Here is a 50,554-nt window from a genome sequence, read left to right as displayed (position 1 = left end):
AGGAGTTCGCACATGCGTACTATTTCATCTCTCTCATTGGCAACCTTTGCCAAAATCTTTGACTCGATACCTAACTGGTCTTTAAAACGGTTTAACCGACTCTAGGTTTTAAGCCATCGGTCATTACGACTAAAAAATCATAGCAACAATAAAACCTGAGATAGGCGAGCACACCATTTTTGTGCGGCTTTTGCATGCCTGTTTTTAGCACTCAATTTAAGAATGACGGCATTTCTATCTCTTTTATTTACAACAAGAAATTATTTTAAACGGTATACATGAAAAATTTAGAAGCTTCCTTTCGAGCGACGCGGGCGCTATACACAGCAGCAGAGTTATTTAAACAACATGGCTTTAACAAGGTCGGGGTGGACCGAATTGTTAGTGAGGCCAAAATTACCAAAGCCACCTTTTACAACTACTTTCACTCCAAAGAAAGACTGATTGAAATGTGTTTATTGGTTCAAAAAGAGCAGTTAAAAGAAAAAGTGAGGGCGGTAAGCGAAGCTCGTCAATATCCAGATTTGGTTCATCAGCTCAGGCAAATTTACCTTTTACATGCTGACCTAAAAGGTGCCTATTACCTTTTGTTTAAAGCGATTTTTGAAATTAAAAAGCTTTATCCAAATGCCTATCAAACTGCACTCAGATATAGGCGATGGCTTAAAAATGAAATTTTCTGGGTACTGAGGGAGTCTAAAAAAAGAGCAACATATGAAGAGTCTGATATTTTTGTATTTATGATTGATGGGGCGATTTTTGGACTTTTAGGTTCAGATCAGGCAAAGGACAGAGATACATTGCTTGAGTATTTTTTAAAAAGGGTTTGATGGGGAAGGCCCAACGAGAGTTGGGCTTTTATATTAAAAATTATATTCTTACTATGAATTTCATATTTCTTTATCTTTAATAAAAATTATAGACTTATGTGAAATCAATAATTTTTTTAATATAAATAAAATCCTTTTAAAAAAGAGAAAAAGATCTATGAAATTAAGCGGATTGAATCATTTAACTATTTCCATAGAGAATGTTGATCGTAGTTTTAGTTTTTATAAAGATGTTCTAGGTTTTACTCCCAGAGCCAAGTGGAATAAAGGCGCTTATTTGAGCCTTGGAGAGTTATGGCTTTGTCTATCACTTGATGTGGTGAGTATAACTTCAGACTATACACATTACTGTTTTAGTATTAGTGAAGAGCATATAGATGAATTCCGCCAGAAAATTAAATTGCTGAATATACGGGAATGGAAAAATAATCAAAGCGAAGGAGAATCTATATACTTTTTAGATCCTGATGGGCATAAGTTGGAGGTTCATGTAGGTAATCTATTAAGTCGTTTGGAGAGCTGCAAAAAAAATCCCTATGAAGGAATGGTTTTTTTTGATGAATAATGGTTGAAAATCTATTTTTGATCACAAAATGAATAATAATATAATTACTCAACTATTTTTGCTAATCAATAAAATAAGTGGTAAAAAAAGGAAGTTAATCTCTATTTTTCAATAAAATTTATTAAATATGAACACAAAAATTCCTTGTATTAAATCAAATAAATTAAGTGAACTAAATAATTGTAATGTATGGCTAAAAATGGAATCTTCACAGCCAACAGGTTCTTTTAAGCAAAGAAGTATTGGTAATGCTTGTCAGCAATATGCAAAAAGAGGTGCAAAAAAATTTATTAGTTCTTCTGGGGGGAATGCTGGGATTTCAGCTGCTTACATGGGAAATAAATTAAGTATTCCTGTAACTGTTGTTGTTCCTGAAACAACTTCATCACAAGCCATAAATCTCATGCAGCAAGAAAATGCAGAAGTCATTGTTCATGGGAAATCTTGGGTTGAAGCCAATGATCTCGCTCTAACTTATGTAAATTCAGAAGCTGTATATATTCATCCTTTTGATGACCAATATTTATGGGAGGGTGTTGCTCATATTATTGATGAAGTAATTTCAGACGGTGTAAGACCAGATGCAGTTATTTTATCTGTTGGCGGTGGAAGTTTACTCTCAGGAATTAGCCAAGGTTTAATAAAAAATTTACTTAATATTCCTATCTATGCTGTAGAAACAGAGGGAACAGCTTCTCTAAATACTTCTATCAAGACTGGTCAGCATGCGAAGTTAAATGAAGTAACTGGAATTGCTACAACACTCGCTGCTAAACAAGTATGCGAAAATGCTTTTAAAGTTTCGCAGGTTGAACAGGTTATTAGTTTGACTGTTTCAGATAAAGAAGCTCTAGCAGCTTGTTTTAATTTTTTAGATGATCATAGAACATTAGTTGAGCCAGCTTGTGGTGCGACTTTATCAGCCTTATACAATAAAAAATTATCCTTTTCTCCAACTGATAATATATTAGTTATCGTGTGTGGAGGGGCAACGGTCACTTTGGAACAGCTGTTCAAATATTCGAAAGATTTAGCATTAGAAATATGAAATTTCTAATATATTTTAGAATAGATGCAAAATATTTTTAGTCTTATTCCCCTATAAGTAAAGGTTCTAATGAAGCATAAATTAATATTTATTTTCTCCATTATTCTCATAATTACAGGTTGCGGTAAAAAATATAAGATTACTCCAGAGGACTTGCCAGTTGCCTATATTAATCAAGAATATCAACAAATTATTAAGATTTCTGGTGGAAAAGTTATTGATAAATATGCTGAATTAGAAACAAATATTCCAGAAGCCTTAGGTGTGACAGTTAAACCTGTTAATGATTTAGATGGCTACAATGTTATACAAATCAAAGGCACTCCTAAGCACAAAGGAGAATATAGAATCCATATAAGAGCTGATTTCTATGCAGGTGGTGGTGCTGAAATTGACAAGACATATAGCTTTATTGTCCAAGATTAAAAATTATCGCAGAGTCGGGAAATAGCAAAGTAGAGAAGTTAGTAATGACGGTAAAATTTAGACAATATTTCTTAATTTTTATTTTTGGATTACTACTTTCCGCTTGTCAGCCAACTGCAAAGCATAATGAGAATTTGAGTCTGAATCAGCAAGCCTACACTTTGCATATGGGTGAACAAGGTATTCAAGATTTTTCAAAATATAGTGATGGAAATGTCGATAATCATCCAGCTGGCGTTAGCTTTAGAGAACTTCAATTTTCTCCTCCTAACTTAGGAAAAATAACTATAGAGAATGGTTCTAATACTTTATCGATTGAGCATGTTTTCTGTGTATTAGGAACTCAATATGATAAAAATGAAGGGATCCAAGTTTTAGATATTGATGCTGGCCTCACAAAAGAAGAATTTGCTACCCCAGAGCAGGTTTATCAAAGCTATGTAGCTTTAATGAAACGTATTAATCAGGCTGGTTGGAAAAACTATTTCTTTACAGATGCTCCGCGTATCGCTAAAGAAGATAATATTAAGCATCTATCGAAAAGTCGTGATGTCATTGACCCGAGTTATATTTTTAGCTTTGAGGAGTGGAAAAATATAATAAACAACAGCCCGACAAAATCATTGGGTTATAGGTTGTATGCTAATGGGGTTATTTTAGATATCAGTTTAAAAAGAACAGCTAAGAATGAGCGGAATGAAGAACAATATATGCTTAGATTTAGCTTTCAGGGTGTGCGATACAATGAAAGAGACTCAATTCCTGACTCTGATAAAATGACACCTAGTGAATTCGAGCAAGCGTTTAAAAAAAGATTAATTGAAAATAAAAAATATCGGGAAAAGGAAGAAAGAAAAGCTAAGGCTGAGGGTTATCATATCGATGAAGAATATATAGATCCTGATGTTTGGCCATATGTTAAGTAAATATTATTAAAATAATAAAAAGGCTTAAATTACTTAAATTTAAGCCTTTTAAGTAATTCTATTTTTAGCTTTCACTCAAAACCAGCTTCTTAACCTTAACCGCCTTCTCAAAGTGATCTAACTTATGCAACATAATCCACCAATGCGCTGCTTCCATTAGTAGCTCAGGGTTATCATTCTTATTTTTAAAAAAAGCATAAAAAGACAGACCGACATTGTCTCCCTTCTTTTTAATTTTATCGTCGCATCCCTTAATAAAAATTTCTCTTAATTCATTTCTCATATTTAGTATCACTTCAAGTCTATAAAATTAAGAATTCATATTCCGCTCGCCCCATTGGCACATCATATCTAATAAAGGAATTAAAGACTGTCCTCTTTCTGAAAGACGGTACTCAACCTTAGGCGGAATTTGAGGATATTCCTTACGAATAATAAGCTGGTCTCTTTCTAACTCTTTAAGTGTATTGCTCAGTGTTCTAAACGAAATATTGCCAATACAGCGTTGCATCTCATTAAAACGCATGACATTTTTTTCATACAGCCAATACATAATAATCATTTTATATTTGCCATTAATTAAAGAAAGGGTGTAGCCGAAACCTGTCTCTTCTAATGGCGTATGTGATGGAACGCATTCAGTCATTTTTAAAATCTACACTATCTTTTAGTATAGTATATAACATAAATTACCGTACTTATATTTAGGAAAGTACACTTATATAATCGATTTATCAACTTTTCGATAAGAGTGTTTTCATAATGAAAAAGACATTAGTCATTGTTACCCATCCTCACATAGACCAGTCTGTTGTAAATAAAAGATGGGTAGAGGAACTAGAAAAACATCCAGACCAATTTATGGTTCACCAGATTTATCAAGCCTACCCAGATGGAATGATTGATGTTGCCAAAGAACAAGCACTTGTAGAAGAACACGAAAATTTAGTATTTCAATTTCCAGTGTATTGGTTTAATTGCCCACCGCTTTTGAAACAATGGCTTGATGAAGTTTTGACCTATGGCTGGGCATATGGTTCAACAGGCGACAAACTTAAAAATAAGAAATTTATGTTGGCTGTGTCTGCTGGTGTGAAAGAAAAGGTCTATTCAGAGTATGGTGAATATAAGCTTTCTTTAGAGCAGATTTTTACTCCATTTAAGCTAACAGCTTTATATGTTGGCGCGGACTACCAACCGCTTCATGCATTCTATGGTTTAGATACAAACCCTTCTGAAGACGACGATGTTCCGACTCATCAAGACATCGAAAATAATGCGATTGAGTATGTTCAGAAGTTATTAGCGTTGTCTGAGTAAGTTTAAAGAGGGGAAGGCCTGAACGTGAGGTTTGGGTCTTTTCAAAGTGGAAAATAGTTTTGTTATCTTTCTGATTTTTTAATAAACAGTTTGCAAAAATCAAATTTGTCTATAAGTTGAAAAATACAATAATACGTCTTTGGAAAAATTATGAATATCGCGCCTTTTCCATTTCAAATTACAAACTGGGAAGAAATTGAAGTCACTGAATATAGCGGTGAAACAGGAAAAGCTTATTGGAAAACTCAATTTTTTGGTGAAGAAACAAATAAAATTAGAGTAAGACTTGTTGAGTACTCAGCAAATTACTTAGCTGACCATTGGTGTGAAAAAGGGCACATATTATTTTGCCTAGAAGGCGAGTTAGAAAGTAGATTGAAAGACGGAAGAACATTTACCTTAACGTCAGGTATGAGTTATCAAGTCGGGGATAACTCCGAACCACACCAGTCTTTTAGCCTGAATGGTGCGAAGTTACTTATCGTTGATTAGATTTATTTTTTAAATTAGTTGCTTATATTAAAAAATTAGTTAAGGCTGGCTGAGCTAGATAAAAGATTAAAAATCTTCTGTCTATTAAGATATATCGAGGATTGAATATTTTAAACATCATTCATCTAACAGTCTTATACTTTAATTCAAAAAAAATTATCTGAATTGATAGATTTAGCTCAGATAGAATTTATTAGAATCATTGATCCAGAACTAGCTATCTACTTATAACAGAAGATATCGCTACAAAAGGTCAAGTTTAAAGATAGGAAACCTAAACGAGGGTGGTAATAAGATTATTTAATATTTATGCCTAATAAAAGGAGATCTAAAAACTTTAGATCTCCTTTTGTCATAGAAACAACTTTTCAGACAATTAATCTAAATTGTATTTTGTTTATAAGCAATTTCTATCAATTCAGATTCCTCTTCTTCATTGAGCTTTCTTTGAATTAATTCAATAATTTCATTCAAATCTTGAGCTGCTATAACTTCTGAAACTGAAAGAGACAAGTTGTAATTAAATGAAGAAAACTCAGTTTCAAGCGCACTAATAAATCTAACAGTACCAAGGGAGGCCAAGCCATTATCATTTAAACCAAGATCTCTGCTAACTTCCAAGCCAGCTATATTAGTAGCCGTTTTTAATACGATATTAGCAATATCTAAGGCAGGTTGTTCCTTTAGTTTTTGTTTTCTGGCTATTCCCAAAAGTTTCGAATAAATGTTATGAAGTAAGCTATCAAATGGTTGAACTAACTTTGCAAAGAGAACAACTAAACCTACAAGATAGAAGTACTCATACCATTCTACAGGAACCGGTTCTGGGCTAAACCAATAGAAACTCTTACGATGTTCCCACCAGTTCCACCAATGTCCATGACGTGTAATCGCATAGTACCATTGCCCCACCATTTGATGAAATAGAAAACAAGCATAAGCTGTAGGAGCAAGAAATTGAGATAAAGGGCGTGCTCTTAAAATTCTAGCTGTTAGACCTTTTCCTGTACTAATTGCAAAAATCCATAGGAGAGTTAGAGGTGCAAATGAACGACTATAAATTTCGTCCCAAATTCGATTCGTAATTCCTGGATCAGCATAACTATTTGCCTCTTCAGGTCTCATGAAATAAAAGTCTACAGGAACTTTTGTAATTTCAGGGGTTAAATGAAAATAACCCTGCGAAACATGAGCAGCCGCAACACAAAGAATAATTATAGTAATACTATCTGCAATATAACCCCAAATTTGAGAACGTTTTTGTTCAGTTGGTCTAATTGCATCATATAAAAAAGCGGCTCCGATCCCTAATAAGAAATATATCATCCAGAAAGGCGCGAACAAGTAAAACCCTAGTCCAACAGCATTATCTTTACCAGCTTCTAGTATTTGAGATGCGGAAGGCGTTGTCTTAATTCCCGTAATAGTGTCAAAAGGTCCATATCCCACAAAATCAATAGCATACCCATACCAGAAACCCCATAGGATAATCATATTGATAATTAGTCCAACACCTATGTAAAGTAATATTTTATTTATATTACCTCTATTCTTGTAGAGTGCATTATAGGCCAGTGGAAAAACAACTAGGCACTGGAAATACATGGAGATAAACCATAAATAGAATCCTATAAACCAGCTTGCTCCCCAGAGTGGTGTTGCTTGAAGTCCAGTTAAATAAATTATTAATGATGAAATTACATTACCAGTCCATGAACTTTCTATTAATGGTGTACCTTGACAATATGGAGCCGTGCTATGTAAAGATGCCCAAGAAAAATTAGAAATGAAAGTTGAAGGTTCACAACTAACGAAGAGATTCGCCATTGCAAATATAATTGCCAATACATATAAAGGATACATTACAGCAATTTTTGATTTCACAAACGCGAATTTCTTTTGGATTAAACTAGGCATTAATATAGCTAAGGAAAAACCAGCTAATATAAAGAAACTGTTAACATGCCATTGGAATTGACGTAAATTATTAAAAGCATCCCATGAATTATTAGACCCAAAATGCATGAACATAACATAACATGCGAGAATGAATCTAAATCCTGCTATTGAGTCCCAATCTACCTTAGGTTTATCCGGTGAAATATTTTTAGTTAATATTTCTTTATTTGTATTTAAGCTGGAATTGGCTGGGGATTGGGTTGTAGTAATCTGAAGTGCTTGTGCCATGGAGTTGCGTTTGTATTTCTTGCTATTGGTCATTGGCAAATCTGTTTTGTTTGCGGTAGTCCATATAGAAGGAATTTTATGAATAGCAACTCCCTGTTCAATTAAAAATTTTCTTAATTGACCGGCCCATGTTTTTAAATTTTCCTTATCAAATTTGGGGTCGGAAGAAACAATTACGCAGCCAACTTCTTCTCCATAAATCTCAGAAGGAACGGGGAAGCAGATTGCAAGATCAATACCCGCGTAACCGATTAATTTATCTTCTATTTCACTTGGAGAGATTTGTTCTCCACCTCGTTTAATTAATTCTTTGGAACGACCCTTTAATGTCAAGTTACCGAGATTATCTATTTGTCCCAAATCTCCCGTTAAAAACCAAACCTGTTCTTTAATTGCATTTGGTAACTTCATTAAAAATCTAGAATTTTGATTAGCTTCTAAATTATCCTTGTATCCTGAAAAAACTGTATCTCCTGAAATAGCAATTTCACCAGTAACTCCGTATGGTTGTGGGAGTAGAGTTTCTGAATTAACAATTATTAAAGAAGCGATTAGTGGTACACCAACAGAACCTTCTTGAATATCCCAACTCATTTCGGTTTGGATAGGCTGCGAAATTGGCATTAATTCTGACATGCTATATGTAGGTAGGACAGGACAGTCATAAGTGCGCATTAGTGCAATTCGATCTTCTTCCCTAAGAGCTGCAGCGCCTGAACGTATTAGCCTTAAATTATGTTCAGTCCATATTCCATCTTCATTCAAATACTTTTCATTATTTTGCTTAAGATATTGTAAGGTAGCAACATGAATGGTGGGTACGCTAGAATACCATGTAGGTTGAGGGCTTGATTCTTTTAAAGCTTCAACCATTAATTGTGGATTGTATAGACCGTCACATGTAATTGCAGCACCAACTGATAAACTAGCTAGAATTGAAGCTGATATTCCTCCGATATGATCTAATGGCATCACGCTATAAGTAATATCAAACTCATTAATTCCAATACTATTCGCTAAGATCGTGCTATTTAGAACTAAATCCTTTTGTTTTAGAGGAACAATTTTTGGAGTAGAGGTAGTTCCAGAAGTTCGTAATAATAAACAGTCATTTTCTGCAGATGACAATAAAGGAGGTAAAGATTCAAAATCTTTTAATGAGTTTTTAAATCTAAATAGGCCAGGAGCCTCATTACCTAGTATTTGAACATAGTGGAGTTGTTTACTAAGTTCAGCACAATATTTCTCACAAGCAGTAATCACACTTTTGGCATTTACATTTTCAAAAATTACAATGTGATCTACTTGGAGTTGTTTTAAGGCTTCTAGTGTCTCGTTTTCTGTCATCGTTACAGAAAGAGGGACTGCACATGCCTGAGCTGCTATTGTAAGAAAAGTAACAGCACTTTCAGCACTACCACCTGGAGGGGCTACATAAGCTATAATTTCGTTGTCTTTAACCCCTATTCTTCGAAGATCACCTTCACCCTTTGGGCTAAGAAATGCTAGCATCTGACCATATGTAGTACATAAACTTTGATCATTATTACGTGCATGCCTAAATAATGGCGCAGTAGATGTCCTTTTAAATAGTAAATCTACAATAGTATGTGGCTGATCTTTAGTACTAATATATACTTGAGTTGCTTGGTACTCATCGAAAACTTCTAAAGAGCTAAAGGTGCAAGATGGTCTCAGCATACTGTTCGAACTGTTTTTTGGTACTTTATTTTCAAGCGACTCTTTTATACTTTTTTTAATATGATCCGGTACATTACTATTAATTTCATGTCCACCATCTAAATATATTACTTGACTTATAATACTGCTATTTTCTAGAACAAAATTTTCAGAATAACTTTTTTGAACATCATGTTTTCCGATTAAATAAATAATACTTTGTGTTTTAAAATCATCTTTTCTTTTCGATAGACCTGCTAATCTACGAAGCTCTGAGATTGAGAGAGTAGAACCAACACATGCATAAATTAAATTTTTAAAAGGAAGTTGTGTAGAAATATCAAAAGACAACTCTCTTCCTAAATGACTTTTTACTGCTTCAAGCAAAATGGGATCATTCGGTAGATTGTTGATTAAATCAATAATATAACCGCCTTGACTAAAACCATAACCTATATCAAATGGGCCATATTTTTCAATAACTACTAAAACTTTTATAATAGCTTCACAAATATTTTTTAAAAGAATTTCGCTATTAACTTCATGCCATTGAGCTTTAGGTGGTAACCAAGAATACCATTCTTCATTAATAATATTTGTTAATTCGGATAAACTAACTTCTGGTGTATCCACAGAAATAACACCATTAATATAGGTTATACTATAATTTTCATTAACAATTCCTAAATTTTGAAGTTGAAGCTCCGTAACTAATTTATTACTCCCCATTCCATGAAGAGCTAAAACTTTTTGTTGCACCGGTATTTCTTTATCAAACATTGTAGTTTCCGTTTTTAAAGAGATTTTTATAAAAACAAAAAATTTATAGTTTCATGGGGAAGAAAATCCCCATGAAACTATTATTCTTACTTTTGATAAAGAGCAACGATAGTGCTAGATGCCAAAGAGTGAGCTTTTACCATATAGCCTGTTAATGCTGCTGAAGCATTAGGTGGTAAATCTAGTTTTTCCGAAAGTGCATAAACAGTAAATTGATAGTGATGGATACCATGACCTTTAGGTGGGCAAGCACCACCAAAACCTGTTTGGCCATAATCATTTTTAATTTCAATTACATCTTTATTATTAAAATGTCCTGTACCAGAAGAAACAGAAGTGACTTCTAAAGGGATATTTACTGCCTGCCAGTGCCACCAGCCACTACCTGAAGGAGCATCTGGATCATAAGCCATAATTGCGTAGGCCTTAGTACCACTTGGTGCTCCACTCCATGATAATTGAGGAGATTTATTGCCTCCTTCACAACCAAAACCTTGAAACTCTTGGTCCTTTTTCATAAATTTATTAGCTGTAATATCACTACTTTTGAGCTGAAATTCTGCAGCCGATAAATGTGTGCATGTAATTAAAGGTAAAAGAAAAGCTAGAGCAATTTTATTCATGAGAATCTTGACTCAAAAAAAGGTAAAAAATTCTAATATTTATTGTTATTTAATTTTATCTACAATAAATCACTTTTTAGCTTAAATTAATCAAAATCGCTATTTGTTAGTTAATTAGACAAGTTATAACGTGTTTTTTATAAATTTTTGCTTTAACAAGGACTTCTCTTCTAAATGTACTATACTCTTTTTCTAAGCGGAATTTCATTATGATTGTATTGCCTCTAGTGTATGCCTTGTATAATTTAAAATTATTAAAATCGATCTTATTCTGTAAATAGTAAAAGAATGCCTTGAATATAGTTTCTTTTGCAGAAAATATACATGTTGCTGCTAAAAGATAATCAATCCCTGAGTTTTTAATTATTTTTAACTCTTGATAAGTATAAATTTTATCGTGTAATGCGAAAAAATCTAATTTACTAATGATAGGTTCTATATCAATCCCTAAGAAATTTACATTTTTTGATTGAGTAGCTATACATATTGCAATATTTTCACTGTGTGTTATTGAACCTATTATATTTAATGGGAAAATTGGTTCTTTGAATTTTCCTATTTCGACTTTTTGATAGAAGTAATCTTTCCTTATGGCAGATAATACTAACTGTGAAGCATAACGTCCTGCTAAAAATTCACTTTTTCTTTTTACTGTACATGGACTTAAACTATCAGGAAAAAAAATTGACATTTGATTAAACATTTGAATGTCAAATTCTTTAAATTCAAACTCACAATAGCCCATATATAAATTTAAATTCTGATTATAAAAAACCTTGTGTTTTTTTATAAAATAATTGGGAAGCGAACGATTACTATAGAAATTTAAGAAATTATTTAACACTATAAAATCATATCTTTATATTAAGTTTAGGGATAGCTGACCTATCCCTAAAATATTAATGTGCTAGGTCCTTTATTTCTTTAACTAACTTTGTAATACCTTGATATATATCTTTTAAGCTAGCTTTATCATCCATATAGGCAGGAGTAGTAACAAATAAATTTTGTTTATCTACTACACAGTCTGAGGTTTGACAGACATGGTGAATCGAGCCTGTTTTTTCAATTTCTTTAGCAATATTATCGTCAGAACCTAACGTAATATTTGGGTGTAAGTCTCCAAATGTAAGCGCCAAGAGCGCAGGAGAAATACATACTGCTCCGATAGGTTTCTTACTTTGGTGGAACGCTTTTAAAATTGAATTAATTTCAGAGTGTACACTTGCCTCTGCCCCTTTAAAGGCAAAAGTTGATAAATTTTTTGCGACTCCAAACCCACCCGGAAGTAAAAGACCGTCAAATTCACTTTTATCAAGTTTATCGAGTGATGAAATTTCACCACGGGCAATTCTTGCCGCTTCTTGTAAAATATTTCTGCTTTCAGCAGTATTTACTTCACCCTTTACATGATTCACAACATGAAACAAAGGTTCATCGGGTGCAAAAATTTGATATTCAATATTTGCTGCATCTAAAGCTAAGAGGGTTAAAACAGATTCTCTAATTTCAGAACCATCTAAATAACCACAACCCGATAAAATTACTGCTACTTTTTTCATCTACTTTCTTAAGAACCTTTTTTTAAGTGTGCAAAAGATCTTAAGTTTTCTTCCTGAAAAATTTTATACGCAGAATTGCCATAAATTCGCCTTAAGTGAGCATTTTGGTTTTACGTAGCTCACGAGGGGTAAGCCCAAACAAACTTTTAAATTGTTCTGTAAATCTAGATTGAGATTGATAGCCACATTGAAATGCAATGTCTCCAATACTTGTATTAGAGGTTTGAATTAGATGTAGGCCATATCCTAACCTCACTCTATTTCGGATGGCTTGAATACTATTTCCTTCGTTTTTAAGTTTTCTTCTTAGAGTGGAAGAGCTCATAAAAAGCTGAGAGGCAATGAATTCAACTGTTAATTCTGTAGATAAATGATCAGAAATTAATGACTGAACCTTCTCAGTTAAACTTGTATTTTTATTCATATTGGAAATATCCGTATAACCTGAATAATAAATAAGTTCTAAAAGCTCTCTTTTTCTAAACTTAAATGCAGAAGATGGGGCAATTGATGAGAAGTCTATAAATTGATGTAAAGCACTTTCTAAAAGAGGATTAAGTTGACCTTGAACATAATTTTTAGGGTTTCCTGAAGTCTTAGGAAGTTCATTAAAGTCTTCAAATTCAAAATCTATGAGAAGAGCATAATATTCCTCTTGATTTGGAATATTACGCATATCAATGCTTGAGCTATTAGAAAGAAATATAAAAGAACCTGAAAAACATTCTATATCACCTCTACTACCAAGTTCTTTTACACCCTTTAAAATCACTATAAGTAAAGGTTTTGCAATAGGAACATTTTTAATTCTTTGTTCTTGATAAGCAGAATAAATGGAAAAAGGTAATTTTACATAAGAATGATAGTTAATAGCTTTCTTAGTTGATGAAATCAGGTTATCCATAATAAATTATATACGCATTAAACATAATTTGTAGACAGATAAGCAGGGGGATAGAAAATGTTCTTATAATTATAATATATTTTATTTTAATATGAAACTAATAGATGAGGTAAAATAAAATTATTGTATATAAAAAAGCCTAAACCCATTAGGTTTAAGCCTCTTTAAATTTCAATTCTGGCGGTGAGAGAGGGATTCGAACCCTCGATACGCGCAAACGTATACACACTTTCCAGGCGTGCTCCTTAAGCCACTCGGACACCTCACCAAGGCGTGCGATAGTAACTAAAAAAACGAGTCCTGCCAAGATTTAAGACGAGCATTACAGAAAAAAAATAATAGAGGTGATAAGATTGCGCTAAAAATCATATTGGTTTAATTACACAATGCAAAATACGGCCAAAAAAGCGACCTTGCCTGCCACGGCTTTGGCAGCTCTTGGAGTGGTCTTTGGAGATATCGGAACAAGTCCGCTCTATGCCTTGAAAGAGTCCTTCCATGCAGCGCATGGGTTGGGAATTCAGCCTGAAAACGTATTAGGAATTTTATCTATTATTTTTTGGTGCTTAATGCTGATCATCAGCATCAAGTATGTCGCGATTGTCATGCGTGCAGACAACAATGGCGAAGGCGGGATCATGGCCTTACTCGCATTGAACTTACGTAAAGCCAAAATTGCCGACAACAAAAAAATCTACATGATTGCCATTGGATTTATCGGTGCATCGCTGTTTTTTGGTGACGGTATTATTACCCCAGCCATTTCGGTATTGTCAGCTGTTGAAGGCCTGTCTATTGCAACCGATGTGTTTGACCCATTCATCATGCCGATTGCGATTACCATTATCATCTCTTTGTTTTTAGTGCAAAAACACGGTACGGCCTTTGTCGGTAAGTTTTTTGGCCCGATCACGATGGTATGGTTCTTATCTTTAGGATTATTAGGTCTTCATAGCGTCATTCAGACCCCTGTGGTGTTAGGCATGTTTAGTCCGCACTGGGCCATTCAGTTTATCTATCACCATCCAATCATGACATTCTTTGTGATGGGTGCTGTAGTGTTAACGGTAACTGGTGGTGAAGCACTTTATGCCGATATGGGCCATTTCGGACCAGTGCCGATTCGTATGGCTTGGTTCTTTGTAGTGTTGCCGTGTTTGGTTTTAAACTACGCAGGACAGGGCGCATTATTACTCAGAGACCCAGCGGCAATTGAAAACCCGTTCTATTTATTGGTTCCGCAATGGGCACTTTACCCAATGATTATTATGGCGACCATGGCAACGGTAATTGCCTCTCAAGCTGTAATTTCTGGGGTGTTTTCTCTTGCACGCCAAGCGATTCAATTGGGTTATTTACCACGTTTAAGTATTAAACATACTTCTGAATCTGAAGAAGGCCAGATTTATATTCCTTTCTTAAACTGGTTACTTTTAATCGCAATTATTATCCTAATTTTGATCTTCAAAAGCAGTTCGAACCTTGCAAGTGCGTATGGTTTAGCTGTGACCTTGACCATGCTCTGTGACACGATTTTGGTTGCCGTATTTATCTACTCGGCTTGGAAGTGGAGCTTGCCAAAAGTGCTGCTCCTGATTATTCCGTTCTTTGTTTTAGAGTCGGTATTGGTCGGTGCAACTTCACTTAAAATCTTGTCAGGCGGTTGGGTGCCGTTACTCATTGGTGCGATTGCTGTGACCATCTTAATGACATGGAAACGTGGTCGTGAGCTTACTTTTGCTAAGCTTGAACATGACACTTTGGCTCTAGATTTGTTTGTGAAAAGTATTGGTAATAGCGTGCACTGGGTGCCGGGTGATGCAGTCTTTATGACAGGTACACCGAACGTTGTGCCACATGCCATGCTGCATAACATCAAGCACAACAAGGTACTGCATCAGCGTAATATCTTGGTCACTGTAGTGATTGAAGATGTACCATTTGTTGCGCCAGAAGAGCGTATTACGACAGAAACTTTAGCTGAACATTTCTTCCGTATTAAAATCTTCTACGGTTTTAAAGATGAAATGAATGTACCAAAAGCACTGATGCAAGCCTATGAGCAGCTCGGTCTTGAATATGACTTGATGCACATCAGCTTCTTTATTTCCCGTGATCGTATTGTTCATTCGGTGGGCGATGGTATGTCTCCATGGAGAGAAAAACTGTTTATCTCTATGCAGCGTAATACCAGTCCGGTGAGTGACTTCTACCAGATTCCAACCAACCGTGTGGTTGAGTTAGGTAGTCAAATCGAAATATAAAAATTGATGTAATAAAAAAACCAAGACATCAGTCTTGGTTTTTTTATGGCTCGGATTATTGAGCTTGTTGCATAGGTGCATCTGCTGGTAAAGCACCGTCTTTTGCCATCGGGTCTGCCGACTGACTTGGATCTGCCGGAGGCGGTGGAGTATTCGGATCTTGTGGCGCTGGAGGCGCTTGGTTCGGTGCAGGTGGTACTGCATCAGTTGGTGCTGCTGGTGGCGCCATTTCACCGCCTGCTGGAGGCGCTGGTGGAACGTCCGCAGGAATAGGAGCACCTGTAGGCGCTGCATTTGTTGGTGCAGCAGAAACTTGCTGTACTTGTCCGCTATTGACTAAATCGCTAATAGAGCCTGGTTGGCCATTTACGGTTGTGGTTACTTTTACTTTAGACAAACTTTCTAAAGTATCTCCTGGCTGGACTGCTGGCTCAGCCAAAGCGGCCATACTACATAATCCCGTGATTACGCCAATACCAATAATCTTTGAATGGATCATTAAGTGGACTCCGATTATATTTTTATCCAAATTTGTGGAGCTAACCATGTCATAAGCAATCAGTGTTTTTCAACGAAAGATACGCAATTGGCGCAATTCAATAGCCAAAGGCTCTCATAATTCCAACAGATTGTTACGTAATGGGTAATGGAGTTACAAAAAAGATGACCATGTTTTAACCATTTGAAAGATAAGAGATATACTTAAAAAAGCAGGATTGTTAAGCTGCGTGTGGACAGTGGTATTGATAGAAACATGGCAAGTAAAAAACGTAGTAAAGGTACAAACTCATTCTTTATAAGTCAGCATTTTGGCAAGATTATTCTTGCTTGTATTGCTGCGGGAAGTTTTGCGATTGCTTTTGGTAGTGAAAAGATTTCGCAGTGGTTTTCACCTTTAACAACTAACTCGACTTGTCTTAATCAGTTCTATCGTGAAGTTCCACCTGCTTTAAATAAAGACAGCCTAAAAAAAGACAGTTATCCACTGTGCTTTAATGGCTTTAACGTTTTGTATTCAGGTATTTCTAAAACGCCGTTATGGTCGGCAGAGCATTTAAATGCAGAACGTTTAAGTGTCAAAATTAAGCGTGAAGATAACTTCCATGAAGAAACCCGCGTTGATCAAAAACATCGGGCACTATTAAGTGACTATCGCGGTTCAGGCTATGACCGTGGGCATATGGCGCCAAATGGTGATATGCCAAATAAAGAATCCCAATCTGATAGTTTCTCGCTCAGTAACATGGTGCCGCAAGCGCCTAAAAATAACCAAGAAGTCTGGCGTAAGCTCGAAGAAGCCACCCGTGCCATTGCCACTAAACAAAAACAAGATATTTATGTGGTGACAGGTCCTGTTTTTGAAGGCAAACGTCTTAAGACGATTGGGCAGGGTGTAATTGTTCCAACCGCAGTTTATAAAGCGGTGTATATGCCAAAAACTGGGGCGATCGGCGCTTATTACGCACCTAATAATAACTCTCTACAAGTGAAGGTTGTGAGTGTTTGCTACCTTGAGGAGCGTTTAGGCGTCAACCTGTTCCCGCAGTTAACTGAGCAACAAAAGCGTAATGTCTATCGCCTACCTTTAACAGCGAGCCAAGTTAAACCAAATCAAAAGCTCGACTATTTGCATTGGGATGGTGAAAGCCAGTGTGAACAAGACCTAAGCGCTGACCAAATTCAAGCGCTACAAGATCAGTTTAAAAAGCAAAAAACTGGTTCTTCGGAGCCAATGGAAGCAAAAGTTCCAACAATTGATGAAGAAACCAGAAAGGCGATTGTGAAACAACTGGTAGAAGCCTTAGTGAACTATTTCTTGCAAATAATGAAATAAGCAGCTTTTTTGATTGTTGTTGCAATACTCTAATTGTTTAAAATAGAATCTATAGACAGATCTGTCTATAGATTCTATTTTAATAAGGACAATAACAATGTTTGCCTCGATGTTTCTTTTTTCATTTGCAATGTCTATTACCCCAGGCCCAGTCAATACTGTCATTTTATCGACCAGTTTAAATCACGGTTTAAAAAGATCTCTTCCCTATATTTCAGGGGCCACAATTGGTTTTACCTTGCTTTTAATTTTTATGGCATTTGGTCTTCAGAGTTTATTAACTCAGTTTCCTGTTGTATTAAAAATTCTTGCAGTTTGTGGAACGCTATTTGTTTGTTATATCGGGATTAAAATTATTCTTTCTGCTGCAAATATTTCTATTTCCAGTGTTCCTGTTGAACAGATGATTGTTCCCAATTTTAAAGATGGGTTCTTGTTACAGTGGCTGAATCCCAAAGCTTGGTTGGCTTGTGTGTCAGGCATTACCATGTTTACCAGCATTGAAAACCCGCAGTCGTTGCCGATCTTTATCGTTATTTACTTTTTTACTTGCTATGCGTGTTTGTTCTTTTGGGGGTTCTGTGGTGATAAATTTTCAGTGGTGCTCAATCAGGGCAATCGTTTGAAATATTTTAATATCTTGATGGGCGCTTTTTTAATTTTATCTGCTCTTTTAATTTTGATCGATTTTTTTTAAATTGACCGTATTACACTGTGACGATATAACAACGAGACAACACCTATGTTTAAGCCATTTGAAAAGGGTACAGAGTCTTCTTCAATTGAAGATTTAACATTAGAAAATGATGTTGATTGCGTCAGTATTTATGGCAACTTGCAAATTACCAAAGACAAAGTTGGGTTAGAACAGGCAAAGGCATTGCAGAGCTTTTTAAACGAAGTGGTTACGGCTTTGGAAAAAGAAGAATTACCTGAGAAAATTGAACGTCTAGCTGAACAAGAAATTAATAATCCGTTTTTGTAATTTATGCATGCTATGCGTAATATTTAACATGGGCGTGCTGCCATACAGTCTTTAGTATCACGTTACGTCTTATTGAGTGTGTATAGACATTTCTTACTTTTGAAAGACCAAAAGTAAGCAAAAGTCTTTTGTTGATCAGAGGGTACTTCCGTGTACCCCTGCTCAACAGGTGACATCCATGTCACCCACCGCGATAGTAGATTGAGTCTAAGAAGAGTTAATCCTTATCCCCAGCAACTACCTTATAAATAATTGCCCCAATCACAGCCCCTAGAATCGGTGCCACCCAGAACAACCACAATTGACTTAACGCAGCAGTTTCAGCAAAGAACGCAACGCCTGTACTACGTGCAGGGTTTACCGAAGTGTTCGTCACTGGAATACTGATTAAGTGAATGAGTGTTAAGCCCAAACCAATCGCGATAGGAGCGAAGCCAGCAGGTGCACGACCATGTGTTGATCCTAAAATAATGATTAAGAAGAAAGCAGTAAGAACGACTTCAATAATGAAAGCAGAACCTAAGCCAAACTTGTTTGGTGATAAATCTCCGAAACCATTTGAAGCAAAACTACCAACACCGCTAAAGCCCGCTTGGCCTTGAGCAATAATATAGAGAACAAATGCAGCAGCAGTCGCACCGACCACTTGAGCAACGATATAGGGAATTAAATCTTTAACATCGAAGCGGCCACCGACCCAAAGGCCAACACTTACCGCGGGATTAAAATGTCCGCCTGAGATATGCCCTAGAGCATAAGCACCTGTGAGTACGGTTAAACCAAAGGCAAGGGCTACACCTGCAAAGCCAATACCAAGTTCAGGGAAAGCTGCGGCTAATACTGCGCTACCACAACCACCAAAGACTAGCCAAAACGTACCTAGGAATTCAGCAAAATATTTATTCATTGTGATTACTCATCTATTGATGTATTTTTTAATTAGTGTGAAATATGTCACAAAAAATTAAGCATGTGACTATATGAAATTTTTGTTTTCAGTGTTGTTTTAATCAAGAAAAGATTTGTAAGTTTTGGTTGGTTATTCTTTGTCTAAAAATTGATCCCTCCATTGCTGGGGTGTTTGATTGGTCCAATGTTTAAATGCTCTTTGAAACGCACTTTGTTCTGAATAACAAAGTAAAAGTGCGATCTCTTGTAAGCTTAAATGCGGATCTTTTAAATATTCGGTTGCAAGCATAAAGCGCACTTGCTGAACGCGTTCCTGAAAGGTGGTGTCTTGTTGTTGTAAGTGTCGTTGGAGTTGTCGAACTGATAGGCCTAATTGAGCAGCAATATGTTCAATTTGATATTGATTCTTTTGTAGCCCAGTCAAAATTGAATGCTGTAAACGCTGATCAAGTTGGGTCGAATTTGGTAATTGCTCTAAAAGCGCTTGTGCTTGCTGAACCAATAGTTGCTGTAAGGTATGGTCGGCGCTACTAAGCGGCTTATGAATTTCTGTAATTGGAATGAGTAACTCTGTACGTGGTTGGCTAAAACGAACGGGACATTGAAAGTATTGTTCGTAGACTCTAATATTTTTAGGGGCAGCATTTAAGAAACGTACTTCATGTAAATGCACGTCTTCATGAGACATAAAAAGACGTAAGAACTGAATCACCAACGCAATCGCGATTTCATCGGTAAGCTGGGTAGGGTGTAGCTCAGTCGCTTCCCAGCGAATAGAACCATATCTCCCTTGTAGCTCAACCACTAATGGGCTCCCGTCATAAATCAGACGGTGAAAATCATGATAGCGAATTAAGGCTTCACCTAAGTTGTCGCAAGAGAGCGCGAGGTAAGCAATAATCCCTAAGTGTTTGGGTTGCACATATTTGGCAATTTCTAGCCCTAAACCCGGCTTCGGGTCTAGTTTATAAATCACTTCTAATAGATCACGCCAAACGACGTAGTCAAAGCGTTCCAGATTTTGAATTTGTTCTAATTGTTCAGGAATAGCTAATTGATTGGCTTCGCAATAAGCTTTTAATAGATGTCCCAGCCCTCCATACACTGAGCCTGTATAATTCTTTAGTTGTGGCATCCCTAACCACCTCTTTCTTGTCGTGATTTGTCAATGAAACCATAAATTCTGGTCAATACCTAGCATAACGAATTTTATATGCTGAATAAAAAGAAAAAGGAGTTAGGTGATGTTAAAAGGGTTTATTGCCGGAATTGCGGTTGCGAATGCATTTGAATGGGTGGCGCATAAATATATTTTGCATGGTGTACACCGTGTGGGACAACCGCGCTATAGCCCAGTACCAAAAAGCATGGAATCTCATTGGGCACACCATCGTGAAGTCCGTAAACAACAATTTCATGATGATTGCTATGTTGAGGGCGTAAGAAACTGGCGAACTAAAAATGAGTTAATTTCGCTTGCTGTGGTGGCAACCGTTTCAAGCGCAATTTTCTATCCATTTTCAAAAGGCATGGCACTCGCAGCTTGGTACAGTGCTGGAAATTATTATTATATTCATCGCCGTGCACATTTAGAGCCTGAATGGGCAAAGCGTAAAATTCCATGGCATTACGACCACCACATGAACTCTAATCAAGACGCCAATTGGTGTGTGACCAAGCCTTGGTTTGATTATGTGATGGGAACACGAGTGGTGTCTTCGGCAGATTTAAAAGAACAAAACCCTTCGGGTATTCGGTTGCCTACTTTATTTGCTAAACCGTTAACTCAAGCTGTAGAAAAAATCTTTCCAGCAAAATGGGTCGAGAAAAAAGAAAAACTAGAACTTCCTAGTGAAGTGAAAGAAATAGATGGTGCGGCATAAAAAATAAAGGGGCATATCGCCCCTTTAATTATGATTAAGCTTACAAGCGCATTTCGATGCCTTGTTCAGCCAAATATAGTTTAGCTTCCGGAATCGTATATTGACCAAAGTGGAAAATACTTGCTGCCAATACTGCATCGGCACCACCTTGTAAAATACCATCTGCAAGGTGTTGTAAGTTACCTACACCGCCTGAGGCAATGGTTGGAATGGTAACGCGGTCATTAATAGCACGCATTAAAGCAATATCGTAACCCGCTTTAGTACCGTCGGCGTCCATACTAGTAATCAGCAACTCACCCGCACCGTAGTCAGCCATTTTTACAGCCCATTCAATGGCATCAATACCAGTTGGTTTACGGCCACCATGAGTAAAGATTTCCCATTTGTTGTCGCCAGTTTTTTTGGCATCAATCGCAACTACAATACATTGCGCGCCAAAGTGCTGTGAAGCTTCTTGAACAAATTCCGGATTAAATACGGCAGCCGAGTTAATACTCACTTTATCTGCACCGGCATTTAATAACGCACGAATATCTTCAACCTTACGTACACCACCACCGACAGTTAATGGCACAAATACAGTCTCGGCCATACGCTCAACAGTACGGTAAGTGGTATCGCGTCCATGATGTGTAGCGGTAATGTCTAAGAAAGTAATTTCGTCTGCACCTTGTTCGTTATAGCGACGTGCCACTTCAACAGGGTCGCCAGCATCACGAATATCGAGGAATTGAACGCCTTTAACTACGCGTCCGTTATCAACGTCTAGGCAAGGAATAATACGTTTAGCAAGCATAGCTTTTTCCAAAAATAATCGCCGTTGGTGAAAGTTCCTACACAGGCGCTACACCTTCATGGAGGGAAGAGGTATTCTATCAAACTTCACAGATGTTTTTTGCAGGTTTTCCATGTCGGTTTATACCCCGTTGAGTTTAGATGAAGTTCGCACCTTTGCTGCACCTTATGGATTAGAGGTGTTGGAGCTGAACCCAATTCAGGGAGGTATTCAAAACACCAATTATTTTTTGGTTGATGTAAACCGCAAACAATATGTACTCACCGTGTTTGAAGAGTTAGATGCACAAGGGGCGGGCGAACTTATTCCTGTACTTGAGCAATTAGGGACACATGATGTACCCGTTGCAGTGCCGTTAAAACATAGCGGTCAAGCGGTTCATGTTATTGCAGACAAGCCTGCACAAATTGCACCACGTTTAATGGGCCACCATCCCATGCAAACCACAGTAGCGCAAGTTGCAGCGATTGCAGATGCACAGGCGAAACTGCATGTGGCTTTACAAGATTTTCCACTTGAACGTGAATATCGACGTGATCATCAATACTGGACAGGTGTTGCAGAACAGCTGAAACCAAGCATGACTCAAGATGACCAAACTTTACTTGAGCAGGTCTATCAAGCTTTTAATGCGAAAACAGCGCAGTATTCAAATCGACCAACAGGTTTTATTCACTCTGATTTGTTCCGCGACAATACTTTGTTTGAAGGTGAGCAATTACAAGGTATTCTAGATTTTTACGAGTTAAATCAAGATGAGTTGCTGTTTGATATTGCGATTACCATTAATGATTTTTGTACCGAATATCCGGCAGCGCATTTAAACTCAGACAAAGTCGACGCTTATTTAGCGGCATACCAAAAAGTTCGTGCGCTGACTTCAGATGAACTTGCATGTTTAGATGTATTCTTGGCAATGGCAGCGTGCCGTTTTTGGTCAATGCGTTTGCAAGTTGCTCAAAAAAATAAAGAAGAAGGACGTACCGGCGATGACATTTTGCAAAAAGACCCGCAAGAAATGCGAGCAATGATGCAAGACCGTTTAAGTCATGTAAAAGCATAAAAGGGAATAAACATGCGAGATCAGGGGCGTTTAGTCGAATGGTTCGACGAAAAAGGTTATGGCTTTATTCAGCCGGATGATGCTGAAAAAGAGCGAGTCTTTTTGCATATCAAAGATTTTGCACGCCCCGGACCTCGGCCAATTATTGGATGTGCACTGGAATATCGGGTGATTCTCGATGAACGAGGCCGTTTTCGTGCTCAGCAGGTCACCTATTTAAAAGCATCTCAAACCCGAAAAGCGTCAAAGCCTGCAAAAGCAGAATCTTCCTTTCAAGCTAACCCTTGGTCTGCAATGCAAATGGGGATCGTGTTTTATTTCGTTTTAATGGGAATTATGAGTTTTATCCATATTTTACCCGCCTATACCTTATTGTTTATTTTAATGATGAATGCTTTAAGTTATTGGCTCTATTCTCAAGATAAAGAAGCCGCACAATTGGGTAATCGCCGTGTACCTGAACAAACATTGCACATTGTTAGCTTTTTAGGAGGTTGGCCAGCTGCATGGTGGGCACAACAAAAACTGAGACATAAAACACAAAAACAACCCTTTCGTAAGATTTATTTTTGTACCATATTCTTTCATTTACTTTTGATTTTGTGGCTAATTTCTCCCTTAAACGTATTGCGGGGCTCATAAAAGTAAATCGTTTTAATAAACTTGAGAGGTATAAAAATGAATAGTTCTATCGACCAAGATCCAAATCGTACTTTAACACTTATTTTATATGTACTTTATATTGTTGCCATTTTTACAGGCGGCTTACTTGCGGTTATTGCTTTAATTATTAACTACGTAAAACGTTCTGATGTACAAGGCTCGATTTTTGCGAGCCACTTTACATGGCAAATCAGAACATTCTGGTGGTATCTCGCTTGGAATATTATTGCCTTTTTGCCGTTTATTTTCTTGTTCTTTACAGGTGAAAATACCGACTTGTTTGCAGGAGTTGCAATCTCATCGACCGTATTCTGTGTGGGCGTAATTGGTGCTGCGTGGATCTGGATTGTATATCGTGCAATTCGTGGTTTGATTGCGCTAAATGATAACCGTCCGATGTATCAATAAATTATGATTATTGAACATGTACATTTGAGTATAAAGTCTGGGCAAAGTGAAGCATTTCTTGAAGCATTCGAGCAGGCTAAACATATTGTTTATCCAATGGAAGGCTTTAATGCGGTCCAACTGATTAAGCATGCAACTGACCCACATCATTATATTTTAATGATTTTCTGGGATGAAATTGAAAACCATACAGAAGGGTTTAGAAAGTCTGAGGCTTATCAAGAATGGAAAACTTTGCTCCATCCATTTTATGACCCAATGCCGACGGTTGAGTACTACCAACCGTGTAGGTTATTGAAGAAAAAATGATAGATAGTAAAAAAGAGAGCGTTAAGCTCTCTTTTTTTATTCTCGAATTCTTTTAGCTTTTTTAATTGGTAACTTAATTTTTAACTCACTGACTAAAACGCCTAAGACTACTAAAGCACCGCCAAAAAGGGCAATCATTGGCAAACGCTCACCTGCAATTCGGCCAATAATGCCCGCCCAAACAGGTTCGCCTGCATAAATAATTGCAGCACGTGAAGGATCAACCACACGTTGAGCCCAGTTCATAACAAATTGAATGAGTGCACTCGCTAAACCTAACGCAATAGCAATCAGTACTAGGGGCCATGAAAATGCTGGAATCGTATGTTCACCCACCACAGGCATGATAGCGAAAGAAAGTAGAGAAGCGACACCAAGTTGAATGATTGTGACGCGGCGTAAATTTACCTTTCCAGCAAAGTAGCTAATAAAAATAATTTCTAAAGCAATCGCAAAGGCACCCAGGATTGTTAAAAGCTGACCAAAACTTAAGGAAATTTGTTCAAAACCATTGCCCGTCAATAAAACAAGGCCAGCAAAGGCAAGAGCGGCTCCCACCCAAGTCATGATATGGGGAGTTTTTCTAAAGATGAGCCACATTAAAATAGGAACAAGCGGAACGTATAGCGCCGTTAAAAAAGCGGATTCACTACTCGGAATGGTTTGTAGGCCAATGGTCTGGGTGCCGTAGCCTGCCGCAATCACAAGACCAATCGCGCTACCAGCGCCTAAATCTTTTAAAGTAACACCTTTCATACTTTTTAATGAGATAAGAAGCAAAGTAAGAGCTGCTACAGCAAAACGACAGCCTACAAAAAACATAGGTGATGCAAAATTCAGCGCATACTGCACAGTAAGGAATGTTCCTCCCCAAATGATCGTAATCAAAATGAGGGCTAACTGTGGGGCTTTGCTTGAACTCAGAGAAATTGGTGACATACTCAAGTTAAATTAAATTGTGCAATATACTGCACATATTGCGCTATTCTTGTATTTTGTGCAATATATTGCTCAAATTTTCTTACTAATCCATTCTATGAGCCAGTCGAGTACCGTTTTACAGCACGTAGGCACAAATATTCGTTCATTAAGAGATGAGCGAGATTTGAGTCAACAAGATTTGGCAGATCAGGCAGGTGTGAGTAGACGAACCATTGCTGCTTTGGAAACTGGACAGGTCAATATTAGTTTGGCCAAACTCGATGCGATTGCAGCAGTGTTGGGTGTGGATTTTAAAACGATTGTGAGTGCACCTGAGCATAAAGAACATGCTGTAGTAAATGCACTCGCTTGGCAGGGTAAAGATGAAGAAAGTAAAGCAACCTTGCTCGCTTCAGTTCCATCTCGTTCCCAAGTTGAGCTTTGGATATGGTCTTTGGCAGTGGGAGAGTCTTACGTGGCGGAAGCAGATGCAGACGGATGGCAGGAAATTATTTACGTATTAGAAGGTGAGTTGACCATACAATTTACTGACAGCAAAAAAATAATACCAGCTGGTTCATCTTTTATTTTTGAAAGTTCTGTTACTTATACCTATATCAATAGTGGTAACCAAGTGCTTAAATTTACTCGTAATGTGGTGTATTGATTTGGAATTTAAGCTTTTTAATAAAATATATGTTTTTAAAATTTATGCAGTTTATTGAAGGCATATATGATGTATATGACCTATCTTAAAAACCTGTGAATTCAATTTAAACAAAAAATACGAATAAGAATAAATAAGGCAAGTTATGATATTTCGTGTGTAATGAAATTATTTTTAACTCGTTTTAATAGAAAAAAGATACAGAAATGAAGTTCTTATTAAGTTCACAAGATATTCAAAACTATAAATTTTTATGGCAGGTTTCTAAAGAAAATTATAAGAAGCAGAAAGGGAGTATGTTTCTCATGTTTTTATTAGTAACGTTTACAGCATTCTTTACGACATTATTGCCATACCTATTAAAAATTATTATTGATTACTCTGCACAGGCATATAACTTTCCACTAGATATTCGACTTCCATTTAATTTCTTATATCTAATCGTACTCGCTTATGCTGCAGCATGGTTAGCAAATGAGTTATGTAATTGGACGAAAAATATTTTTAGTGCTTATTTGATGGTTGATTTCAAAGGAGCATTAATTTTTGCGGGGTTAAAAAATTATTTAAATCTTAAAAAAGATGAGCAAGATCAAATTGAAGCTGGAACAGTCATCAGTGATCTTGCAAGAGGAAGTTCTGCTTTTGGTGAGATAAATCTAACGTTGCTGCTTCATTTGGGGCCAATCATTTTTCAATTGGTTATGATCTTTGCAGTTTTATTTACAACTATTAGCTTACTTTTTAGTATCAGTTTTTTATTGGTAGCTATCGTTATTTTTTTAGTTTCCTTTCATATAAATAAAAGAAGTAGTTCTTTATTTGATTCGATGTATCAACAAGATAATCAGGTAAATAGCGATTTGATACATCAGATCTCAAATTCATATGAAATTAAAGTAAAAAATGCAGTACCGTTTCAATTGTCAAAATTTAATACCACATTAGACTCATTCATCAAAACAGCTAAAGATAGGAATAAAAAAATAGGGCTATTGATGATTTCTCAATTGTTCCTGATCTTTTTGTTTTTACTCTTTTTTATGTTATTTACAGTCTTTCTTTCAACTGAAAAGCAGCTTACACCGGGTGCTTTCGTATTGATAAGTACTTATATTATTCAACTCACCAATCCATTTTTAGCGGTTTCTCAAAGCTTGATGCGTTTAAATGGTAACTTTGTCGCCTTAGCAAAATATCGAAAATACTTTAATCTCAATAAAGAAAATTATACGCATTCTATCGTTCAAGACTCCAACGTTCTCTTTCAATTTATAAATGCTAAATTTTTACTTGGGAAAAGAGCCGTAGATCATTTTAATTTAACAATATTAGCCAATAAAACGTATGTCGTGATTGGGCCAACTGGCTTGGGAAAGACTTCTCTAATGAATTATTTAATGGGTGTCTATCAGATTCAATCAGGGCAGCTTTGCTATAAGAATATTGATATTAGCCAAAATTTCTCTAAACATATTTTTGATGAGGTTGTTTACGTTGCACAGCAACCAGTTATTTTCCCTTATTCCCTTAGAGATAATTTAGTTTATAACTCCTCGCACATATATGAAGATTCTTACTTACTTCAGATGCTTGATCAATTTAATCTATTACATATTTTGAAAAAACATCGACTAACGCTCGATGATGATTTAACTGAAATTTATAAGAATTTTTCAGGAGGAGAAAAGCAAAGAATTTGCATTCTTCGAGGTCTTTTAGCTCGCCCGCAGCTCATCATCCTAGACGAACCGACTGCCGCCTTGGATGTAGATACTGCAAAAAATATACTTGAATATATTCAGCAGGTTGTTCCATCCGTAATCATGATTACACATTCGCCCTATGCAATGGAAATTGCGGATGAGGTAATCGATTTAGAAAAGTTATTAAACTAAAGATAATCAAAAATAAAAAAGAGCCTAAAGCGGCTCTTTTTTACATCTTAAAAATTAAAGACGGTTTTCATCTAACAAAAGCTGAGCTTCACGAAGGTTTAAAGTACCTTCATAAATTGCGCGGCCTGTAATCGCACCTAAAATACCCGGTTGACCTTTTAAGTTACGAACGTCATCAAGGTTGGTTACACCACCAGAAGCAATTACTGGTAAGCCTGAGTATTGAGCCAAGTTTACAGTTTGCTCAACGTTTACACCTTGCATCATGCCGTCACGAGCAATGTCTGTATAAACAATGCTAGACACGCCTGCATCAGCAAAGCGTTTCGCTAAATCAGTTGCTTTCACATCAGTAACGTTTGCCCAGCCGTCAGTTGCAACCATACCATTCATGGCATCAATACCAACAATGATGTGGCCTGCGAAACGTTTACAAGCTTCTTCTACAAATTCAGGCTCTTGAACGGCTTTAGTACCGATAATGACAAACGTCACGCCAGCTTCTAAATAGTGTTCAATGGTTTCTAATGAGCGAATACCACCACCAATTTGAATTGGTAATTCTGGCTGAGCTTTAGCAATCGCTTCAACAACAGGCTTATGAATAGGCGTACCTGCGAAAGCACCATTCAAATCAACCAAATGCAAACGGCGCGCACCTTCATTTACCCAATGCTGGGCAGTTGCAACCGGATCGTCAGAGAAAACGGTATCGTCTTCCATACGCCCTTGTTTTAAACGCACACATTTACCATCTTTCAGGTCAATTGCTGGAATGATTAGCATGCTTCCGCTCCTTGCTTCATCATGATTATGAAATTGTGCACATCTTAGCAAAGTATTGATCAATCGCTAAGCCTTAGAAAAGACTTTTATTACTTTACGCTTGAAGTGCGGTTTGAATAGTTTGTGAAATGTGAGCGGGTAATAGTTTTTGGTTTCTGAGCTCTTCAAATACGAGTAATGCAGCATAAGCATCAGCGGCGGCATAATTTATTTGCTGAGATGTAAGTGGCTTTCGTGCCCAGTTTGAAGTTCCGACTTTTTTCGACTTTGCGAGATATTGTCCAAATAACAGTGCTACCGCTTTTTGTAAGCCCATTTGCTGTTTAAAACCAAAGTGACTAAACCCTTTGGCAAGGTCCACACCACTTTCTAGCTCTATACCTTTTTTATGAAAAATGTGCTTATCATTTTTAAGGCCAAAACCGACTTTAATTTGCTTCTGGTTAGATAAAATGGGCTGCAAGAATTTTAAAGTCGATGAATTGACATGAAATAAATAGGCTTTTTGTGCTGTAGCAAGTTGAATCAAGTGTGGACCAGTTGAGATTTCACCCACTTTAAATGTAGGTTTAGATTCAGAATCAAATCCCAAAATTGCAGCGTTTTTTAATTCTTCTTCAATACTTTTGCATTGCTCAATATTTTCAATCACCACAATATTATGGTGGTTAAGATTTTTAAAAGGAGGAAGCTGCTGAATAGAGGCTTTATCAAGGAGGGCAACGGCTTCGGACATATTTAACAGCGTACAAATGAATTGGGCTATTCACTTTATATATGAATAAAGCCTAGAGGACTAGGCTTTATGAATGTCTTTAAAAATTACTGAGACTGAGAAGGTGTACCAATGACCACACTTTCACTTTTCTCGACATAGCCTTCATAGGTCGGAGACATGATTGTGGCAACGACAGCAAAAACCAAAGCAAGTGGAATTAGGACAATATAAATCCAGCCTAAAACGCGTTCCCAACCAGGAGTAGGGCGCTGTGGGCCATAATCATTATTGCCTTCTGTACCTTTTGCCGCAAAGAGATAGATCATAAAAATGAGGTTTACGGCAGGGATCAGCATCAGTAATGATAGCCATCCTGTATTATTGCGGTCGTGCAAGCGGCGGATGGTAAATACAAAGCTTACATAGAGGCAAACAATATAGAGAATGGCGATAACAATCATGCCTGCCGTAGAAAGACCGGTTAGTTCCTGACTAGATGTAAACCCAAAAGTAAAAGCGATGATGACAACGGCGATACCGATGACGAATGAAAATAAGAATGTCCAAGCAGCATAAGAGAGTCGCCCAAAACGACCACTAGCTTTAAAGGGGGAATCTTGTTGAAGTGGCTGATTTTCAAAAGGTGAATTCATTTTGTTTTCCTGATCATTTGGTTTTATTTAGAAGTATAAATATTCAATATTTTGTTGAATAAAACATCATTCTATAAATGATTAGTTATTATTGTAAATAAAAAAAAGATCAGGCCATCTCGACCTGATCTTTTTCAGTTTTAAATCAGATTAAATATTCCATTCCACAAAGTTTTTAAGTAACTGCAAACCAGCAGTATGACTTTTCTCTGGGTGGAATTGAGTCGCGAATAAATTATCTTTGTGGATGGCTGTGCAGAAGTTCACACCATACTCACAAGTCGCAGCCACAACGCTTTCATCTTTTGGTTCGACATAGTAACTATGTACAAAGTAGAAGCGAGCATCTTGTTCGATGTTGTTCCACATTGGATGGTTTGAGTCCATTTGGTGAACTTGGTTCCAGCCCATGTGCGGTACTTTTAAACCTTCCATTTGAGGGAAATGTTTTACTACGCCATCAAAAATACCTAATGCATCTACACCGCCATTTTCTTCAGAACTTTGTAGCAATGCTTGCATACCTACGCAAATCGCAAGAACAGGTTTATTAAAAGCAGCTTTACGTACGACTTCATCAATACCTGCTTCACGCATACCCTGCATACAGTCACGCATTGCACCAACACCTGGAAAAACAATTTTGTCGGCTTGTGCAATTAACTTTGGATCATTGGTCACATCGACTGTAGCGCCCACGTGCTCAAGTGCTTTAGCCGCTGAGTGTAGATTGCCCATGCCATAATCAAGTAACGCGATACGTGTCATTAGAGGCTACCTTTTGTCGATGCAATCGTATTTTCTGCACGTGGATCAACTTCACATGCCATACGTAAAGCACGAGCAAGTGCTTTGAACACACTTTCAATTTGATGGTGGCTATTTTTACCTTTCAAATTATCGATGTGTAAGGTCATAAGCGCATGGTTTACGAAGCCTTGGAAAAACTCAGAAAATAAATCGACATCAAATGTACCGATGCGCGCACGAGTAAATGGAATATCCATGAATAAACCCGGACGACCAGATAAATCGACAACAACGCGAGATAAAGCTTCGTCTAATGGTGCATAAAAATGACCATAGCGTTTTAAACCTTTTTTATCGCCTAAAGCTTGTGCAAAAGCTTGTCCAAGCGTGATACCACAGTCTTCTACGGTGTGGTGATCATCAATCTCGAGGTCTCCGTCACAATGAATATCGATATCAAATAAGCCATGTCGCTTGATTTGATCAATCATATGGTCTAAAAATGGAACTCCAGTGTTTAGTGTGCCTTGACCAGTACCGTCGAGATTTAAACGAACTCGAATTTTGGTTTCATTGGTATTTCTAACCACTTCACTGATACGTTGCGTCATGGACACGTTCCTCAAAAAACGTCAAAAATGATTGGATGTTAACGACAATTTCGCTGTGACGAATTCGTGACAGCATCATAGTTTGCTCAGGAGGGTTAATCAATGCCTATTACCGTACATGCTTATAGTTCTCTAGATAATTCAGAGATCCGCGATCAGCTTGAGCGACTGTATGATACAAGTCCGGAGTTTGGTGACGGGCACGATGCGATTGAACAACTTGAACAAGATTTACAACAGTATACCACGCTATACACTGCCGAATTTAACACCAAAATTATAGGTGCAATTTGGTCTTCAGGACAAGGCGAAAGCAAGGTCCTTGAATATATTGTTGTGCACCCTGCTAACCGTGGTCGTGGGGTAGCTGAGCGCTTAGTTGAAGAAGCTTGCCGCATAGAAGAGTCAAAAGGTGTTAAAACTTTTGAGCCAGGCTGTGGCGCGATTCATCGCTGTTTGGCTCACATTGGTAAACTACATCACTAAAAATTTCTATTATTTTGTAGTTGTGATTTAAAAATAATCACTTGTTACAAAAAACGCGGAAGTTGCTTGACGTCTTCTTGTAAACATTGTTTAATACGCCCACTTCGGCGTGATAGCTCAGTAGGTAGAGCAACGGATTGAAAATCCGTGTGTCCCCAGTTCGATCCTGGGTCTCGCCACCATATTCAAGAAAGCCCCATTCATAATGTATGGGGCTTTTTTCATGCCTGTTTATTTAATAACAAGATTAAGACTTTACCTGTGTATAAATCTCATTTTATCCACAAGCAAAGAGGGTTATCCCCAATATCGCCTTAAGTTTTTAAAAATGGCTCAACTGAAACGTGGTTCTAATCATGAGAACTATCACGAATAAGTCGTTTTCCTAAACACACGGCTTCTACCTCGTCATAGCCAAGTTGTTCGTAAAAATTCAATACATTCAAATTGTCTTTACGGACTAATAATTGAAGCTTTGGGCAACCCCGAGCGATGAGGCGCTTCTCAAGCTGCTGAACGAGCGCTGTAGCGATTCCTAAGCGTTGTTGGTGGGGGTGAACAGCCAAATAGTTGATCCAGCCTCTATGACCGTCGTAGCCGCCCATAAGCGTACCAATCAGTTGCTCATCTTTAATAGCAACTAAAAACAAATCATCCTGTTGTGAGACTTTCCTGAAAATATCGGTTTCCGGATTATTCCAAGGGCGGGTCAGTCCACAGCTTTCCCATAAAATAACGACATCATCCAGATCTGCATTTGTAAATTGACGAATAATAAACATATGGATTTCTACTTTTTGTTTTGATGTGCTCAAAAGATAAAATAAAAATTCGGGCTTGAGCAGTTTTTTATTAATAATTTAAACAAATAAAAAAGCACCCCCGAAGGAGTGCTTGGATTCAACCAGTGATTTAAGCTGATTTTGCAACTGGTGCTGCTTGAAGCATTTGACCTGTTTCTTCGAAGTTTGCATGCCAAGACAATGCTTCACGAAGTAAGTGAGGGGTATGTCCACCTTTAGCACATGCACGGTCAAAGTAGTCATTTAATGCATCACGATAAAGTGGGTGTACACAGTTATCGATAATTGCACGAGCGCGTTCACGAGGCGCTAAACCGCGTAAGTCAGCTAAACCTTGCTCTGTCACTAAAATATCAACGTCGTGTTCACTGTGATCAACGTGGCTCACCATTGGCACGATAGAAGAGATATCGCCGCCTTTAGCAATTGATTTGGTTACAAAGATCGCCAAGTGGGCGTTACGAGCGAAGTCACCTGAACCACCAATACCGTTCATCATTTTAGTGCCGCACACGTGAGTTGAGTTCACGTTACCGTAAATATCAAACTCAAGCGCAGTGTTAATGCCGATAATCCCTAAACGACGAACTAATTCAGGATGGTTAGAAATTTCTTGTGGACGAAGCACTAATTTGTCTTTGTAAGCTTCGATATTGCCAAAAACTTTTTCGCCACATTTTGCAGAAAGTGTAATTGAGCTACCAGAAGCAAATTTCATTTTGCCTGCATCAATGAGTTCAAAAGTACAGTCTTGTAGTACTTCTGAGTACATGATGAGGTCTTCAAAATCAGAATCTTTTAAACCTGTTAGTACAGCGTTGGCAATAGAACCAATTCCTGCTTGTAATGGACCAAGGTTTTTCGGTAAACGACCTTCTGCAACTTCTTTATTAAAGAAAGCAATTAAGTGGTTTGCAATGCCTTGAGTCTCATCATCTGGAGGAGTTACTGTTGACGGTGAGTCATGTGTATCGTTAAATACAATACCTACAATTTTTGCAGGATCAATTTGGATTGCTGTTGTACCAATACGCTCATCCACTTTTGTCAATGGAATTGGAGTACGTGTTGGACGATAAGTCGGAATATAGATGTCGTGTAAACCTTCAAAGCTTTCGCTTAAAGAGGTGTTGATTTCAACAATAACTTTTTCGGCAAAAATTGCGAAACTTGCAGAGTTACCAACCGAAGTTGTTGGAATAATACCGCCATCTTCAGTAATCGCAATTGCTTCAATCACCGCAACGTCTGGACGTTTAAGCTGCTGGTTACGCATTTGTTCAACAGTTTCTGACAAGTGTTGGTCAATAAACATAACTTCGCCGTTGTTAATCGCACGACGTAAAGTGTTGTCTACCTGAAATGGCATACGACGAGATAAAACACCTGCTTCCGTGAGTTGTTTGTCTAAGTCATTACCTAAGCTAGCACCCGTAATTAACGTGATTTTTAACGGATTTTTCTTTGCATGCTCTACAAGTGCTTGTGGAACAGCTTTAGCTTCACCGGCGCGAGTAAAACCACTCATACCAACAGTCATTCCATTTTCGATGAATTGCGCAGCTTGTTCAGCACTGATGACCTTGTCATGAAGAGAAGCTAGGCGAATACGACTTAAAGACATTGGACATCCTCAATATTGTCAAAACATACGGGATTTTAGCTATGAAAAATTGAAAAGTGCATAGGTGTTAGGCTAAGGTCTAATTTTGTAAATAAATGATGGTATAAATTATATTTATGGTCTTTATTTAATTGATTTTTATTGCTTTTATTTGTAATTAAAACAAGGCTTTTAATTGTTGATTGATCAAATTAAAAGCGCTCACTTAAAGTTTGTTTTATTTTTTCCAAAGGATTCGTCGTAGTATTTTCTTCGGTAGTCGGTTTTGGGATTGGTAAAGAAATAATAACCTCTAAACCACCTTGTTCACGATTATGAATTTGAATCTCACCATGATGAATATCAACAATACGTTTAACGATAGCCAGCCCAAGACCACTACCTTGAATGGTTCTTGCTGAGTCTCCGCGAACAAAAGGTTGCATTAACTCTTCAATTTGATCTGCAGGAATGCCTTCGCCATGATCAGCAACGGTAATTAAAATACATTCATTTTCAACTTTTGCACTGAGCTCTATCGGTTCAGCACCATAGCGTTTTGCATTATTAATCAAGTTGGCAATCAATCTTTTTAAAGAAAGGCTACGTGCCGGAATAATAGGTACATCCTGCATCTCGAATTGAATATCGAGAGGTTTAAATTGCACAACAAGTTCTTGCAAAAGCATGTTGATATTGGTGTCTTTCAACTCCTCATCTGATCCATCGCGCATGTACGAAATGAACTGATTAAGAATTGCATCCATGTCATCTACATCGTAGACCAAGCCTTCACGTAAAAACTCATCAGGCAGCATCTCTGCTGTTAAACGTATGCGTGTAAGTGGAGTGCGTAAATCATGTGAAATACCTGCCAACATAATACGTCGCTCACGCTCAGTCTGATCGAGTGTGTAGACCATACGATTAAAGGCTTGGTTTACTTGACGAATTTCTAGTGGACCGTGGTTGGTATCAAGGTACGGCGCTGTTCCGGATTTACTGTATTCATTGGCAGCATTCTGCAAACGACGCAGAGGGCGGTTCATCTGTCGAACCAAAATTAAAATAATGATAGCCGACAGTAATGGAACACCCACGACCCAACCCACTAAAAGTTCAGGACTGTAGTTGGCATAGGTTTTTAAAGGCTCTCGAACCCAGTTTCCATGCATTTCAGGTGTTTGAATCCAAATGCGTGGGCTCGGTTTAAACTGGAAATAAACGGTAACGTCTTTAGTCCCGATCTCATTTGCCAGCTTTTTTTCGACGTGATTGGTAAAAAACTCGGCAATGACCTTTTCTCGGACACTTGGATATTCTTTGGGGTTGGTAACGTATTCAATACCGACTCGATTACGCAACCACGCATCAATATCTACTTCATTTTCACGATGAAAAATTCGTATATCAGGATTATTGACGAGCTCAAGCTCGACCGCAAGATAACGGGCGTGCTGTTGAATTTCAGGTAAATAAAGAGTGCGCCAAAAGAACCATAACGACATAAATAAGCTAAAGAACACCACCAGCAGTACCAGAATAGTGGTACGCATGGCAGCAGAACGTGGCTTTATTTTATCGAGAAAACGTTCCCATCGAGTCCGTTTACGCTCTGAATAGGTCACGTAATCGGTAAAGTTCTGTGGGGCGATTGGTTCTAAACTCACTCTATCTTATCTCAAGCTTATTCAGCACCATCTGGAACGAACACATAGCCGACACCCCATACAGTTTGGATGTAACGTGCACGTGCAGGGTTATCTTCAATTAAACGACGTAAACGAGAAACTTGAACGTCAATTGAACGTTCCATTGCACCCCATTCACGGCCACGCGCTAAGTTCATCAATTTATCGCGTGTTAATGGTTCACGTGGATGTTGTACCAATGCTTTTAATACGGCAAATTCGCCAGTTGTTAAGGTAACGATTTGTCCTTCGCGTGTCAGTGTGCGGGTAGACAAGTCTAAAGACCATGGGCCAAAGCTAACCACTTCAACTTGTTGGCTTGGTGCACCCGGAACTTCACGAACTTGGCGACGTAATACTGCACGGATACGTGCTAAAAGCTCATTTGGGTTAAATGGTTTTGGCAAGTAGTCATCTGCACCAGCTTCAAGACCGGCAATACGGTCTGAATCGCTACCACGTGCTGTTAACATGATGATTGGCGTATCAATATTTGATTGGCGTAAACGACGACAAATACTTAAACCATCTTCAACCGGTAACATAAAGTCGAGTACGATAAGTGAAAATAACTCACGTTGTAATAAACGGTCCATTTGAGAAGCATCGTGGGCAGTTTTTACAACAAAGCCTTTATCTTCCAAAAAACGTTGCAAGAGGGTACGTAAACGCACATCGTCATCGACCACTAAAATACGTTCGACACGATCCGTTTCGTTGTGTACGGTTTCAGGATGTTCAGCAGGTACAACTAAACTCATGATGTACTCCCTTTTAAAGTCATAATTTATATATTATTGGGTCGGATAGGCTTATTGCCAACAAGCCCTCAGTATAATGCCGATGTTCTTGTTTAGACTATGTATCAATTTGCTCAAAATTACAATTTTCAAGGTGGTTTGAAACCAAAAAACAACATCTTAAGCCCATAATTTAGCAAAGACCGACCTAAAACAACAAATAGTTAAATTTTCAATAAATTTATAATAACTCAATAGTAATAACTAATTGTTTCAAATCAGTTATTTGAAATAAATATAATAGACTTTTGATTGCTGAATAAGATAAAAAAACTGAGTAGATAAGAAATTAGAAGAATAAAGTAGTGCTCAACCTCAAATTTTTATCTTCTGGGCTATGTATCAATATGATCATTTTCTCATAAATTATATTAATTTTTTGTCATGTTCATGACATAAGTCGTACGTTTATATTTTATAAAGATTAAAAGGTAGGTTTCAGTCTTAACTTTTTCATACTTAAACCACTGTTTTTACGTGCTCTAGTAGTCGTAAAAAGTATAAATATTCAGAGTCAATACAAAAAAACGTTTTGAATACGCAAACAAGTGTGGATTTTATGGGCTTGGTCTTTATAATCAGTGCTTTTAAACTTTATCCTTGTGGGATCAAACACGATGACTGACTTAGTTCAGCAGTTGGCAAGTGAGCTTGCCGTACGTCCAAACCAAGTAGAAGCTGCCATCCGCTTAATTGACGAAGGTGCCAGTGTTCCATTCATTGCCCGTTACCGTAAAGAAGTAACACAAGGTTTAGATGATACGCAGTTACGCCAATTAGATACTCGTTTAGCGTATTTACGTGATTTATATGAGCGCCGTGAAAAGGTCATTCAGTCATTGCAAGAACAGAATAAATTGAATGATGACTTGTTGGCGCGGGTGAATGCAGCCGAAACAAAAAATGCTTTAGAAGAAATTTATGCACCGTATCGTCCTAAGCGTACAAGTAAGTCTTTTAAAGCAAAAGAAGCAGGTTTAGGACCGATTGCTGAAAAAATTATTGCAGAACAAGTTGACCCGACAGAAGCATTGGCTGGTTTTAGTCATGAAGACTATCCAGATGTTGAAAGTCAGTTAGATGCGATCCAGCATATTCTGATTGATGACTGGGCACAAAATATTGCGCTTACTACAGAATTAAAAGCAACTTTTGCAAAAACTGCGGTTTTAAAAAGTACTGTTGCTTCTGAAGAAAAGAAAGAAGTCGGTAAAAAATTCCGTGATTACTTTGAATTTTCTGAAGGTTTAAACAAATTACCTTCACACCGTCTATTGGCGATGTTACGTGGTCGTCAAGAAAATGTATTAGGTTTAAAAGTTGATGGTGAAGATGATGCACCATTAGCGCGTATTGAAACTGAATACAACCTTGAGCAAATTCAACCTCAAGCACGTCAAGATTTTTTAAAACAAACTGCAAAATTATTCTGGTTGGGTAAAGTTCGTCCTCAAATCGAGCATTCATTGCTAACAGAGAAACGACTTACTGCCGAAGCAGAAGCAATGCAGGTATTTGCTGAAAATCTTCGTCATTTATTATTATCAGCGCCAGCAGGTGGTCGTACTACTTTAGGTGTTGACCCTGGTATTCGTACTGGTGTGAAACTTGCGGTAGTAAGCGATGCAGGTGATGTACTTGCTCATAGCACGATCTATCCATTCGCGCCTAAAGAAGATAAAGAAGGCTCTATTGCTGAACTTGCACGTCTATGCCGTGAATATAATGTAGAGCTTATTGCTATTGGTAATGGTACTGCTAGCCGTGAAACAGAAGCTGTAGTGGCTGAAATGATGGCTGCAAACACCGACCTCAAATTAACACGTGTGACTGTAAGTGAAGCGGGTGCATCTGTTTACTCTGCAAGTGAACTTGCTGCGGCAGAACTTCCAGAGCTTGATGTTTCAATTCGTGGTGCAGTGTCGATTGCTCGCCGTTTACAAGATCCACTTGCTGAACTTGTTAAGATTGATCCGAAATCAATTGGTGTAGGTCAATATCAACACGATGTAAACCAAACTGGTTTGGCTAAAACGCTTGACGCTGTAGTCGAAGACTGTGTGAATGCTGTTGGTGTTGATGTAAATACGGCGTCACCAGCAATCTTGGCTTACATTGCGGGTTTAAACAAAGCGATTGCTCAGCAAATTGTTGAATACCGCAAAGAGCATGGTCGTTTTGATAACCGTCAAGCTTTGAAAAGCGTACCACGTTTAGGCGAACGTACTTTTGAACAAGCGGCTGGTTTCTTACGTATCCAAAATGGTTCTGAACCTTTAGATGCTTCTGCTGTTCACCCTGAGAGTTATGGTCTTGTTGAGAAAATTGTTGCAGCAAAAGCGACAACTGTGAAAGACATCATTGGTAATACCGAAATCATTCGCCAAGTAAAAGCTGATGAATTTGTTGATGACAAATTTGGTTTGCCAACAGTACAAGACGTATTAGCTGAACTTGAAAAACCAGGTCGTGACCCACGTCCAGAGTTCCGTACTGCTAAATTCCGCGAAGATATTACTGAAGTGGGCCAATTAACTGAAGGTATGCAACTTGAGGGTGTGATCACTAATGTCACAAACTTTGGTGCTTTCGTTGATATTGGTGTACATCAGGATGGTTTAGTTCATATTTCTGAGTTAGCGAATGAGTTCGTTTCTGACCCGCATAAGGTTGTAAAACCAGGTCAGATCGTACAAGTGCGTGTTATGCAGGTTGATGTTGAACGTAACCGCGTGAACTTAAGTATGCGTGCTGAAGGTTCTGCACCTGTAAAAGCACAGCGCCCACCACGCCGTGAACAAAATACAGAACAGCGTTTTGAGCGTAAGCCTCAAGGTAAGCGCCCTCAACCACGTAAAGATCAAGCTGAACGTCCTCAGCGCGCCAAGCAAGAGAAACCTCAAGAACAAAAAATTGGTGGGTTAGGTGCATTGTTGCTACAAGCAGGGATTAAAGGTTCTAAATAAGAGTCTTTAATTGATAAAAAGGCCTCCAATTGGAGGCTTTTTTATGGATTAAATATTATGTTTTAAATAATTATATAAAAGCGAAATAAGAAAAAAACAGTCGTAAAGATGAGGTGAATCTTAAGATCAACAAATCGTTGTTAAATACACAATTAAATACACAACGTTATAGCATAACTAAACTTTAATGATATTCAGTTGTTCGACATCATCAACCCAGCCTTGAAGCATTTACTCACTTTCAGGCTGTAATAGTACAACTTTGCTTATTTCTTTTTATTATAAATGGTTGTTTTATGTCGGTTTTAAACCTGAAAAATAGATTTCATTTGAAAGACCTCTTGTCCGGAGTTGTCGTATTCCTCGTTGCATTACCGCTGTGTTTGGGTATTGCTTTAGCCTCAGGTGCTCCCATCATCTCTGGTATTATTGCAGGTATTGTGGGCGGCATTATTGTGGGTTTACTGAGTGGTTCTCACATTAGCGTTGCAGGCCCAGCGGCAGGGCTGACTGCTGTCATCCTTGTACAGTTAGAACAATTAGGCGGCAATTATGCCGCCTTTTTATTATGTATTATTTTTGCCGGTGTTCTACAAATTCTATTTGGATTATTTAAGTTAGGGTTCTTTGCGAACTTTATCCCAAATAATGTCATTTTAGGGTTATTAGCCGCTATTGGCGTGATCCTGATTGCCACGCAATTACCTTATCTGTTTGGACTTTCTGATTTTTCATGGAAACAGGTTTGGACTTCAACACCAGATGCATTCCTTCAACGTTTTGATGGAGGCGCTGCACTTATTGGCTTACTCAGTTTATTTTTAATTTTAGCGTGGGATAGCAGTCCGCTTAAAAAACTAGCTTTACCTTCGGCTTTGATTGCGGTTGTGCTCGCAGCAGTTTTAAATTTTATTTTGGTGAGTATGGGTTCTGCATGGGCAGTGCAAATTGATAACCTCATTCAGTTACCGAATATCTTACAAGCACCCGAAGAAGTATTAATTTTCCCTGATTTTAGCTATTTAGCTGAGCCTATGATTTACACAGGGGCAATCACTCTGGCTGTCGTTGCATCTTTAGAAACGTTATTGAATTTAGAGGCAGCAGATAAAATCGATCCTCAAAAACGTTCTTCTCCTCCTAATCGCGAACTCTGGGCACAAGGCACAGGGAATATCGTTTCGGGCTTAATAGGTGGCATGCCCGTGACTTCAGTGATTGTACGTAGTTCGGTGAATGCAAATACAGGCGCGCGTAGTAAATGCTCTACCATTATTCATGGGGTATTGTTGCTGTTGGCGGTTTTGTTCTTTGTGCCATTAATGAACATGATTCCTTTGTCTGCATTGGCCGCGATCCTTATTGTGACAGGCTTTAAGCTTACTCATCCAAAACTATTTAAACAGCTTTATCAAAAAGGTTGGAAACAGTTTTTACCTTTTATTATTACCTTAGTTGCAATTTTGCTGACCGATCTTTTAATGGGAATTTTAATTGGCCTGTTTACCAGTAGTGCTTTTATTCTCTATGGCAATTTTAATAAAGGTATTCGTGTTTATAGAGAGAAGCGTTTACATGGCGTAGTGACTCGTATTGAACTCCCATCACAAGTCACCTTTCTTAATCGTTCTGCGCTTATTTCAGCATTAGAACATGTACATAAACATCAACAACTCATTATTGATGCAACCCAATGTGATTCGATTGATCCTGATATCTATCAAGTTATTCAAGATTATCAAAGTGAAACAGCTATTAAACGTCAGGTAAACCTTAAATTGGTTGGGTTCAAACAGCACTATCAAGACGTTGATGATGCGGTACTTGATATTGATATTAGTACACATGATTTGCAGCAAAAGCTGAGTCCACAACAAGTCGTCAACTTACTTAAAGAAGGGAACGAACGTTTTGTAAAAAATGAACGCCTTCAACGAGATATTTACCGACAAATTCGTGTGACTGCAGATGAAGGCCAACATCCGATTGCAGCAGTCCTTGGGTGTATGGACTCACGTGCACCCACCGAAATGATTTTTGATGTGGGTATTGGTGATCTGTTCAGCTTGCGAATTGCAGGTAATATTGCTGGGCAAAAAGTATTGGGTTCACTTGAGTTTGCATGTCAGGCCAAAGGTTCTAAAGTCATCGTTGTTTTAGGACATACTGATTGCGGTGCGGTGACGAGTGCATGTCAATTGCGTTTAGAGCAAAAGCAAGTGTCTGATGTGAAAGAAATGCCACACATTCAATATGTGCTTGGACCATTAATGCATTCGGTTGATAGCGTATATGACATTATGCAACCACGTGAATTAGGTAATGCTTTTATTAGCCAAGTGACAGCAATGAACGTTCATTACAATATCCAGTACATTATTAATAACAGCAGTGTGCTTAAAGATATGGTTGATCGAGGTGAGATCGTAGTTGTGGGTGCAATTTATGATGTAAAAACAGGGCACGTTCAGTTTCTTGATTGATCAGTCCTTTAGTTAAAAAAAGCGCCTTAGTTAAGGCGCTTTTTATTCGTTATGCGTTTAACTCAAAATTACCAGTGTTCACCAGGGAAAATACGTGCATAAGCTTTTTGTGCCCAGTTTAATTTCTCAGTTTTTTGTCCCTTCGCTGCATCTGAACTTGGGAATAAACGGAAACCAATCGACATAAACATATTATTGATGCCTGGTGCTACAGAATAAGTCATTGAAGCTAAGCGACCTAAGTTGGTTGCCATACGTTTCGGGCGTTTCACAATTGCATAAGCAATTAAGTCAGCAGCCTGCTCAGGTGAAAGGGTTGGGACATATTTATAAATTTTAGTTGGTGCAATCATTGGGGTACGAACCAATGGCATATAAATTGAAGTAATTGCGATTTTGTGTGCATGAACTTCGGCCGATAGACAGCGGCTAAATGCATCAAGCGCTGCTTTAGAGGCGACATATGCAGAGAAGCGAGTAGCGTTTGCTAACACACCAATCGAGCTAATGTTAATGATTTGTCCATCTTTACGCTGAATCATATGCGGCAAGATATTGAGAACTAGCCGAACTGCGCCAAAATAATTTAATTGCATCGTGCGTTCAAAGTCATGAAAACGATCATAAGACTCATGTACAGCACGGCGAATAGAGCGACCTGCGTTATTAATTAAAATATCAATGTGATCCACAGTTGCTAAAATTTCTTTAGAAACTTGGTCAATCATTTCCATATCGTTGAGATCACATGGGAAAATTGATGCCTTACCGCCACGTTTTTCGATATCTGCTTTTACTTCTTCCAAAGTTTCTTGAGTACGGGCAACCAGTAAAACATGGGCTCCAGCATCAGCAAGTTTGTTTGAAATCGTTAATCCGATTCCACTCGAGGCGCCTGTCACTAAAATGACTTTATCTTGTACCTTTTCCTGGAACAGAGCTTCTAATTTTTTATTCACAGCATTTTACCTAAGTAGGGGCAGGGACTATTTATTCCGGTATGTAATTTTTATTTTTTACAACCGTAGATTCATCCAGATGAACTCATAAATATTGTCTTTATCTTAATAGATGTTTAAAAATTGTCTAGTCTGTAAATATATGAAATTTAACAATTTATTTAGAGTAAAAACTCTAAAATAGTATCTTAATCCATTAATTATTTTAGTTATATAGTGAACAGAAAAATGAAAAAAGCCTCTATTTCCAGAGGCTTGTTGAATGGTTTAAAATTTATACAGCTGAAAGTGCTTGGTCTAAATCGGCAATTAAGTCATCAATATGCTCAATTCCAATAGAAAGACGAACCATATCTTCACTTACACCAGCAGATTTAAGCTCTTGTTCATTAAGTTGACGGTGAGTTGTAGTTGCAGGGTGGCAAGCCAAACTTTTCGCATCACCAATATTCACCAGACGAGTAAATAGCTGAAGTGCATCGATGAATCGAGTACCGCCTTCACGCCCATCTTGTACACCGAAAGATAAAATTGCAGAAGGTTTACCTTTTACATATTTTTGAGCAAGCTGGTGCTGCGGATGATCTTTTAAACCTGCGTAATTCACCCATTTTACTTTTGGATGGGTCTGTAAATACTCTGCAATTTTTTGCGCATTTTCAGTATGACGCTCCATGCGGAGATTTAGAGTTTCGAGGCCTTGTAAAATCAAGAAAACACTGAGCGGGCTAATTGCAGCACCTGTATTACGCAATGGTACAACGCGAGCTCGTGCTATATAGGCAGCCTCACCTAATGCCTCAACATAATTAACGCCGTGATAACTTGGGTCTGGCGTGTTCAAAACTTTAAAACGCTCTGGATATTTACCCCAAGGGAATTTGCCGCTATCGATAATCGCGCCACCAATGCTATTGCCATGACCACCAATATATTTCGTAAGCGAATGGATAACGATATCGGCGCCATATTGAAATGGTTTTAATAAGGCAGGGGTAGCAACGGTATTATCAACGATGACAGGTACGCCATATTCATGTGCAATTTTTGAAATTGCTTCTAAATCGATAATATTTCCGAGTGGATTCCCAATTGACTCAACAAAAACAAGTTTAGTTTTATCATCAATTAAGTTACGTAAGCTTTCCGGCTGTTGATAATCAAAAAAGCGAACTTCAATGCCTTGTTTTGGTAAGGTGTGGGCAAATAAATTATAAGTTCCGCCATATAAAGTTGAGACGGAGGCAATGTTGTCTCCTGCTTCAGTAATCGTTTGGACAGCATAGGTAATCGCTGCCATTCCAGAAGCCAAGGCTAAAGCACCAATTCCGCCTTCGAGTGCAGCAAGGCGTTGCTCAAGAACAGCAGTGGTCGGGTTCATAATCCGGGTATAAATATTGCCCTGAACTTTTAAATCGAAAAGGTCGGCACCGTGCTGTGTATTATCAAATGCATATGAAGTGGTTTGATAAATAGGGACCGCAACCGCTTTTGTTGTTGCTTCGGGTGAGTAGCCAGCGTGAATTGCTAATGTTTCATCTTTATAAGTCATGATTACTTCATCTTCGTGAGTTAAATATTGAGCGAGTCTAGCTTAAAAGTTAAATAGAAAATTGCACAAATTCTGGTTTGTTTTCTAATTTTAGGAATAAAGATAGAAAAATATACGCTGAAACGTTGTATAAATCTTATCCATAAACATTTTGCAACTTATTGAAAAAGAAAATTGTTTGATAAATCCGTACGATGGAAATCATAACTTCAAGTTGTTGGGGTTTTCAGCGTATAATACGCGCGATTATTTATCGCTTATGCGATGTATTGGTTTTTCAATTGAGGAGTCCTGCGTGGCCCAATATATTTATACGATGAACCGAGTGTCTAAGATGGTTCCGCCAAAGCGCGAAATCTTAAAAGACATCTCTTTATCATTTTTCCCGGGTGCCAAAATTGGTGTACTCGGTTTGAACGGTGCAGGTAAATCTACCTTGCTTCGTATTATGGCTGGCGTAGATAAAGATTTCTCTGGTGAAGCTCGTGCACAACCTGGAATTAAAATCGGCTATTTAGAGCAAGAGCCACCTCTTGATCCGACTAAAGACGTTCGTGGTAACGTTGAAGATGGCGTGCGTGAAGCTTTAGATGCATTAGAGCGCCTTGATCAGGTTTTTGCAGAATATGCAGATCCGGATGCAGATTTTGATGCACTTGCAAAAGAGCAGGAAAAATTAGAATCAATTATCCATGCTTGGGATGCACATAACTTAAATAACCAGCTTGAAATCGCGGCAGATGCCTTGAACCTTCCAGCTTGGGATGCAGACGTAACTAAGCTTTCAGGTGGTGAACGCCGTCGTGTAGCACTTTGCCGTTTATTGCTTTCGAAGCCAGACATGTTGCTTCTTGACGAACCGACGAACCATTTAGATGCAGAATCTGTTTCTTGGTTAGAGCGCTTCTTGAAAGATTTCCCTGGCACAATCGTTGCGATTACGCACGACCGTTATTTCTTAGATAACGTTGCCGAGTGGATCTTGGAGCTTGACCGTGGACACGGTATTCCTTACCAAGGTAACTATTCTTCTTGGTTAGAGCAAAAAAATGCTCGTTTAGAACAAGAGCAGAAACAAGAAGAATCTTTTGCTAAAGCATTGAAAAAAGAACTTGAATGGGTTCGTTCAAATGCGAAAGGTCAGCAAAAGAAAAACAAAGCGCGTATGGAGCGTTTTGAAGAGCTTAACTCTAAAGAATTCCAGCAACGTAATGAAACGTCTGAAATCTACATTCCACCTGGCCCTCGTTTGGGTAATAAAGTTGTGGAAGTGGAAGGTATCAGCAAATCATTTGACGGCCGTGTATTGTACGAAAACTTATCGTTTACTGTACCTCCAACAGCAATTGTAGGTATCGTTGGTCCAAACGGTGCGGGTAAAACAACATTATTCCGTATGATGACTGGCGAACAGCAACCTGATACAGGTACTGTGACTTTAGGTGAGTCAGTTAAAGTGGCTTACGTAGGGCAGATTCGCGACACTCTAGACAATAACAAAACTGTTTGGGAAGAAGTGTCTGGTGGTTTAGATATCTTGAAAGTGGGCGATTATGAAATTGCTTCACGTGCTTATATCGGCCGCTTTAACTTCAAAGGTCAAGACCAGCAAAAACGCGTAGGCGAATTGTCTGGTGGTGAGCGTAACCGTTTACAACTTGCGAAAATTTTACAGCAAGGTGCAAACGTTATCTTACTGGATGAGCCATCAAACGACTTGGATATTGAAACTTTACGTGCGCTTGAGGATGCAATTCTTGTATTCCCAGGTACGGTAATGGTGGTATCGCATGACCGTTGGTTCCTTGACCGTATCGCGACACACATCTTGTCATTCGAAAATGAACAGCCAGAATTCTACACAGGTAACTATGCAGAATATGAAGCATACCGTCAGTCACGTTTAGGTGAAGACGCTGTTCAAAAACGTACTAAATACAAAAAAATTAGCGGATAATCTCTGTTAATTTAAAAAACCAGCCTAAGGGCTGGTTTTTTATTTTAAGAAAATGCGAGCTTGCTAAACGCTTCTTGTAAGCAGCGTTCAGCATCGGGATGTCCCTGACTTGCTGCTTTTTGTAGCCATTTTTCAGCTTCACGATAATTTTTATCTAATCCAAATTGACCATTTAGATAACCGATACCAAGCTTAAAAGAAGCGTCAGAGCTACCACGTAAAGCTGCTCGTAGGTAGCACCACATAGCATTTCGATCGTTAGGAGTTACATCTAACCAGTTTTGCATACGTTCATGGTCTTGCTCGGCTAGTTCCTCAAAGCGTAAACCCTGTTCAATTTCATCAACTGCTTGTGAATGCATATCAGAAGGTAAGTTTTCAAAAGCAAACAAGTGATTAAGCCTATACTTGATTGATTTCATATTCATGATAGTCTCCCTTGTTCCTCAATTTAATTGAATTGACTCACACTTTTAAGCTAGTCCCTTATATTGAAATATTATGTTTTTTTTTGTAAATGTGATATAGCGCATTTGGATGAAAAATAATGAAGTTTTGGCTTACATAAAAGTTACACGTGTTTTTACGCTAAGTGAAACTACTATGAGAATAGTGGCATTCTTAAGGGAAATTAGAGCTTTTAAAATTAAAAAATAGCTATTATTTAACGTAAAAGACTTTTGAGAAAATTTATAAATATCAAACAAAAGAAATTTCTTTAAACAAAACTAGCTTAAGAGCTAGTTAATTAGTTTTGCCCAGGAACTTCTATTTTGTAAAGTTACCTCGTAAGTCTGCCCAGATCAGAGAAGGGGCCACCGTGACCACATCAAATGCCATCGCTAACGGATAAAGTGCCATACGGGTCGCCTTTTTCAAAGGATGTTTTTTGGTAATTTTATTTTCCTGTTGCAGGATAATTGGATAAGGTTGCGCTAAGGTTTTTTCGACTTTTTTAGCTCCCTGTGATTGATAAAGCTGGCCTTTAAAGAAAATATTGATATAGGGATAAGGTGCTGTTTGCTGATTTTGAATAATATCGAAATTTTGTCTAAAGCCGAGGGATTTTAATAAGTCTTTTTGCGAGTCATTTAAATCAACCATACGCGTGTTATAGCGTATTTGTAAAACACCATGAAAATGATTTGGGTCATCCATGGTCAGTACCAGTGGGGACGGATTGGTCAGACTTCGCTGATCTGCTGGGATTGCATGAAGAAGTTTTGATAGCTCAGCGCTTCCCTCGGTCATTAAGTAACTAAAATCTTGGCCTACAAAAATGATCCCTTGTTCTTGCTGGTTTTGAACAGCTTGTCCTAAAGCAATGATTTGATCTTTTGCTAAAAAGATTTTCTCGGTTCTTGTGGTTTCGTCAGGTAAGGCTTCTGAAAGTAATGTCGTGGCACAAGCACTCAAATTTAAACAGACGACAACAAGTAGAGTAGAAAATAGTTTATACATTGCAGGAACTCAAAACAGGAAATTAATTTTTCTAAAGAAAAAACTTTTTTAAAACAGCGATAAATTAACCAAAAATCATTTTGTAATTTTATTACATTGGTATCGCTTGCTATAGTGACTTTGTGCAATTTACTGTCATGGTGTACCGTTGCCACGTTCTACAGTTTTTATGTCCGTCTTGTTTAGTTTGCTTATATTCCAAAGCTTATGGAATGTGGCAGCGGCATTTTGCGTGCATAAAAATCAGGAAATGGCATTACAACATTTCGGTCATCATGCAGATTTAAATGTATATCAATCTTCAGACCATATGCAGACTGAACATGTGGGTATTGTAGAAAATTCTGATAATGCTCTATTAAGCTGGCAAGATCATCACGATCATTTACCTTCATGTTTTCATGTAGTGATGACTGAAAATGCACAACAAGCTCAAGAACCTTTTGTGCGTGTACATGAGCTTTCACAAATCTATTACTGGTCTAATTCTTATCAGTCTCCGTATCTTGGCTCTTTAAATCCCCCTCCTGTCTTAACCCTGCTATAGGTGGGGTAGCCGAAAAATAACCCACCAGAAATTTATTTATTTCAAAGGGTTATTTTATGCTTAATTATATGTGCAAACAAAGCGCAGCAATCTTCTATGTAGATTACTCGCTTAAACATTCACGTCTTTATGTTAATGACAAGGCGGGATATAAGGTTCTGTCAAATCTTTCGGGAAAACAAAAATATCATTTTAATGAGTCGGTTATCTCATCTCTGATGATTCACAGTGATGGAGGTTTATGGAAATGAATATTTTATTTTCCCCCCGTGTTAGAACTGTGAGCTCCCGAGTGATTGGGCTGATTTTAGCTATTATTCTTGCTTTAAGTTTTAGTAAATGGCATTTCCAAGCGGCATTTATAGAACATATTTTATGGTTCTTTGGATGGTTTTTTGTGGGCATCGGAGTAATGGGAAGAATATGGTGCAGTCTTTACATTTCCGGATTTAAGAATGCCAAGTTGGTGACAGACGGTCCCTATTCTTTATGTAGAAATCCACTCTATCTGTTTAGTTATCTGGGTGGAGTCGGGATCATGTTGATTACAGAGACGTTTATCTTTCCAATAGTATTCACGCTTTATTTTCTCTGTTACTACCATTTTGTTATACGCCAAGAAGAAGCATTCCTGAGTGAAAAATATGGAACTGCATATTCAGATTATATAAAGACAATTCCACGCTTTTTACCAAGTTTCAAAAATTTTAAAGAGCCTGAGTTCTATCAGGTTTCACCGAAGCATTTCCGTATTTTTTTGACGCAGGTGGTGTGGTTTATCTGGGTTGCGGCCTTAGTCCAACTTTTTGATGAGTTGCGACTGCACGGTGTTCTCCCTTCATTATTTAGTTGGTTCTAAAAATGAAATGAAAGTATATCCGCATGCTTCTTAGAGACTCAGAAGATTTGTCCTGAATTGATTAACTAAGGTATGCGAAAAATTAATTTTATTTCTGGGCTAAGTCCTTAAATAAATTAGGAATATTTAGATCTGGTGATTATTATGTCTATTAAACTAAATACAAAATCGGTTTTGATGGTTTTACTTCTTTCAACAAGTTTGGCTCATGCTGATGGAGGGTTAATATTCCTCGAAAAGAATATTAAGTCTAAGCAAGAAACAAAAGCTAAAGCTGAAGAAAGTAAGAACCCTCATTTAACTTGTAAGCGTAAATAATTTCTTTTGTAGGAAACTAATTACTTAATAATTAGTTTCCTATGAGTAAAGATAGAGATTCTTAATGATTTATTCTTATCTTTACTCAGGCGAGATTAGAATCGCTTCTATACTGCTACTTATAGATGTAATTTTATTACATGCCCACTGCCTGCTATAGTGGCTTTGTTCAACTTCTTAGTTTAATGGTGTGCTGTTGCCACGTTCTGCACTTTTCATGTCCGTCTTATTCTGTTTGCTTATATTCCAAAGTTTATGGAATGTGGCAGCGGCATTTTGCGCCCATGAAAATCAGGAAAAGGCATTACATCATTTTGGTCATCATGCAGCGTTGAGTTATGAAGCTTCACAGCATAGCCATACGGAAAAGACAGATATCGTAGGGACTCATAAAGCTCCCTTAAACTTGTCCGATCATCATGACCATTTGCCTTCATGTTTTCATGTTGTGATTGTAGAAGCACAAGAAAAACTTGTTTCACCGTTAATACAGTCATCTGAGCCAAAACAACAATATTATTGGTCCAATTCTTATAAGTCCCCTCATATCTCTAAACAAGACCCGCCTCCTGTTTTAACCCTGCTATAGGTGGGGTAGCCGAAAA

The 50,554-nt window shown here is 37.8% G+C and carries 53 protein-coding genes, 2 tRNA genes and 1 pseudogene; 28 read left to right on the top strand and 28 right to left on the bottom strand.

The features are described from left to right. Positions 1-278 precede the first annotated feature (278 nt). From J536_RS18875 to J536_RS18855, 5 genes are all read left to right on the top strand, one after another. Positions 279-830: a TetR/AcrR family transcriptional regulator gene (locus tag J536_RS18875; protein WP_032038655.1), complete on the top strand. Its 552-nt coding sequence runs from the start codon at positions 279-281 to the stop codon at positions 828-830. Positions 831-987: 157 nt separating this feature from the next. Further along, a complete protein-coding gene (gene fosLL, locus J536_RS18870; RefSeq protein ID WP_032063602.1) occupies positions 988-1,395 on the top strand; it encodes a fosfomycin resistance glutathione transferase FosLL in 408 nt (135 codons plus the stop codon). Positions 1,396-1,522: 127 nt separating this feature from the next. Continuing rightward, positions 1,523-2,443 carry a pyridoxal-phosphate dependent enzyme gene (locus J536_RS18865; RefSeq protein ID WP_032063601.1) on the top strand — a complete coding sequence of 307 codons (921 nt, stop codon included), beginning with the start codon at positions 1,523-1,525 and terminating at the stop codon, positions 2,441-2,443. Positions 2,444-2,512: 69 nt separating this feature from the next. Beyond that, positions 2,513-2,869, top strand: a complete 357-nt coding sequence (locus J536_RS18860) for a hypothetical protein (protein WP_032063600.1) — start codon at positions 2,513-2,515, stop codon at positions 2,867-2,869. 44 nt (positions 2,870-2,913) lie between these two features. Beyond that, entirely contained in the window at positions 2,914-3,795 is an 882-nt protein-coding gene (locus J536_RS18855; protein WP_032063599.1) for a hypothetical protein, read from the top strand. Positions 3,796-3,859: 64 nt separating this feature from the next. Here J536_RS18855 and J536_RS18850 read toward each other — a convergent pair whose 3' ends face one another. Together J536_RS18850 and J536_RS18845 are read right to left on the bottom strand one after the other, a co-directional pair. Beyond that, a complete protein-coding gene (locus J536_RS18850) occupies positions 3,860-4,078 on the bottom strand; it encodes a DUF6500 family protein (RefSeq protein WP_032063598.1) in 219 nt (72 codons plus the stop codon). Positions 4,079-4,105: 27 nt separating this feature from the next. Next, positions 4,106-4,441: a winged helix-turn-helix transcriptional regulator gene (locus tag J536_RS18845; protein WP_032038666.1), complete on the bottom strand. Its 336-nt coding sequence runs from the start codon at positions 4,439-4,441 to the stop codon at positions 4,106-4,108. 116 nt (positions 4,442-4,557) lie between these two features. Between J536_RS18845 and J536_RS18840 the strand changes: the two genes are divergently transcribed. Both J536_RS18840 and J536_RS18835 read left to right on the top strand, forming a co-directional pair. Then, positions 4,558-5,115 (top strand): NAD(P)H-dependent oxidoreductase, encoded by a 558-nt coding sequence (locus J536_RS18840; RefSeq protein ID WP_032057200.1) that lies wholly within the window; start codon positions 4,558-4,560, stop codon positions 5,113-5,115. A gap of 150 nt (positions 5,116-5,265) precedes the next feature. Continuing rightward, positions 5,266-5,607: a DHCW motif cupin fold protein gene (locus J536_RS18835; protein WP_001017481.1), complete on the top strand. Its 342-nt coding sequence runs from the start codon at positions 5,266-5,268 to the stop codon at positions 5,605-5,607. 381 nt (positions 5,608-5,988) lie between these two features. Here J536_RS18835 and J536_RS18830 read toward each other — a convergent pair whose 3' ends face one another. From J536_RS18830 to J536_RS18805, 6 genes are all read right to left on the bottom strand, one after another. After that, positions 5,989-10,254, bottom strand: a complete 4,266-nt coding sequence (locus J536_RS18830; protein ID WP_032057202.1) for an AMP-binding protein — start codon at positions 10,252-10,254, stop codon at positions 5,989-5,991. A gap of 86 nt (positions 10,255-10,340) precedes the next feature. Continuing rightward, on the bottom strand, positions 10,341-10,877 hold the full coding sequence (locus J536_RS18825) for a YbhB/YbcL family Raf kinase inhibitor-like protein (RefSeq protein ID WP_017481767.1): 537 nt from the start codon (positions 10,875-10,877) through the stop codon (positions 10,341-10,343). A gap of 106 nt (positions 10,878-10,983) precedes the next feature. Next, the gene (locus J536_RS18820; protein WP_228130718.1) at positions 10,984-11,721 is read right to left on the bottom strand and encodes a 4'-phosphopantetheinyl transferase family protein; all 738 of its coding nucleotides are present in this window, start codon (positions 11,719-11,721) and stop codon (positions 10,984-10,986) included. Positions 11,722-11,776: 55 nt separating this feature from the next. After that, positions 11,777-12,439, bottom strand: a complete 663-nt coding sequence (gene elbB, locus J536_RS18815) for an isoprenoid biosynthesis glyoxalase ElbB (protein ID WP_017481765.1) — start codon at positions 12,437-12,439, stop codon at positions 11,777-11,779. A 91-nt stretch (positions 12,440-12,530) separates the two neighbouring features. Next, positions 12,531-13,343, bottom strand: a complete 813-nt coding sequence (locus J536_RS18810) for a helix-turn-helix transcriptional regulator (protein ID WP_032057204.1) — start codon at positions 13,341-13,343, stop codon at positions 12,531-12,533. Between the two features lie 178 nt (positions 13,344-13,521). After that, positions 13,522-13,611 (bottom strand) — tRNA-Ser (locus tag J536_RS18805). Between the two features lie 118 nt (positions 13,612-13,729). Here J536_RS18805 and J536_RS18800 point away from each other — a divergent pair. Continuing rightward, entirely contained in the window at positions 13,730-15,607 is a 1,878-nt protein-coding gene (locus J536_RS18800) for a potassium transporter Kup (protein ID WP_002117080.1), read from the top strand. A gap of 55 nt (positions 15,608-15,662) precedes the next feature. Here the strand turns inward: J536_RS18800 and J536_RS18795 are convergent, their stop codons facing one another. Continuing rightward, positions 15,663-16,106, bottom strand: a complete 444-nt coding sequence (locus J536_RS18795) for a hypothetical protein (RefSeq protein ID WP_005066985.1) — start codon at positions 16,104-16,106, stop codon at positions 15,663-15,665. 255 nt (positions 16,107-16,361) lie between these two features. On the opposite strand from J536_RS18795, the gene J536_RS18790 reads away from it, so the two are divergent. The 3 genes from J536_RS18790 (at position 16,362) to J536_RS18780 (ending at position 18,426) form a co-directional block, all read left to right on the top strand. Next, on the top strand, positions 16,362-17,441 hold the full coding sequence (locus tag J536_RS18790) for a DNA/RNA non-specific endonuclease (RefSeq protein WP_032063597.1): 1,080 nt from the start codon (positions 16,362-16,364) through the stop codon (positions 17,439-17,441). 97 nt (positions 17,442-17,538) lie between these two features. Further along, a complete protein-coding gene (locus J536_RS18785; protein WP_032057207.1) occupies positions 17,539-18,138 on the top strand; it encodes a LysE family translocator in 600 nt (199 codons plus the stop codon). A gap of 45 nt (positions 18,139-18,183) precedes the next feature. Then, the gene (locus J536_RS18780) at positions 18,184-18,426 is read left to right on the top strand and encodes a hypothetical protein (RefSeq protein ID WP_032057209.1); all 243 of its coding nucleotides are present in this window, start codon (positions 18,184-18,186) and stop codon (positions 18,424-18,426) included. A 10-nt stretch (positions 18,427-18,436) separates the two neighbouring features. Here J536_RS18780 and J536_RS25420 read toward each other — a convergent pair. From J536_RS25420 to J536_RS18770, 3 genes and pseudogenes are all read right to left on the bottom strand, one after another. Continuing rightward, a pseudogene (locus J536_RS25420) lies at positions 18,437-18,602 on the bottom strand (hypothetical protein). 41 nt (positions 18,603-18,643) lie between these two features. Continuing rightward, the gene (gene aqpZ, locus J536_RS18775) at positions 18,644-19,333 is read right to left on the bottom strand and encodes an aquaporin Z (RefSeq protein ID WP_032057210.1); all 690 of its coding nucleotides are present in this window, start codon (positions 19,331-19,333) and stop codon (positions 18,644-18,646) included. A gap of 132 nt (positions 19,334-19,465) precedes the next feature. Continuing rightward, positions 19,466-20,470: an AraC family transcriptional regulator gene (locus J536_RS18770; RefSeq protein ID WP_005804497.1), complete on the bottom strand. Its 1,005-nt coding sequence runs from the start codon at positions 20,468-20,470 to the stop codon at positions 19,466-19,468. Positions 20,471-20,579: 109 nt separating this feature from the next. Here J536_RS18770 and J536_RS18765 point away from each other — a divergent pair, with 109 nt between their 5' ends. Then, positions 20,580-21,218, top strand: a complete 639-nt coding sequence (locus tag J536_RS18765; RefSeq protein ID WP_032057212.1) for a hypothetical protein — start codon at positions 20,580-20,582, stop codon at positions 21,216-21,218. 40 nt (positions 21,219-21,258) lie between these two features. Here J536_RS18765 and hisF read toward each other — a convergent pair whose 3' ends face one another. Then, positions 21,259-22,017, bottom strand: a complete 759-nt coding sequence (gene hisF, locus J536_RS18760) for an imidazole glycerol phosphate synthase subunit HisF (protein ID WP_032057213.1) — start codon at positions 22,015-22,017, stop codon at positions 21,259-21,261. Between the two features lie 112 nt (positions 22,018-22,129). Here hisF and J536_RS18755 point away from each other — a divergent pair, with 112 nt between their 5' ends. The 4 genes from J536_RS18755 to J536_RS18740 are packed head-to-tail and all read left to right on the top strand — an operon-like array spanning position 22,130 to position 24,460. Continuing rightward, a complete protein-coding gene (locus tag J536_RS18755) occupies positions 22,130-23,080 on the top strand; it encodes a homoserine kinase (protein ID WP_017400526.1) in 951 nt (316 codons plus the stop codon). Positions 23,081-23,092: 12 nt separating this feature from the next. After that, positions 23,093-23,722, top strand: coding sequence for a DUF1294 domain-containing protein (locus tag J536_RS18750; RefSeq protein WP_032057214.1), 630 nt, complete (start codon positions 23,093-23,095; stop codon positions 23,720-23,722). A 36-nt stretch (positions 23,723-23,758) separates the two neighbouring features. After that, a complete protein-coding gene (locus J536_RS18745) occupies positions 23,759-24,151 on the top strand; it encodes a DUF4870 family protein (protein WP_005300857.1) in 393 nt (130 codons plus the stop codon). Positions 24,152-24,154: 3 nt separating this feature from the next. Next, positions 24,155-24,460, top strand: a complete 306-nt coding sequence (locus J536_RS18740) for an antibiotic biosynthesis monooxygenase family protein (protein WP_005078526.1) — start codon at positions 24,155-24,157, stop codon at positions 24,458-24,460. Between the two features lie 36 nt (positions 24,461-24,496). Here J536_RS18740 and J536_RS18735 read toward each other — a convergent pair whose 3' ends face one another. Continuing rightward, on the bottom strand, positions 24,497-25,399 hold the full coding sequence (locus tag J536_RS18735; RefSeq protein ID WP_032057215.1) for a DMT family transporter: 903 nt from the start codon (positions 25,397-25,399) through the stop codon (positions 24,497-24,499). 97 nt (positions 25,400-25,496) lie between these two features. On the opposite strand from J536_RS18735, the gene J536_RS18730 reads away from it, so the two are divergent. After that, positions 25,497-26,048, top strand: coding sequence for a helix-turn-helix domain-containing protein (locus tag J536_RS18730; RefSeq protein WP_032057217.1), 552 nt, complete (start codon positions 25,497-25,499; stop codon positions 26,046-26,048). A gap of 206 nt (positions 26,049-26,254) precedes the next feature. Next, a complete protein-coding gene (locus J536_RS18725) occupies positions 26,255-27,946 on the top strand; it encodes an ATP-binding cassette domain-containing protein (protein ID WP_032063596.1) in 1,692 nt (563 codons plus the stop codon). Between the two features lie 54 nt (positions 27,947-28,000). On the opposite strand, the gene hisA is transcribed toward J536_RS18725, so the two are convergent. From hisA to hisB, 5 genes are all read right to left on the bottom strand, one after another. After that, positions 28,001-28,732 carry a 1-(5-phosphoribosyl)-5-[(5-phosphoribosylamino)methylideneamino]imidazole-4-carboxamide isomerase gene (gene hisA, locus J536_RS18720; RefSeq protein WP_000905538.1) on the bottom strand — a complete coding sequence of 244 codons (732 nt, stop codon included), beginning with the start codon at positions 28,730-28,732 and terminating at the stop codon, positions 28,001-28,003. Between the two features lie 94 nt (positions 28,733-28,826). Further along, a complete protein-coding gene (locus tag J536_RS18715) occupies positions 28,827-29,468 on the bottom strand; it encodes a 3'-5' exonuclease (RefSeq protein ID WP_032057219.1) in 642 nt (213 codons plus the stop codon). 86 nt (positions 29,469-29,554) lie between these two features. Further along, positions 29,555-30,103 (bottom strand): DUF805 domain-containing protein, encoded by a 549-nt coding sequence (locus J536_RS18710; RefSeq protein WP_032057221.1) that lies wholly within the window; start codon positions 30,101-30,103, stop codon positions 29,555-29,557. 150 nt (positions 30,104-30,253) lie between these two features. Next, complete coding sequence (hisH, locus tag J536_RS18705) at positions 30,254-30,871, bottom strand: imidazole glycerol phosphate synthase subunit HisH (RefSeq protein ID WP_032057222.1); 618 nt, start codon at positions 30,869-30,871, stop codon at positions 30,254-30,256. Beyond that, positions 30,871-31,464, bottom strand: coding sequence for an imidazoleglycerol-phosphate dehydratase HisB (hisB, locus tag J536_RS18700; RefSeq protein ID WP_002116767.1), 594 nt, complete (start codon positions 31,462-31,464; stop codon positions 30,871-30,873). Before hisB ends, hisH begins: the two co-directional genes overlap by 1 nt. A 102-nt stretch (positions 31,465-31,566) precedes the next feature. Here hisB and J536_RS18695 point away from each other — a divergent pair, with 102 nt between their 5' ends. Together J536_RS18695 and J536_RS18690 are read left to right on the top strand one after the other, a co-directional pair. Further along, positions 31,567-31,950: a GNAT family N-acetyltransferase gene (locus tag J536_RS18695; RefSeq protein ID WP_002116928.1), complete on the top strand. Its 384-nt coding sequence runs from the start codon at positions 31,567-31,569 to the stop codon at positions 31,948-31,950. Between the two features lie 106 nt (positions 31,951-32,056). Further along, positions 32,057-32,132, top strand: a tRNA-Phe gene (locus J536_RS18690). A gap of 168 nt (positions 32,133-32,300) precedes the next feature. Here J536_RS18690 and J536_RS18685 read toward each other — a convergent pair. From J536_RS18685 to ompR, 5 genes are all read right to left on the bottom strand, one after another. Further along, the gene (locus tag J536_RS18685) at positions 32,301-32,732 is read right to left on the bottom strand and encodes a GNAT family acetyltransferase (protein WP_002116887.1); all 432 of its coding nucleotides are present in this window, start codon (positions 32,730-32,732) and stop codon (positions 32,301-32,303) included. A 130-nt stretch (positions 32,733-32,862) separates the two neighbouring features. Continuing rightward, positions 32,863-34,377: an acetyl-CoA hydrolase/transferase family protein gene (locus tag J536_RS18680; RefSeq protein WP_002116671.1), complete on the bottom strand. Its 1,515-nt coding sequence runs from the start codon at positions 34,375-34,377 to the stop codon at positions 32,863-32,865. 35 nt (positions 34,378-34,412) lie between these two features. After that, positions 34,413-34,535: a hypothetical protein gene (locus J536_RS25415; RefSeq protein WP_080779819.1), complete on the bottom strand. Its 123-nt coding sequence runs from the start codon at positions 34,533-34,535 to the stop codon at positions 34,413-34,415. Positions 34,536-34,568: 33 nt separating this feature from the next. Beyond that, entirely contained in the window at positions 34,569-36,026 is a 1,458-nt protein-coding gene (locus tag J536_RS18675; protein WP_032063594.1) for an ATP-binding protein, read from the bottom strand. 17 nt (positions 36,027-36,043) lie between these two features. Then, on the bottom strand, positions 36,044-36,808 hold the full coding sequence (gene ompR / locus J536_RS18670) for a two-component system response regulator OmpR (protein ID WP_000060753.1): 765 nt from the start codon (positions 36,806-36,808) through the stop codon (positions 36,044-36,046). Positions 36,809-37,464: 656 nt separating this feature from the next. On the opposite strand from ompR, the gene J536_RS18665 reads away from it, so the two are divergent. Both J536_RS18665 and J536_RS18660 read left to right on the top strand, forming a co-directional pair. Beyond that, the gene (locus tag J536_RS18665) at positions 37,465-39,813 is read left to right on the top strand and encodes a Tex family protein (protein WP_017386426.1); all 2,349 of its coding nucleotides are present in this window, start codon (positions 37,465-37,467) and stop codon (positions 39,811-39,813) included. A 296-nt stretch (positions 39,814-40,109) separates the two neighbouring features. After that, complete coding sequence (locus J536_RS18660; protein WP_017386425.1) at positions 40,110-42,296, top strand: SulP family inorganic anion transporter; 2,187 nt, start codon at positions 40,110-40,112, stop codon at positions 42,294-42,296. 68 nt (positions 42,297-42,364) lie between these two features. Here the strand turns inward: J536_RS18660 and J536_RS18655 are convergent, their stop codons facing one another. Both J536_RS18655 and J536_RS18650 read right to left on the bottom strand, forming a co-directional pair. Continuing rightward, entirely contained in the window at positions 42,365-43,255 is an 891-nt protein-coding gene (locus tag J536_RS18655) for an SDR family NAD(P)-dependent oxidoreductase (RefSeq protein WP_002116932.1), read from the bottom strand. Between the two features lie 274 nt (positions 43,256-43,529). Then, complete coding sequence (locus J536_RS18650; RefSeq protein ID WP_032063593.1) at positions 43,530-44,807, bottom strand: O-acetylhomoserine aminocarboxypropyltransferase/cysteine synthase family protein; 1,278 nt, start codon at positions 44,805-44,807, stop codon at positions 43,530-43,532. A 295-nt stretch (positions 44,808-45,102) separates the two neighbouring features. Between J536_RS18650 and ettA the strand changes: the two genes are divergently transcribed. Then, a complete protein-coding gene (gene ettA / locus J536_RS18645) occupies positions 45,103-46,764 on the top strand; it encodes an energy-dependent translational throttle protein EttA (protein ID WP_005067029.1) in 1,662 nt (553 codons plus the stop codon). 44 nt (positions 46,765-46,808) lie between these two features. Here the strand turns inward: ettA and J536_RS18640 are convergent, their stop codons facing one another. Together J536_RS18640 and J536_RS18635 are read right to left on the bottom strand one after the other, a co-directional pair. Continuing rightward, the gene (locus J536_RS18640; RefSeq protein ID WP_002116715.1) at positions 46,809-47,192 is read right to left on the bottom strand and encodes a tetratricopeptide repeat protein; all 384 of its coding nucleotides are present in this window, start codon (positions 47,190-47,192) and stop codon (positions 46,809-46,811) included. Positions 47,193-47,532: 340 nt separating this feature from the next. Then, positions 47,533-48,225, bottom strand: coding sequence for a hypothetical protein (locus J536_RS18635; RefSeq protein WP_002116898.1), 693 nt, complete (start codon positions 48,223-48,225; stop codon positions 47,533-47,535). Positions 48,226-48,373: 148 nt separating this feature from the next. Here J536_RS18635 and J536_RS18630 point away from each other — a divergent pair, with 148 nt between their 5' ends. The 5 genes from J536_RS18630 to J536_RS18620 all read left to right on the top strand — a co-directional run bounded on the left by J536_RS18630 (position 48,374) and on the right by J536_RS18620 (position 50,538). After that, a complete protein-coding gene (locus tag J536_RS18630; protein ID WP_002116970.1) occupies positions 48,374-48,772 on the top strand; it encodes a cation efflux protein, CzcI-like in 399 nt (132 codons plus the stop codon). A gap of 56 nt (positions 48,773-48,828) precedes the next feature. Next, positions 48,829-49,023 carry a hypothetical protein gene (locus J536_RS26245; RefSeq protein WP_005067033.1) on the top strand — a complete coding sequence of 65 codons (195 nt, stop codon included), beginning with the start codon at positions 48,829-48,831 and terminating at the stop codon, positions 49,021-49,023. Next, on the top strand, positions 49,014-49,631 hold the full coding sequence (locus J536_RS18625; protein WP_017400516.1) for a methyltransferase family protein: 618 nt from the start codon (positions 49,014-49,016) through the stop codon (positions 49,629-49,631). Before J536_RS26245 ends, J536_RS18625 begins: the two co-directional genes overlap by 10 nt. A gap of 144 nt (positions 49,632-49,775) precedes the next feature. Next, positions 49,776-49,949, top strand: a complete 174-nt coding sequence (locus J536_RS25410) for a hypothetical protein (protein WP_017400515.1) — start codon at positions 49,776-49,778, stop codon at positions 49,947-49,949. 196 nt (positions 49,950-50,145) lie between these two features. Beyond that, positions 50,146-50,538: a cation efflux protein, CzcI-like gene (locus J536_RS18620; protein WP_002116733.1), complete on the top strand. Its 393-nt coding sequence runs from the start codon at positions 50,146-50,148 to the stop codon at positions 50,536-50,538. Positions 50,539-50,554: the final 16 nt, after the last annotated feature.

The organism is Acinetobacter sp. 809848 (genome assembly GCF_000581275.1).
Lineage (GTDB): Bacteria > Pseudomonadota > Gammaproteobacteria > Pseudomonadales > Moraxellaceae > Acinetobacter > Acinetobacter pittii.
Note: the sequence above shows the minus strand (reverse complement) of the source record. Positions and strands in the feature narration are given on the sequence as shown.

Coding starts and splice junctions, on each gene's coding strand:
- J536_RS18875 (WP_032038655.1), top strand. CDS start 279: ATGAAAAATTTAGAAGCTTCCTTTCGAGCGACGCGGGCGCTATACACA.
- fosLL (WP_032063602.1), top strand. CDS start 988: ATGAAATTAAGCGGATTGAATCATTTAACTATTTCCATAGAGAATGTT.
- J536_RS18865 (WP_032063601.1), top strand. CDS start 1,523: ATGAACACAAAAATTCCTTGTATTAAATCAAATAAATTAAGTGAACTA.
- J536_RS18860 (WP_032063600.1), top strand. CDS start 2,513: ATGAAGCATAAATTAATATTTATTTTCTCCATTATTCTCATAATTACA.
- J536_RS18855 (WP_032063599.1), top strand. CDS start 2,914: ATGACGGTAAAATTTAGACAATATTTCTTAATTTTTATTTTTGGATTA.
- J536_RS18850 (WP_032063598.1), bottom strand. CDS start 4,078: ATGAGAAATGAATTAAGAGAAATTTTTATTAAGGGATGCGACGATAAA.
- J536_RS18845 (WP_032038666.1), bottom strand. CDS start 4,441: ATGACTGAATGCGTTCCATCACATACGCCATTAGAAGAGACAGGTTTC.
- J536_RS18840 (WP_032057200.1), top strand. CDS start 4,558: ATGAAAAAGACATTAGTCATTGTTACCCATCCTCACATAGACCAGTCT.
- J536_RS18835 (WP_001017481.1), top strand. CDS start 5,266: ATGAATATCGCGCCTTTTCCATTTCAAATTACAAACTGGGAAGAAATT.
- J536_RS18830 (WP_032057202.1), bottom strand. CDS start 10,254: ATGTTTGATAAAGAAATACCGGTGCAACAAAAAGTTTTAGCTCTTCAT.
- J536_RS18825 (WP_017481767.1), bottom strand. CDS start 10,877: ATGAATAAAATTGCTCTAGCTTTTCTTTTACCTTTAATTACATGCACA.
- elbB (WP_017481765.1), bottom strand. CDS start 12,439: ATGAAAAAAGTAGCAGTAATTTTATCGGGTTGTGGTTATTTAGATGGT.
- J536_RS18810 (WP_032057204.1), bottom strand. CDS start 13,343: ATGGATAACCTGATTTCATCAACTAAGAAAGCTATTAACTATCATTCT.
- J536_RS18800 (WP_002117080.1), top strand. CDS start 13,730: ATGCAAAATACGGCCAAAAAAGCGACCTTGCCTGCCACGGCTTTGGCA.
- J536_RS18795 (WP_005066985.1), bottom strand. CDS start 16,106: ATGATCCATTCAAAGATTATTGGTATTGGCGTAATCACGGGATTATGT.
- J536_RS18790 (WP_032063597.1), top strand. CDS start 16,362: ATGGCAAGTAAAAAACGTAGTAAAGGTACAAACTCATTCTTTATAAGT.
- J536_RS18785 (WP_032057207.1), top strand. CDS start 17,539: ATGTTTGCCTCGATGTTTCTTTTTTCATTTGCAATGTCTATTACCCCA.
- J536_RS18780 (WP_032057209.1), top strand. CDS start 18,184: ATGTTTAAGCCATTTGAAAAGGGTACAGAGTCTTCTTCAATTGAAGAT.
- aqpZ (WP_032057210.1), bottom strand. CDS start 19,333: ATGAATAAATATTTTGCTGAATTCCTAGGTACGTTTTGGCTAGTCTTT.
- J536_RS18770 (WP_005804497.1), bottom strand. CDS start 20,470: ATGCCACAACTAAAGAATTATACAGGCTCAGTGTATGGAGGGCTGGGA.
- J536_RS18765 (WP_032057212.1), top strand. CDS start 20,580: ATGTTAAAAGGGTTTATTGCCGGAATTGCGGTTGCGAATGCATTTGAA.
- hisF (WP_032057213.1), bottom strand. CDS start 22,017: ATGCTTGCTAAACGTATTATTCCTTGCCTAGACGTTGATAACGGACGC.
- J536_RS18755 (WP_017400526.1), top strand. CDS start 22,130: ATGTCGGTTTATACCCCGTTGAGTTTAGATGAAGTTCGCACCTTTGCT.
- J536_RS18750 (WP_032057214.1), top strand. CDS start 23,093: ATGCGAGATCAGGGGCGTTTAGTCGAATGGTTCGACGAAAAAGGTTAT.
- J536_RS18745 (WP_005300857.1), top strand. CDS start 23,759: ATGAATAGTTCTATCGACCAAGATCCAAATCGTACTTTAACACTTATT.
- J536_RS18740 (WP_005078526.1), top strand. CDS start 24,155: ATGATTATTGAACATGTACATTTGAGTATAAAGTCTGGGCAAAGTGAA.
- J536_RS18735 (WP_032057215.1), bottom strand. CDS start 25,399: ATGTCACCAATTTCTCTGAGTTCAAGCAAAGCCCCACAGTTAGCCCTC.
- J536_RS18730 (WP_032057217.1), top strand. CDS start 25,497: ATGAGCCAGTCGAGTACCGTTTTACAGCACGTAGGCACAAATATTCGT.
- J536_RS18725 (WP_032063596.1), top strand. CDS start 26,255: ATGAAGTTCTTATTAAGTTCACAAGATATTCAAAACTATAAATTTTTA.
- hisA (WP_000905538.1), bottom strand. CDS start 28,732: ATGCTAATCATTCCAGCAATTGACCTGAAAGATGGTAAATGTGTGCGT.
- J536_RS18715 (WP_032057219.1), bottom strand. CDS start 29,468: ATGTCCGAAGCCGTTGCCCTCCTTGATAAAGCCTCTATTCAGCAGCTT.
- J536_RS18710 (WP_032057221.1), bottom strand. CDS start 30,103: ATGAATTCACCTTTTGAAAATCAGCCACTTCAACAAGATTCCCCCTTT.
- hisH (WP_032057222.1), bottom strand. CDS start 30,871: ATGACACGTATCGCGTTACTTGATTATGGCATGGGCAATCTACACTCA.
- hisB (WP_002116767.1), bottom strand. CDS start 31,464: ATGACGCAACGTATCAGTGAAGTGGTTAGAAATACCAATGAAACCAAA.
- J536_RS18695 (WP_002116928.1), top strand. CDS start 31,567: ATGCCTATTACCGTACATGCTTATAGTTCTCTAGATAATTCAGAGATC.
- J536_RS18685 (WP_002116887.1), bottom strand. CDS start 32,732: ATGTTTATTATTCGTCAATTTACAAATGCAGATCTGGATGATGTCGTT.
- J536_RS18680 (WP_002116671.1), bottom strand. CDS start 34,377: ATGTCTTTAAGTCGTATTCGCCTAGCTTCTCTTCATGACAAGGTCATC.
- ompR (WP_000060753.1), bottom strand. CDS start 36,808: ATGAGTTTAGTTGTACCTGCTGAACATCCTGAAACCGTACACAACGAA.
- J536_RS18665 (WP_017386426.1), top strand. CDS start 37,465: ATGACTGACTTAGTTCAGCAGTTGGCAAGTGAGCTTGCCGTACGTCCA.
- J536_RS18660 (WP_017386425.1), top strand. CDS start 40,110: ATGTCGGTTTTAAACCTGAAAAATAGATTTCATTTGAAAGACCTCTTG.
- J536_RS18650 (WP_032063593.1), bottom strand. CDS start 44,807: ATGACTTATAAAGATGAAACATTAGCAATTCACGCTGGCTACTCACCC.
- J536_RS18640 (WP_002116715.1), bottom strand. CDS start 47,192: ATGAATATGAAATCAATCAAGTATAGGCTTAATCACTTGTTTGCTTTT.
- J536_RS18635 (WP_002116898.1), bottom strand. CDS start 48,225: ATGTATAAACTATTTTCTACTCTACTTGTTGTCGTCTGTTTAAATTTG.
- J536_RS26245 (WP_005067033.1), top strand. CDS start 48,829: ATGCTTAATTATATGTGCAAACAAAGCGCAGCAATCTTCTATGTAGAT.
- J536_RS18625 (WP_017400516.1), top strand. CDS start 49,014: ATGGAAATGAATATTTTATTTTCCCCCCGTGTTAGAACTGTGAGCTCC.
- J536_RS25410 (WP_017400515.1), top strand. CDS start 49,776: ATGTCTATTAAACTAAATACAAAATCGGTTTTGATGGTTTTACTTCTT.